Below are 57,351 nucleotides of genomic sequence, written 5' to 3' on the forward strand. Positions count from 1 at the left end.
TCCTTCTTCCATCGTCTTCTCGGCCTCTTCGACCGCGATGGCGACAGTCTGCTCGGCGATGATCCGGCCGAGCGTCGGGAAACTGTTGCGCTCGACCTGAGCAGCCGGATTCCAGAGCTTCGAGCGCATCAGCGCCTTGCCACAATGAAAATAGGTCTCCTCGACATGGATCTTCAGCCCGATGATTGGGACCACGTTCTGCACCGCGAGCGGCGTCAACAGCTCGGCATCCTGCGAGATCTCGGCGCGGCCATTGACGCGCAGGGTCTCGTTGATCCCCGGCACCAGGAAGATCAGGCCGATGCCAGGGGAAGCGATGATATTGCCGAAGGTGTCGACGCGGTTGTTGCCGCGCCGGTCCGGGATCAGCAGCGTCTTGTCGTCGAGCACGGCGACGAAGCCCGGCGCGTCGCCGCGCGGGCTTGCATCGGCATGACCGTTGCCGTCGCTGGTGGCAAGGACGAGGAACGGGGAAAGCGCGATGAAGTCGCGACAGAACCTGTCGAGATGGCTGAGAACCTTCTTCTCGGCGAGCGGGCTGAGCTGCCCGAAATGCGCGCGCAGATCCTCTTGCGTCTTGACCGGCGGCTTGCCGCCTGCACCCTGGCTGCCCATTCGCGAACCTCCCTTTTTGCGGTGAGTTTCCTTCTTTCGGCTAATTGGCCTCGATGCCGCACCAGCTCGCGGTGAACAGCGCAAGCGCCTTGGTGACGCGCTTGACCGAGGCGAGATCGACGCGCTCGTTGAAGCCGTGCGCGCCTTCCATCGTGGCGCCGAAGCAAAACGCAGGCACGCCAAAATCGAGACCATAGAAGCGCGCATCGGTCAGTGCGGTTGACGAGAAGCTGGTCAGCTTGCGGCCGAACACATGCTCGTAGACCGGAGCGAGAACCGCCTCGCTTTCCTGAATCTCCGTCGCCTCGTAGCCCGGCGACAGGAAGCCGGACCAGACGATCTCCGGCGGATTGTTGGCGAGGAATGGATGCGAGCGCGCCGCCTTGGCGACGAAATCCACGATCTCGGCCTGGGCGTCGGCGATCTTCCAGCCGGGCAGCACACCAATGCGGCAATCGACATCGCACCAGGCGGGCACACTGGAGGCCCAGTCACCGCCCTTGATGATTCCAGGATTGAAGTTGAGCGGATGCTCGACCGATTTGAACGAGGGGTGCGTCTTCGCGCGCTCGTTCCATTCGGCCTCGAGACCTTCGAGCTTCTGGATCAGGTGGATTGCAGCCTTGATCGCATTTGAGCCGGTGCCGGCGCGTGCGACATGGACTGGTATCCCGCGCACTTTCAGGCGGAACCAGATCACGCCGACCTGGGCACGCATCAGCTTCTCGTCGGTCGGTTCGGGCAGGATGCAGACATCGGCACGATAGCCGCGCTGAAGTGTGGAGAGCGCGCCGAGACCGGTGCTCTCCTCCTCGATCACCGATTGCAGGTGGATGCGGCCCTTGGGCCTGTAGCCCGCGGCCTTGATCGCATCGAGCGCGTAGAGCGCCGAGATGGTACCGGACTTCATGTCGCCGGCGCCGCGACCATAGAGCCAACCGTTCTCGATCACCGGCTGAAACGGTGGCCGCTCCCACATGTCGAGCGGACCTGCCGGCACGACGTCGCAATGGCCCTGAAGGATCAGTGAGCGGCCCTCTTCCCTGGCCGGCCGGCAGGTGCCGACGACGGAGCGGGCACGCGAGAAATCGGTCTCGACCGGACCATAGCCCGGCAGCGCCTTCAGATCGTCCTGGTTGATGACCCAGTCATCGACCTCGTAGCCGCGATCGCGCAACAGCTTTGCGAACATGTCCTGACAGGGCGCCTCCGCCGCGCGCGTGCTCGGGATTGCCGTGAACGCGATCGTGGTGTCGATCTGCTCGTCGAAGGCGGCATCCACAGCGGCCTCGATGCGCTCGCGCGCGCCGGCTGGAAGGGGACGGCTGTCGGTCATGAACTCATCCTCGCTGTCGATAGTGCGCCGGTCACGCTGGCAAAGCCCGGCTGGTCGAAGAAATCGCGGCCCGGAATCGCATCGAGCAGCTCGCGTGTGTAGGCGGCTTGAGCGGCCGTGAAAACGTCCGCGGTCGCGCCCTCTTCAACGATGCGCCCCTTCTGGAGCACGATGACGCGGTCGGCGATCTCCGCGGCGATCCGCAGGTCGTGGGTGATGAAGATCATGGCGAGCTTCATCTCCTGACGGAGCTCGGCAAGCAGCGCCAGCACCTGAGCCTGGACGGAAACGTCGAGCGCCGACACGGCTTCGTCGGCGATGAGCACGCGCGGCTTGAGTGCCAGTGCGCGCGCAATACAGATGCGCTGGCGCTGGCCCCCAGAGAATTCGTGGGGATAACGATCGGCGGCGACGGCGTTGAGGCCAACTCGCACCAGCAGCTTTCTCGCCTGCTCCATCGCTTCCGTGCGCGACGTGCCAAAGGCCATTGGTCCGCGCGCAATGGCATCGCCGACCTTCTGGCGCGGATCGAGGCTCGCAAACGGATCCTGGAACACGATCTGGAGCTGTTTTCGCGCCTGGCGGAGCGCCTCGCCGCGGAGCTGGCGCAGATCCTGGCCGTTGAAGCGGATGGCACCGCCATCCGGCTCGGTCAAACGCATGATCATGCGCCCGAGCGTCGACTTGCCGGACCCGGATTCGCCGACGACGGCGAGCGTCTCGCCCTCGTACAAGGTCAGCGAGATGCCGTCGGCCGCGACGACCTCGCGCGGCGGCTGCAACAGGCCGCGCTTGACCCGGAATGTCTTCTCAAGACCGATGACTTCGAGCAGCGGTGTAGGATGGACCGCGGTGCGGCGGATCTCGTCGAGCCGCGCCTTCGGAACGGCATCGATCAACTCGCGGGTGTAGTCAGCCTTAGGACTGCGCAGGACTTCCTCGACCGTCCCCTGCTCCACCACCTTGCCGTGACGAAGCACCACGACGCGGTCGGCGACATCGGCAACGACGCCAAAATCATGGGTGATCAACAGCACGCCCATGCCGCGGTCGCGTCGGAGATCGTCGATCAGGCGCAGGATCTGACGCTGGGTGGTGACGTCGAGCGCTGTGGTCGGCTCGTCAGCGACCAGGAGCGCCGGACGGTTGGCCATCGCCATCGCGATCATGACGCGCTGGCGCTGGCCGCCGGACAGCTCGAACGGATAGCTCTTCTCAAGCAGCTTTGGATTTGGCAGCCCGACCTGCGTCAGGAGCTGCTGCACGCGTTCGTGCACCTCAATTGCCGACGGCATCGGCTTCTGATGGGTGAGGATCATCTCCTCGATCTGCCTGCCAACCCGCTTGAGCGGGTTCAGCGAGGATAACGGCTCCTGAAAGATCATCGCGGCTTCGCCGCCGCGCAGGCGGCGCAGCGCCTGCCGGTCGAGCTTTGCCGGATCTTGTCCTGCGACAGTCACGGCGCCCGCGGCAATATTGACGCTCTTCGGCAGCAGCGACAGCACCGCATGGGCAATCATCGACTTGCCCGAGCCGGACTCGCCGACGAGACAGACGACCTCGTTGGGCTTGACCTCGAAGGAGACGTTCTCGACCGCGAACGGGCGATCGCCGCCTTCGGGCAGCGCGATCGAGAGCCCCTCGACCGACAGAACGGGTGCCTTGGCTTGCACGGCCTCGCTCATGACCGGCGCCTCGATACACGCGGATTGAGCACATCGGAGAGACCTTCGCCGAACAGGTTGATGGCAAGCACGGTGATGAGGATCGCGAGCCCCGGAAACACGCTCATCCACCAGGCATTACGGATGACGGTGCGGCCGGCTCCGATCATGAAACCCCAGGACATCAGATTGGGATCGCCAAGGCCCATGAAGGACAACGCGCTTTCGAGCAGGATGGCGGTGGCGACCGTCAGGGAGGTCACGACCAGGATCGGCGAGATCGCATTGGGCAGGATATGGCCGAGCACGATCTGCAAGGTGCCCTCGCCCTGGCACAGCGCGGCTTCGACGAACTCACGATTGCGCAGGCGCAGGAACTCGGCGCGGGTGAGCCGCGCCAGCGGCGGCCAGCTCACGGCGCCGATGGTCAGGATGATCGTCAACAGCGACGGGTTGAAGGTCGCGACCAAGAGGATCGCGAGCACGAAAGCGGGGATGGTCTGGAACAGCTCGGTCACCCGCATCAGCACGAGATCGACCTTGCCGCCGAAATAGCCGGAAATTGCGCCGATCGTGACGCCGATCACCATAGCCGCCATGGCCGAGGCGATGCCGATGACGAGCGACACGCGGGCACCATAGGCAACGCCGGCCGCGACGTCGCGGCCGAGCGTGTCGCCGCCGAGCAGCAGGCCGTCCTCGCCGGGCGGCGTGAACGGCGCGCTGACCATTTCCCAGGGCGAGACCGGAAAGACGATGGGCGCGATGAGCGCGATGACGACCACGACAAGCAGCACGACGAGGCCGACCATGCCGCTAGGATGACGCAGGAAGGCGCGAACCGCATCCATCACGCAGCTCCTGTCGTCATGCGGGGATCGATCAGCCTGTAGATCAGGTCGGTCAGCAGATTGAGCACGATGACCACGATCGACAGAATGAGAAAAATGCCGAGCAGCAAGGGATAGTCACGCTGGAGCAGCGCATCGAAGGTCAGCCGGCCGAGGCCCGGCCAGGCGAACACCGTCTCGATGACCACGGCGCCGCCGACCAGCGCGCCGGCCTGCATGCCGGCCACGGTGACGACGGGCACCAGCGCGTTGCGCAGCATGTGCCCGACCACAATGCTGGGCCCGGACAGGCCCTTGGCGCGCGCGGTCTTGATGAAGTCCTGCTGGGCGACCTCGATGATCGAGGACCGCATCAGCCGGGCATAGATCGCGAGATAGATTGCCGCCAGCGAGGTCACCGGCATGATCATGTGCTTGGCGATGTCGAGCGCATGCTCCAGCGGCGAGAGCTTGACGTTGATGGTCTCGTAACCGAACGGCGGCAGCCAGCCGAGTGTCACGGAGAAGACCAGCACCAGCATCAGCCCCAGCCAGAACACCGGCGTCGCATAAAGCACCAGCGACAGCACGGTGAAGACCGTATCGAGCACGCTGCCCGCCGCCAGCCCCGCGAGCGCGCCGAGGGTCGTGCCGATCAGCAGCGCGAGGCAGAAGGCCGTCACCGTCAACAGCAGCGTCGCCGGCAGCCGTTCCAGGATGAGATCGACCACCGCACGGCGCTGGCGGTAGGAATAGCCGAGGTCGAGCCTGACGACGCGGCCGAGATAGCTTGCGAGCTGCACGGCGTAGGGCTTGTCGAGCCCATATTCCTTGCGCAGATCTTCCAGCAGCTTCGGATCGGACGCGCCCGATTGGCCGGCCATGACCTGGGCGGGATCGCCAGGGGCGGCCCGCACCAGCACGAAGTTGAAAGTGGCGATGAGGAGGATGACGGCGACGAGCTGGGCAATCCGGCTCAGTGCCATCAGCCCGATCGTCGCCGCGCTGCCGAGACGGATCACGATTTGTAGACCGACCCGAAGGTTTCGTGCGAGCCGATGCCGGTCGACACGATGTTCTTGAACGCCTTGTCGTAGATGATGGGATATTCGAGCTCCAGCGTCCAGGCGACCGGCACGTCCTCGACCAGGATCTGCTGCACCTTGGAATAAAGCTCCAGTCGCTTGGCCTCGTCGAGCGTGACGGCGGCCTCGTCGAAAAGCCTGTCGACCTCAGGGTTGGAATAGCCTTCGGTGTTCGAGAATAGGATGCCTTTCTTGATGTTCGACGACACGTAAGTGCGGGAGACGCCGAGCGCGGGATCGCCGAGCTGGTAGAGCAGGTTTTGGGTCATCTCATAGTCCCAGTTGCCGACCTTCTCGGCCCAGCCGGCCATGTCGGTGCCGACGAGGACGAGATCGATGCCGACGCGGGCAAAGCTCTGGCGGAAGAACTCGCCGGCGCGCTGATAGGATTCGCCGTAAGGCGGCACGATGTATTTGATCTCTGCGCGCTTGCCGTTGGTGTCGGGCTTCAGCCCCATCTCGTCGAGCAGCGCCTTGGCCTTGTCGATCGAATAGTCGTAGCGCTTGACCTTGCCGTCGTAGAATTTCGTCTTGGACGAGATCGGGCCGGTCGCGACCTTGGCGCTGCCGAAATAGACCCGCTTGGCGAGCGCGTCGCGGTCGATCAGGTGCATCACCGCCTGCCGGAAGCGCTTGTCGTTCATCGGCGCGATACGGTTGTTCATCTCGAGCCACTGGTGCGGCGCGAAATACTCATAGCCCTTGGTGGTGACTTCGAGGTTCTTCTGCGCCTTGAAGCGCTGCACGTCGAAGAACTCGACGTCGGTCCATTGCGCGAGTTGCACCGTGCCGTTCTCCAGCGCCAGCGCGCGCGATGCCGAATCCGGGATGATGCGGTAGATGATCTCGTCCAGGTACGGCTGGTCCTTCAGATAGTATCCTTCATGGCGCACCAGATGGACATGCGAGCCGCGCACCCATTCCTTCAGCTTGAATGGGCCGGTGCCGATTGCCTTGTCGTTCAGCGGGTTCTTGCGGTAGTCGGTGCCTTCATAGATGTGCTTTGGCACGATCGGCGCCGAGGTGCAGTCAAAGCAGCCGAGGAACGGCGCAAAGGGCTGCTTCAGCTTGAACACGACGGTGAGCGGATCGGGCGCCTCGGCCGAAGCGACGCGCGCAAAATTCTGCCGCGCGCGCGGATGCGTCTCGGTCAACACCTTCATGCAGCTGAACACGACGTCCTCGGACGTCATCGGCTTGCCGTCGTGGAAGGTGATGTTGGGAAACAGCTTGAACGTATAGGTCAGCCCGTCCGGCGAAATCTCCCAGGACTGCGCCATGCCCGGCATCGGCTTGAGGTCAGCGCCATATTTGAGAAGACTCTCGTAGATCTTGCCGCCGAGCGTCAGCGTCGGCTGCTGCTGGTTGAAGGCGGTGACCAGCAGCGGCGGCTCGGGCTGGATGATGGTGTTGAGTGTTCCACCGCGGGTCTGGCCGGCCGCTCGCGTGATGCCGAAGGGGATAGCGGCGCCGGCGGCCAGCATGGCCTGGGTGAATTCGCGTCTGTTCATCGAGCTCTCCGTGTCGCATATCGGCGTGAGAAGGACCTTGCCAGACGCCGTATTCGGCTTTGACGAATCTGGCCGGCGCGAGCATTGTTGCCAAACGCCCTGTCCCGCGCTACCTGATCGGGGACAAGAACCATCGCGATCGGGCCATATCTGGCCCGGAAGATGCATAAGAGCCTTGCAGAAAAGGACTTGGATCGGGAGTTCACGACACGTGAAAGTCGTAGCGCGGCGAGATGTGACTGGCGAATTGCGCACCTGCAGCAAACAGGAGGGCCCCGCAGCGGCCGCCAACTATGCCGGACAACTTCAGGCGATCGCGCGGCCGGTCGCCGCGATGAGCGCAACTTATCCGAACGAGAGCACCAGCACGCGGCACGCGCATCGGCGCGACCAGTTCATCCTGCAGATCACCGGCGTCACGGCGATGATGACCGAGCGCGGTCATTTCGTGGTTCCACCCGGCCATGGTTTATGGATTCCGGCTGGCGTTGTACATCAGTCGCGCGCCTGGGGTGAAGTCGAGGCCCAGACGATCTATGTCACGCCTGATCGCCGACGAGGAACGTCGGAGACGTGCCGCCTGGTTCGTGCATCCTCGCTCGTCGAAGCCCTGATGGACGAGGCGGTGCGGATGCCGCAGACCTACGACCAGGACGGACGCGACGGCAAGCTTCTCGAACTCCTGCTCGCTGAGATCTCACACATGCCGGAGGTGACGCTTCACGTGCAGGTGCCACCGGACCCCCGCCTTGCGGCGATCTGTAAGGCAGTGCTTGGCGACCCCTCCTCGGACCTCACGCTCGACGACTGGGCAGACAAATGCAGCCTCAGCCGGCGAACGCTGACGAGGCTGTTCCGCCGCGAGACCGGTCAGAGCTTTTCAGTGTGGCGACAACGCGTGCGGCTCCTGGAAGCTTTGGCACGCCTGGGCGCAGGCGAACCCGTCACATGCGTAGCGCTGGACGTGGGCTATGACAGCCCGAGCGCATTCGCCGCCATGTTTAAGCGCGAGCTAGGCGCTGCACCGCGGCATTATCTTCGCTGGACAGATCAAGAAGTCGTGCTGCGCTAGTCGCTAGCGACGACGCCGGTTCGTCGAGATGAAAGCCGCGCCGAGACAGCCATCTTGTAGTAAAGGTGGTCGCGCCAGCACGTGCGTTCGCCCGTAGCGAGGACCATCTTGCAGCAGAACCATGATGTGTCATCGCGGGCTGAAGCGTACAGGCGCCGTGATGGATCGCCTGGCGCCTGCCGGAGGTGCCGGTACCGGCGAGGCACGGTGCACCAGCGCGATCACCTCTCGGTCGAGTTCAGCCGAGCCTGCCGAACGGGCGAGGCTTGCGGAGAGCACCTTGCCTCGAGGTCGTTCACTCCGTAGACGATGTCGTCCGATTGATCCATAGTATTGCAATCGAACGACTTGTGTTGCGCCTTCGCGTGCTTGCCGGCGCGGCGTCGAACTGCTGAAGCAGCGTCCGGTGGTTCGGCGACATCGGGGGTAGAATGACGAGACTTTTCCGGCGAATGCGATGGTGTCGGAGCGGAAGTCGGTCGAGGAGGCTACGATGTTCGTCGGATTTGAGAAATAGCGGCGCGCGACGGGCTGGAGGTACAGCAGTGATATGCGCCATGGTCCGACACGCAATTGTGCTGGCGGCGGCTTTTGCCGCTGCCTTAGCACCTGCCACATGCTTTGGCGAAAGCAGCAAGCCGTTGCCCGCCAAGGCGACGCAGGAATTGCCGGCCGAGCTGCTCGCGCTGCTCGAACAGAAGAAGATGCCGAAATATTCCCCTATCCTTGTGCGTCTTTTCAAGGACGAGGCAGAGCTCGAAGTCTGGAAGCAGGACACGGCCGGCCGTTTCCAATTGCTGAAGACCTATCCGATCTGCCGGTGGTCGGGCGATCTCGGGCCGAAATTGTACGAGGGCGACCGACAGGCTCCGGAAGGGTTTTATACAGTTACGCCTGAGTTGATGAACCCCAACTCCAATTTCTATCTCTCGATCAACCTCGGCTATCCGAACAGCTTCGACAGGGCAAACAAGCGAAACGGCAGCTTCCTCATGATCCACGGCGACTGCTGGTCGAGCGGTTGCTATGCCATGACGGACGAACAGATCAGCGAGATCTATTCGCTGGCGCGTGACTCATTCCGCGGCGGCCGAACATCGTTCCAGGTCCAAGCCTATCCGTTCCGCCTGACACCGGTGAATCTGGCGCGCCATCGAAACAATCCCAACCTGCCCTTCTGGGAAATGCTCAAGGTCGGCAACGATCATTTCGAGACGACACAGCTCGAACCCAAAGTGGATGTGTGTAACCGCCGCTATGTGTTCGATGCGCAACCTTCCCCGAATTCGCCGCACCCTCTCGTGTTCAATCCGATCGAGAAATGCCCTCCCTTTGTCGTCAATCCGGAAATCGCGCGAAGGGCGCTGGAAAAGCGGCGCGCCGACGAGCGCGCGTACGCGCAATTGCTTGAAGACAACGTGCCAGTTGCCCCGATCTACAGCGGATTCGACGGCGGAATGAACAAGGCTTTTCTCGCACGGTACCCGGGCAGGGTGACGCTTGCGAAAGTGATGCCATATGCATCCTACCTGCCGCAATTGCCACCGATCCCCTGGACCGACAATGATGGTTCGTTGACGAGCAAATGGTTTGGTACCTGGTCCTCCAGATCGTCTGTGTGTGATACGGCGCGTGCCGGCTTCCCATCGCGCCAGTGCTGAACACCTGTTGCAACTCAACAGTCCAGAGTGTTGTCTCGCTCCCATTGGGTCAGATGGCGTGCGTAGTCGTTCCACTCCTCATGCTTCAGCTTGAGATAGGCGGGTACGAACTCCCCGAGATGATCCCGCAGCACGCTTGAAATGTTCGAGCGCTCGCAAGGCATCGAGCAGATTCATCGGGAGCCGCTTGGCCGAGGTCACGGTGTGCCTGAAGGTCTCGCGGAACCTGCGGAGGCACGACCGATTGGCCGGGCGCATGAATTAGCAGCAATCGCTCTGTAGGTACGGCAATCGCTCTGGCGCAGCAGCAGACCTGATCCGCTAAATCATCGGGCGACATCCAAGCGGATGGAGAGAAACGATGATCTGGAAAAACATTGTCAGTCCTCGTGTGATCGCACCGGCTTCTGCGCGCTGGTCCGCAAAGTCTGTTTTTTTCTCGAAGGCGGCTGTGACCGTGTCCGACATCGCCAGCATTCTTCAGAACCTGTTTTTGGACCTACGCGATAGCTACCGGCCCGAGCTGCACTACATGCGTGGTCCTGGCCCGAAATGGCGGGCCAAGCATCAGCCTCGGCCAAAATTCGCTTCTGAAGGTGTATTGGCGGTGGTGCAGCACCGGACTGGGCAGCCCCAACGCAGTGGTCGAGCTGACGCCCTAGGTGAGAGTGGCCGATCGTCTTTTGAAGGTTCTCTGTCCAGAGAGAGCTCCGCGATTGCTAAGCGTCAGAACGTAAGCGGCTGCTCGTCCGCTCCCCTCAAGGCGGGCTTCGCCAGCTGCAGCGTTCGCGTCAGCTCCGGACCAGAAGCGAACTGAGGTCCTGCGAACGGTACGCATCAGGGATGCTGCCGTCGGCAAGCTTTGTCGCAGAAACAGACAAGGCGGGAAGGATTCGGGAAAGACGCCCAAGTTGTCCTGCCCAAGAACTTTACCAACTCTAGATCACGAGGTCCCGTCCTGCCCAAGTTCCCCCGCGGCCTTGCCGGCTCCGCATCCATAGTCGCCGCCATGAAGACGGTTGCCGGCCTTCCGCCAAAGTCACGTGCGAGCTTTGCCAATGGCCGATGCGTTCGCGGCACCTATACCCCATCGGACCAGGCGAAGGAGATCACGAAATCCTGTAGCTTCACCAAGCCTTCGCGCCTCCTGGCGCGCTTCTCGGTGGCGGAAGGCCCAGACACCAACTACCTGTTATTGCGCGGATTCAGCTTCCGGCTTGGCAGCGATGGCGAGCGCTCGGATATTTTAACCCAGAGTGCCCCGGTTCATTTCGCGAGGACCCCCGACCAGATGCTGGCTTTCCTTCGAGCACGTATTCCAGGACCCGACGGCAAGCCGGATCTGGAAATGGTCGAGACATTTTCAGTTGCCAATCCCGAGACGCTGCATCAGGCGAGCTACATCGCCGCGCATCCGCCTGCCGTAAGCTTTGCCTCAACAACCTATTGGGGCGTGCACGCGTTTCCCGCGACCAATTCAAGAGGCGAGACAAGGTTCATCAAGTTCAAGGTCACGCCAGTCGGCGAACAGGCGGCGAGGCGCAGGGCCGCAGCCAACGCAAAACCCACCGAGCTGCTGCACGACCTCGAATCCCGGATCGCGGCTCGCGATATGAGGTTCAGTGTGATGGCGCTGCTGGACCGTCCGGGCGACCCGGTCATGGACGTGACCGTCCGATGGCCCGATGAGGACGGACGCGAAGCGGTACGGCTGGGAACGATCGTGATCACTGGTGTCGAAGAAAATGATGCCTGCGACGAACCCATGTTCAATCCGGCAACTCTGGCCGAAGGAATCGGTCATCCGTTGGACGAGACGTTTGCGGTGCGTCGCGCCGCTTACGCTATCTCGCAGGCAACGCGTCGCTGAGCGAAAAGGCTTCTGCCGGGGCTCCGATCACTTCTTGCTTTCCGGTGCACCCCGCGCCTCGCGGCGCCACGTTCCCGGGCTGACGCCGACCACAGACGAAAACACCCTCGTGAAGTGGCTTTGATTGGCGAACCCGGCCGATATTGCAATTTCCGACAGCGACAGGTCGCGAACCGTCATCAGTTGCTTGGCCGCCTTCACACGCTGGCGCAGCAGCCACTGGTGCGGCGGCAGGCCGGTGGAGATACGAAACGCGCGCGAAAAGTGGCTGATCGAAAGATCGAACTCGGCCGCGATTTCCTGCAACGAAAGCTTTCCGCCGAGATCGGATTCCAGCCTTTCGCAGACGCGCTTGACCTGCCACGGCGCAAGACCGCCGCGGTTCGGTTCAGTGCAGGGACGTAGCCCGCCGTAGGCCTGGGCGACGTGTGCGGTGAGCGCGAGCATCATGTGATCGATGAAAAGCTGGTTCGTCTCGTCTGGCCGACGCAGCGCTTGTTGCAATGACGCGCCGATATGACGGACGACCGTGTCGTCATGGCCTACGCCGAGTTCACAGGCAAGCTGACCGACGCGCGGCATGCGGGGCTGCTCAGTGAGAGCGTCGAGCGCCGAGCGCGGCAAATAGAAAAACAGGGAGTGGAACGGCTTGTCGATCACGTAGCGCGGATCGCGCTTGAGATCGTACAGATAGGTCGCTCCCGCGGGAACATCCGCTTTCATCACGCACTTGCCATTTTCCCAGAGTTCGCAGTCGGGATAATCGTGAAGTTTGAGGCTGACGACGAAAGCATCCTCCGCGGTAAAGGAACCGGAAAGACCCGGCACTGGATTGTCATCCCGGGTTTCGGTGACCGCGAGCTCCACCCCGCGCAGCGAACTCGTTATCAGCGAGGGCGGCGCATCCTTCAGGTGCAAAAACCGCCCGAGCTTCCGGCCGAAGGCGCTCGCCTGGGTCATAGGATAACTCTCTCAGCGAAGTTGGACTGACAAGCGCCCGCACGTGATTTCGTGAACCATTATCTGACGCTAGCGCACGGTCGTCCAGTTTCGTCGTGGCAGTTTCGTGACACAAAGCTCGATGTCTGCTCGAGAACGTCAGCGATTTTGTCCATTCGCTGCCGCTTACGACGGCTCCCGGCGTCGATTGCCTATTTCGACAGCAGTTAACCGCCACCGTCCGCCGCGCTGATTGCGACTTTAATCGCGGCGCGGGCGCCTAGCATCAGCTTACAGCAGGATCAGGCAAAGCACGGGAGTTTTGAGAAAGACGCTGGGCCTGTACCCGCTTAGAACGCGCGCCGAACGCTCAACGATGCTCCTCGAAGCTAGGACAGGTTCATGAGCCAGCCAATCTTGCGCGATCATTCGCACCAACAAAACCAGTCAGACGCTTCCGGCGCGCAGCAGCGTTATTTGCAGGTTTCCGACCGCCGTCCTGCCGATGTTGAGATGGCACGCGTGCTTCACACCAAACCACTCAGCATGGCTTTGGACCCCTCTGGGAGCGCGATCGCTCACTGGAAACATGAGCCATTGCACGACGTCGTCGAGCCTATGAGCCATCACGTCATCATGGCTTACAACGGCTCGATGCAGCGCATGGAGCGTCGGACAGGCAGATCGGTTGCGATCGGAACGTTTCGGCCTGGTGTATTGATAATCATTCCGGAAGGATCAAGCTCACGATGGGATATTCCGAAACCTGTTGATGTCGTTCAGCTCTATCTTCCTCACGCAGTGCTCAAGCGCGTCGCTGACGAAGCCAACACCGCCACACCGATCGACCTCGTGGAGCGAACGGCGCATCACGACCCCATTACGTCCCGATTGATCTTGAGCGCGACGGATGTCCTGGAGAGCAATGAGGCGCTGGATACGCTGTTCAGGCACCAATTAATAGACCTCCTGGCCACGCGTCTTCTGGCTGCGCACACCGGCTCGCCAACGACGATCCAGCCAACAATGGGCGGGCTTTCGCCGAAGGTCCTGCTCCGTGCCACCGACCGCTTGCGCTCGGACAGCGATTCGGACGTCTCGCTCGCGGCGCTGGCTTCGGATGCCGGTCTATCGCGCTTTCATTTCTGCCGTGCCTTCAAGGAAAGCACCGGGCTTTCGCCTCATGCCTGGCTGCGCCAGTACCGGCTTGAGCAGGCCATGAGCATGCTGCGCGATAGCGATGAATCCGTCGTCTCGATCGCGGCAGCCCTCGGCTACTCCTCCCAGACCGCCTTCGCCGCGGCATTCAAGAAACTGACCGGCGAAACGCCAAGCGACTGGAGACGTCACAAGCGTTGACGGCATTCGTTCTACCGTAACAAGCTTTTCCCCACAGCGGGAAATGTCCACGACGCAGTCGCACTTATGGCCGACAGCGTCCATGGCTCTCCCCCACGGCATCACTGCGGTTCTAGCGGTGAGTGGGATATCGGCGGTGTTTGGAGCGGCGCGTTCTCGCACGATGACACTCATCGACCGGGCTCAACCTCGCGATGGGTATTCCCGGGTTCTTGAAACATGATGCTGTAATCCGCAGACAACAGTCGAGCGCGTTGTGCGGCACGGCATCCCTGCGATCTCTTGGACCGCGATCCAGCCGGTCATTGACGCGTTGTCGCCGATGGCAATGCCGCCGCACCGGCGAACACTTGCGCGGACATCGATACCGATGTCTCACTCGCGAGGCGGGCCTGTCGAGCTTCCACTTCTGCCGAGCCTTCGAGGAAAGCACCGGGATCTCGCCGCCCGTTCGGCTGCGCCACAGTACCGCTCGATCACCATGAACATGCTGCAAGTCGCCGACGCATGGTTTTTTGTCGATGGCGGCGGAGCTCGGCTACGCGGTCTCGTACGCCCTCGCCGTGGCGTTCAGCGATCGCCTGGGCGAAAGCCCTAGCGCAACGCCGCGTGCGTTAGCAGCAATTGCTCTGCAGGTACAGCAATCGCTCTGGCGCAGTCGCATCTTCGGTCCGCTAGATCATGAGGGTGCCCCACGCCCCAGCAGACGGAGACAACATGCTCAGGAAGAACTTGGTCGACCGGCTTGCAATCACTTCACGCCGAAAAGGCTTCGTGACCGCACTCGTGTACGGACTTTCTTTGGGAGTTCGCTTCACTTCAGCAGCGGGGGAGGAGGTGGAAATTCCAGCGCAGGCCGTGCAACGGACCAGTCCCGTGATTTCCATCATGTCCAAAGTAGGCGCCCAGCTCCCCTACCAGAACTGGGGCCCGAGCCCAGCTTTGCCCGTGACCCTTAACCGTGGCTGGGCATCCCCTTTCGGAGGCTGCCGCGCGGCTTGTGAAAACCCCATGCCGATGTCTTCGGAACCGAACTGCCTACCATAGGTCCGCCGGTCTTCTGTCCGCCTGTTCGCGTCGACGTCGATCGGAGGATGCTTGCCGCCAAAGAGAAGCGGCGGTGCACTACCGAGAAAATCAAACCAAGGAGTAGATCACATGCGACTTGTTATCATAGGAGCCGGCTTCGCTGGCATGTACGCCGCACTTTCCGCAGCCCGCCTGCGCGATATCCAGGGCGTTTCGCCCGAGGAGCTCGAGATCGCGCTGGTCGCGCCAGAGCCAACGCTGGTGGTCCGGCCGCGGCTGTACGAACCGAAGCCCGAGACCCTGACGGCGCCGCTGCTGGATGTGCTCAAGGCCGTCGATGTTACTTACGTGCAAGGCAGCGCCGAAACCATCGACGCCAAATCCCGCACGGTGGGCATCGTCGCCACCAAGGGTGCGAAGAAGACCCTTTCCTACGACCGGCTGGTGGTGGCGACCGGCAGCCGGCTATTCCGTCCGAACATTCCGGGCCTCAGCGAGCACGGATTTAGCGTCGACTCGCTCGATGATGCAATTGCCCTCGACAAGCATTTGCACGGCCTGGCGAAACGGCCGGCGGCGAACGGGCGTGACACGGTTGTCGTTGCCGGCGGCGGTTTCACCGGCATCGAGGCGGCCACCGAGATGCCCTCGCGACTGCGCGGAATCCTCGGCAAGGACGCCAAGACGCGCGTCATCATCGTCGACCGCAACAAGGCGATCGCGCCTGATATGGGCGAAGGCCCCCGTCCTGTCATCGAAGAGGCCCTGCGCAAGCTCGGCGTGGAGACCCGGCTTGGCGCCGGCATTACATCGCTGGACGAATCCGGCGTCACGCTTTCCGACGGCGAGCACATCGAGGCCGAGACCGTGATCTGGGCGGCAGGTATTCGCGCGGCACCGTTGACCCAGCAGATCCCGGCCGAGCGCGACAATTTCGGCCGCCTACTGGTCGACCGGGATTTGCGCGTGCCATCAGTGCCAGGTGTCTTCGCTACCGGCGATGCCGCCAGGGCCGCAAGCGACGATATCGGCAATTACGCGCTGATGTCGTGTCAGCACGCCACGCGAATGGGCGCTTTTGCCGGCAACAACGCCGCCGCCGAACTGCTGGGCGTTCCGACCAAGCCCTATCACCAGAAGGGCTATGTCACCTGCCTCGACCTCGGCGAAGCCGGTGCGCTGTTCACCGTTGGCTGGGAACGCAAGGTGGCGATGGTCGGCGAGGTCGCCAAGAAGACCAAGCAGGAGATCAACACCGTCTGGATCTCTCCGCCGCAGCCCGAGCGTGCCGCCGCGCTGGCCGCTGCCGATCCGGAGCGTGTGACTGACGTGAGTGGCTTCTTCTAGATGCTTCACGCGAAACGGGCCGCGCTTCTCGCTGGCTGCGCGGCCAACTCAACCGAGATCAGCCAGTACCTTGAACATGAAACAGGAGATCGAGCATGGACGTCGACACGAGCTTAGCCAACACCTCACACCGCAGTGGACCGGGGTCCAACGAATTGGTTCCGTCGCGCTACGCGGTGCAGGTCGGCGACATTGACGTGCTGGTCGTCAGCGACGGCGTGCTACCGCTCCCAACCGCAATGTTGGCACACAACATCGACCCGGCCGTCCGGGCGACCTGGCTGAAAGACATGTTCCTGCCGCCCGACGCCTACGATTGGGCGCTGAATGTGGTCGTGGTGCGTAGCGGCGACCGGACCATACTCGTCGATGCTGGGCTTGGGCTCGACCCGGACTTGCACTTGCCGCGCGCCGGGCAATTGATCAAGCGACTGGAGGCCGCCGGCATCGATCTTGCGTCCGTGACCGACGTGGTGCTGACCCACATGCACATGGACCACATCGGTGGGCTGCTCGTCGAAGGGGTCAAGGAACAGCTACGTCCGGACCTGCGGATCCACGTGGCGGCCGCCGAGGTCAAGTTCTGGGAGGCGCCCGATTTCTCCCACGTCGCCATGCCGCCGGGTTTCCCGGACGCGCTTCGATCGACCGCCAAGCGGTTCGTGAAAGAGTACCGCAGCCAGCTACGGCCGTTCGAGGAGCAGTACGAGGTGGCACCGGGAGTGATCGTCACTCGCACCGGCGGCCACACCCCCGGGCACAGCGTGGTCCGCGTGGCGTCCGGCGGCGACCGGCTGACGTTCGCCGGCGACCTCGTGTTCGCGGTCGGGTTCGAGCACCCCGACTGGTACAACGGCTTCGAACACGATCCCGAGGAGTCGGCCCGCGTTCGTATCAGTCTGTTGCGGGAACTGGCTGAGACCGGTGGACTGCTGGTGGCCACTCACCTGCCGTTCCCGTCCGTCGGACATGTGGCAGTCGACGGCGACGCCTTTCGCTGGGTGCCGGTCTTCTGGGACTACTGATCGTACAGTTCGATCGAGAGACGCCTCGTAAGCGCTTCATTCGATACGGGCCGCGCTACCAGCGCCGGAGCGCGGCCCGCTCACTCAAAATCCTTTTGGAGCTCGACCTCGATGAAACGCGAGACCGTGCGTGCTTCGCAGCTCAACGGCTGCGCCTTCTGCATGAACATGCATGTCGAGGAAGTCCCACACCACAGTGAGTGCGCGCTCCCGTTGATGACCCTGGCGCAACCTGAGTGTCCGCGCAAAGATGCTGCTGGCTTCACGGACCCTCCGCACGGCGATCGCGCCTCGCAGCCGCGCGATGGGAGAGTGTGATGAACGTCGTTGTCTTTGGTTCAACGGGGTCGACAGGACGGCTCGTCGTTGAGTCCGCCTTGTCCGCGGGTCACGTCGTCACCGCCTTTGTCCGTGACCCAAAGCGCATGCCCTTGACGCATCCGAATCTCAGAATCGTCAAGGGCGATGCAATGGATGCAGCCTCGGTGGCATCTGCGGTCCAAGGTGCGGATGCGGTGATCTGCACGTTGGGGATGGTACCTCAGGCGAAGGAGGATCTGGGTCGACGCCAGCCCGGTGTCCCGGTTTGCTCGGTGGGAACCAAGAACATTCTGGCCGCCATGCCTCCAGGCCAGGGCCGACTCATCGTTGAGAGCTCGGTGAGTGTCGGTGAGAGCTACCGCACCGGGAGTTTTGGCGCAGGCTTCATGGTCAAGCTCGCACTCAAGGAGGTGATGGCAGACAAGGAGGCGCAGGAGGCAGCTGTCCGGGAGAGTGACTGCGATTGGACGATCGTTCGACCGGCGACGCTGACATTCAAGCGTGCTCGCGGAAACCTGAAGGCCGGGACCGATCTGCGCTGGAATATCACCTCAACAGCCACCCGCGCGGACGTGGCCGAGTATTTGGTCAAGATCCTCGATGATCCCGCGACATACAAGAAGGCCATAACGGTGCGCAACTAGGTTTGGCGACGAATTGCGGTGAAACCGCGATCTCCGCCGGTGGCGGCCGGAAAGCGAGTGAATTGGCAGAGCTGTCAGCGACAACAACCGTTGCAGGAGGGTATCGTGGTGCATGTTAACAAGAAGGCGGTCGGCTTGGTGCTGTGCCTCGGCGCTGTCGTGCTTGTGGCTGGTGGCTGGGCGTATGCCCATTCGAACGAGACATTCACCGACAACGCCTATATTCGCGGCGAAATGACCTCGCTCGCGCCGAAGGCTGCAGGCTACGTCACGGCCGTGGAGGTTCAGGATAACCAGACCGTTCGTGCAGGCGACGTCCTATTCCGGATCGACGATCGCGACTACCGCGCACGCCTGGCGCAAGCCGAGGCCAATGTCGAAGCCGCCCAAGCCCGCCTCACCAATGTCGATGCGGAGATCCAACTCCAGCATGCCCTGATACGGCAGGCCGAAGCTCAAAGACTTGCGAGCGTGGCCGAGATGAATCTGGCGCGCAAGGCCTCCGATCGCCGCCGCGAACTGATCCGCACCAACGCGATCAGCCAGGCGCAGGTCGATGAAAGCGATGCGGCGTTATCGAGAACCGAGGCGGGCGTGTCGGCGGCGGCGGCAACGGTGGAGGCCCAGCGGGCACGCATCGCCGTCCTTGCCAGCCAGCGCGAAGCTGCACTTGCTGCAGTGGCGCAAGCGCACGCCGCACGCGATCTCGCCCAGATCGATCTCGACCACACCGTGGTGCATGCGCCGGTCGACGGCGTCGTCGGCAACCGCCAGGTTCGCGTCGGCCGGCTTGTCACGCCGGGCACCTCCTTGCTCGATATCGTTCCGGTCAAGAACGTGTGGGTGGTGGCGAACTTCAAGGAAAGCCAGATCGAACATATCCGGCCCGGTCAGCGCGCCCGCATCAAGGTGGACGGCTATCCGAACCAGACGATTGAAGGTGTGGTGGACAGCTTTGCGCCCGGCAGCGGTTCTGCGTTCACCCTGCTCCCCGCTGACAATGCGACGGGGAACTTCATTCGTGTCGTTCAACGGGTGCCTGTGAAAATCCGCTTCGACAGAAATCCATTGCCCGGCCGCGTCGTGCCTGGCCTGTCGGCGCGTGTTGAAATAGATCGAGGAAGCGGCACATGACCGCGATCGCCGACGCCACGCCAGGCTACGACAGGCGCGCGGCAGGAAGCATTCTTGTCGCAGGCATCGTGCTCGCCACTCTGACGGAGGCGATCGCAAGCACCGTCCTGTCGCTCGGACGCAACGACATCATTGGCGACACCCATGCGACTCCCGACGAGTTCGCCTGGCTGGACATCGGATACACCGCAACAAAGCTAGTCGGGTTCATGGCCGCCTCCTGGCTCATGACACGCACCAGTCCGCGCCGCCTGATGATCGGTTCGACGCTGGTCATGGGCACGGCCTGCGGAATCGCCGCCATCACGTATCGGTTAGATCTGCTGGTCGCACTCCGCATCATACAGGGCTTCTCCGGCGGCACCTTGCTTGTCGCGGGACAGTCGATCATTTTCCTCGCCTATCCGCGATCCTACCAGCCGATCCTTCAGGCTCTGTTTGCGATGGGGTCCGTGGTCGCTCCTGCGACCATCGCTCCGGCGCTCCAGGGATGGTTGATCGACAGCCAGTCGTGGGCATGGATCTTCTTCGGCGTTATTCCGGTAGCCCTCGCCGCTATCGGACTTCTGCTGATCGCAGACGGCCCCAGGCCCGTTGCGGCTGCGCGCCTTCCGTTCGACTGGGTCGGCTTCTTGCTGATCTCAGTCACATTCTTCTGCTTCACCTATGTTATCAACCAAGGCAGCCGATGGCGCTGGTTCGAGGAGCCTCGCATCGCGTGGCTGACCGTGATCGGCGCAGCCGCCTTGCTGGCGTTTCTCGGCCAACAGGCGATGGCCAAAAGCCAAGGCCTGTTCGATTTCACCTTGTTCCGGTCGAACGATTTTTCCTTCGCCTTTATCGTCAGTTTCGTCGCCGGTGCCGCCTTGTTCGGCAGCGCGTATCTGATCCCATCGTTTGCCGTGTCCGTTCTCGCGTTCACGCCAAGTGAGGCCGGCCAGCTCCTATTGCCGAGCGGCGCGCTTTTCGTCGGCGCGCTCCTCATTGCTGCCTTTCTCATGCAGGTCAGGGGCGCTCCCCCTATCGCCACGGTGCCGTTCGGAATCCTGATGATCATGGCCGCGATGTGGATGCTGTCCGGCTCGACCAGCGAAAGTGGCGCCGACGACATGATGGCCGCCATCCTGCTTCGCGGCTTTGGACTTGGCTTCCTCTTCCTGTCGATCACCCTTATCGCTTTCAGCGACCTCAACAACCGCAATCGAGCGTCCGGCATCGGTCTTTTCAACGCCGGGCGCCAGCTCGGTGGCCTCATGGGGGTAGCCGGGCTCCAGACCATGATCGACCACAATGTCACCACCAATGCCACGGTGCTTGGCGCGAGTGTCACCGCAGGCCTTTCCGCGGTCAGCGAGCGGCTGGGAACGACGAGTGCCATGCTCGCAGCACGAGGAATGGACAGCGTGGCCGCCGGCCGGACTGCGATGGGTCTGTTGGGTCGAGCCCTCACCGGTCAATCCACGGTGATCGCTTTCGACACCGCGTTCGCTGCCATCGCTCTTCTTTTCGTCATCGCTGCGCCGGTTCTGGTCACCATCAAGATCGCGTTTGCCCTGCACGCGAAGAAGCGCGCGGCGCAGTTAGCCCGAACCGAGGAGCCGTACATGACATACCCCGCGTCGAAACCCTCCCGCCAAGCCAATGCCGTGTCGAGGCCAGACCCTCGCGCCGAGATCGTGCTGGCGGTCAGCGAGGCCCTCGCCCATCCGAGCGGCGCGCCCGCTGACCTCGACAATATCTTGGATCGAAGCGGATACTCGACGGAAGACATTCTATCGGCATTCGAGAGCGTCGACGATCTCATTGTCGCGATCGCCGAACACAAAGCCTCCCTCATATCGCAGCCATTGGTGAGGAGAGCGCGCCCCGGCACCGTAGATGATGCACGCGAAACACTCATCGCGTTCGGACGCGTTGCCTGGAAGGAATACTCGACCACCCTGGTCGGATTCGTTCGGATGATGATGACCGAGGGTGCACGCAATCCTGCGCTGAAGAAGCGGGTGCACGAGGCGGGACAAGCGATTGTCACACTCAAGCTACGGGAGTTTCTGTCCGCAGCAAATGAGCGGGGGATCCTGTCGATATCGGACGCTCAGCTATACGCCGAGCAATTGCTGGGACTACTGAGAGAACCGCTCTACCAGGCGCTGATGCTGACTCCGGCAATCAGCCTCGAAGCCCCAGCCGCCGACCGCGTCAGAGCCAGTATCGAAAGCTTCATTCATGGATGTGGGAGCACGAGGAGCATGAAGCGATGAGCGCAGCCAATGATATTGGCCGGTCAAGATGGTCTGGCCCGAGCGAGAGCCCTTCAAGACTGAAGGTCGTCGGCGACGTCCCGGCGGACCTGGCGAACAGCATCGACGATAATGGGTCCCTGGTGACAGTCGACCCCGCCGACTGGATCGTCTGTTTCGTGCCCGGCCTTCGACGGCAATGGTGGCATCGCTTCGTCCATCACAGGCATAAGCATGTCTTTGCCATGCGGCCCACGAGCACGGGGAGTTGGCTGCTCGTTGAGCCGTGGTGGACGCGCATGATGGTGACGATCCTGCCACCGGCCGATGCCGTCAGATTTCTTCGGTGGGGTGCGACGGGCGATATCCTGCGGGTCCGCGAAGCGGTCCCGGGCAAGGCGAGCCAGCTTCGCGGTTGGTCGAACTGCGCGGTTCTCTCGGCGTTCTTGCTCGGCCGACCGAGCTGGACATGGACACCGCACGGTCTCTACCGGCAGCTACTGCGCGAAAGGTCAACGCGGCGCGAGAACGTGCAGCAACTTCTCGTCGACCAGTTCACCAAAGTCGTCAGCCATTACTCGTCCAACGCGCTGAGCGTCAGTGCCGACCAGCTTTCCTTGCCACTCAGGGAACTACTCATCATCATTGGGCGCAATCTCCTCGAAACGATGATGACGCCGTCGTTGCTGGAGGTCTGTTATACAGCCATACTTGAAGCGGACCGCTACCCCGATGCGACACGGGCCTACGCGCAACACGGACCTACGCCGGCCATCGCGGTCCTTACGAAAATTCTGGCAAAAGCGAAGCAGGCCGGAGAAATCGATCTAGCACATTGCGAAGCCGGCGCCCGTCAGTTTCTTGGGATGCTCCATGGAAACGTCCATCTGGAGGCCGTGCTTCAGCTCGGCGACGTACCAACGCTTTCCGACATCGATTTGCGCGCTCGCACCGCGGTGAAAGTCTTTCTCGACGGCGCCGAGCCTGACGAGAGGACAGGAATCGTTGCGCGAGCGGCATTGACGGCATGACTGGTGCCACTCGCAGCGACAATCCTACTGTGAGGTGGGGTTGCCATGGCCAGGACGCCTCCGCCTCGGCGGGTAAAGTAGATCACAATGCCGAGAATGGCCCCGCCGATTGGTCGCCAAAATCACCGTTTGAAAAACCGTTTCAGTTCGGTCGTCTCAAACGGTTCGCGAGGGCAAGTCCTTGAAGAACTTGGTGGGCGCACCAGGGCTCGAACCTGGGACCCGCTGATTAAGAGTCAGCCTTGGGTTGATGACTTGCTGGTCGCACGACCGGGCTTATCCGACTGAAAGTGGGCGTTCGTCGCACGATCAAAGTGCTGCATTTCACCGGCTAACATCCGCGCGGTCGGAGCATCCGCGGGGTAGACCCTGGCATCTGGTTGGCGCCGTGTGTCTTGCAAGCTACCGTTAGAGCGGCTCACGCGGCGGATTGGAGCCTTTTCCGTTCCGATTGACCGAATCCTCGGGTACCCTCATTCTGCCGCGTCGGCGGAACTGGCGAAGTTGATAGATGGCTGCATGGAGAGCGGAGATGGGCCGGCTCGATAAGCAGATGGATCCGTTCCACCCTGTCGCGCATCTGACGACGGCGGATCGCGTCCCCGACAATCTTGGGCTTGAGCAAGTCGACACGTCGTCGTCCGTTGAACCGGCCCGAGAGAAAGCCGCCTCGTCACCCGCGCATTTTGGGTCGGGCCGGGCGGGGACCGGTGTAACGGGCTCTACCAATTGGATTGACCGAGCACGTCGCATCTGGCGGCGCCATCTCCAGCGCGATCAACTCCCCCGAACGACCGGGGGGTCGACGGGAAACTTCGAGCGCTGGTTGATCGCACTGCTGAGCGTCGGCTTCGTCGTGAGTTGCGTTTGCGCGATCATTGTCTTCATGCAGGTCAACGCGCGCAAATTGGAGATCGCAACACTGCAACGTGATATCATCGCACTCAAGCTACGCGTAGCCAGGCTCGATCAGATCGCAAGCACGAACGAGATGCGCGAAAAGGCAAGCCGTGGAATACCCAAACCGCCGTCGGAGATCCAAGGCGACCAGGCTCCGCTCATCCTGTCACGTGAAGAGATTCAGCTTGTCCGAGACTATATCAAGCCTGCACCAGTTGCTGGCCCCGCGACTGAGACGACAAAGGTCGGCGATCCCGTCGTGGGAGAAACCGTTCCCTTTTCCTCTCCGATCACGGACAAGGTGCGGAAGCTGCTCGGCGCGAGATTTACCGTTCGCAATGGCGTTGTTGTCATCGTCCGCAGCGGCAGCCGTCACGCTGATGCTGTAATTGGGCCCAATTGACGAGAACTGGCCGCGATCGCAGTAGTCGATCGCCCTCTTAAGGCTGGTTGTTCGGTGGTCTTTCAATGAACCGCCGGCTGCCATTGAGAAGCTCGAGGTTATTGGCGATAACCGGGTTGCCTGGATCGAGCGAATAGGCCTTCTCGAACTTTCGGCGCGCCGCACTCAGATTGCCGCGCAGCATGTACGAATATCCCTGGTCATTCAGGACCTGCACGGTTTCGCCGCCCAGCCGGATCGCTTGGGCATAGGCCTGATCGGCGAGATCAAAGCGACGTATCCGATCATAGCTCGCCGCGAGTCCAACCCAGGCCGTCACGTCCTTCGGCGATTTCTCGACCGCATCCCTGAAATAGCGATTGGCTAACCCGTAGCTGCCGCGGTTGAAATGCTCCAAGCCCAGCCGTACCGGCTCGTCCGAGGGATAATATTTGACGTCCGTCGGCTCCTGCACGGGGTCCCCCCCAGGCGGCTCGACGGGAGCGACGACGGCAGCCTGCCTCAGCGTATGATCACACCCCGCAAGGCCGATCCCCAACCAGCAACAGGTCAGCATGAAGATGATACGTCGCATAACCCCTTGGTCCCCCGCACGTCGCAGCAACTTCACTGCGCCGTTCGCAAACAACATCGCCAAAACCACGCACTAAAAATCGTTACCTGCCGCCTACGCCTACTCCACCAACCGGCACTGATACTCCAGCAGTCGATCCAGCCCCCAATCCTTCTATGTTGACGTTCTGGGTTGGGGCAGTCCGCACGCCCATTTGTTTCGTCGCATCGCCAATGTCGGGAAGCTGATCCACTGGCTGTTTCGTGTTGCCATAGCGAGTCACGGCGGCGCCCACGCGCCGGGCGTCGTACGTGATCCTGCGATCACCGACGTTTCGCGGCCATGGATGGATTGTGTGGGTGACCGCGTTGACCTCCTTGGCATTGCCGGCACTCATCGTGATGGTGTCTGAACGCTGGAAATAGCGGTCCACCTCGTCATGACCGGCCACCCCGTAACATCCCCCGAGCAGCAGCGGTGCGAACAGAGCCAGATACCTGATGGTCATCTCCCGCTTCCTTCTCAGTTGAGCGTTTTTACGACGGGCTGGTTCGCAACGGCCGGTGCCGGAATGGTCGCAGTGACCTCGGGAGCGATGATGTGACCATAGGGTCCTTTAACGTCGCCGCCGGAGTTGACGTAGTCATTGTAACGCTTGCGGACTTCCATCTGGCCATTGAGGAAGAAATCGACGTCGTTGGCCGGAAGGCGGGAGTCGAGCGGCGACGCCAATTGCTGACCGGGCGCGGCCGGTGCGACCAGGCGCGGCGTCACGATGATGACGAGATCGGTTTCCTCCTGCTGGTACGACTTGCTGCTGAACAGGCTTCCGATCACCGGCACGGAGCCGATCCATGGCAGTTGCGAAACGTCTTGGCGATTCCGGGTCTGCAGCAGGCCGGCGATCGCAAAGCTCTGGCCATCGCGCAACTCAACCGTGGTGCGCGCGTCGCGGCGGGTCAGCGCAGGAACAGTCGTCCCCTGGATCGTCACTGCATTGGCAAAATCAAGCTCACTGACCGACGGCTCGACCCGAAGGTTGATCACGCCGCGCGAGAGCACGGTGGGGACGAAGGCCAGTTCGACACCGAACTTCTTGTAGTCGATCGTGATCGTGGGAAAGCCATTCGAGGTCTGGGTCGGTATCGGTACCGGAAACTCGCCGCCGGCGAGGAAGCGCGCGGCATCGCCGGACAACGTGGTCAAGTTTGGCTCGGCCAGCCGGCGCGCCAATCCTTTGGTTTCCAGCGCCGAGATCAACAAGTCCACCGAGCCGCCGCTGGTGGTCCTGATAATGCTGGTCAACAAGCTTCCGAACGGGGCCGGCGCAATACCTCCCGCTGTACCGGCGAGCGTCCCCAAAGTTCCGAGTATCGGAAGGCTGCCAGCAGGATTGGCGCCAACAGGAGTGCTGCTGGTGGTAAGGGCGCTAGTGTTGCTGCCGGTGGTGGGCACTCTGGTGATGTTATTGATGCCGCCGATCGGCGCCCGCCCGACGGCTGTAGTTGAACCAAGGCCGGTATTGCCGACGTTGGTGCCATTGGCATTTGCCGCATACAGATTGACGCCTAGGTTGCGGCCAGCCTCCCGACTCACCTCGAGAAAGCGCACCTCCAGCATCACCTGCTGCGGCGCCGCGACACTCATTGCGTTGACGACGACTCCGCCTTTCGCAACGGTGCTCGTGGCGATCGCCATGGCCCGCTCGGCCGTAACCGCATCGGCCGCCGTTCCGCTAAGCACCACCTGGCCCTCGGAAGCCGAGACGCGGATCCCGTGCCCGCCAGTGCTGCTGCGGATGTTCTGCTGGAGATTGGTGGTATCGATCACGACCTCGACGTCGAGGATGCCGATCTGCTTCATCGAGGAGTCGAGCAGGATGACGTTGGTGGTGCCGGTCTGCTTGCCCTGGACGTAGATCAGGTGATCGCTGAGCGACTTCACGTCCACAATGTCGGGCGAGCCGGCCACGATAGTTGCGAAAGCCGTATCGACCTTGAAGGTGCGTGACTTGTTGACCACCACCTTGACCCGCTGGACGTCGTTCATTTCGCTGACGAAGACGCCGCCGCCGGAGGAGCCCCGCCGGTCTGCCGCTGTCGCGGGGTCAGCGGACGCAAAGGAGGCGAGCGCCGCCCCAAGACCCATCACGCTGAAGGCGAGAAGCCTCCTTATCTTACCCGAAATGCGACCGCCACCCATTCGAGTCCCCCCAACTGCGATCCGCGGCTCCCCCGCAAATCTACGTGCTCGATATCCCCAATAGTTCCCCTCTGCGCACCACGCCGCAGAGCTTACAAGATGTCCGACTACAATTCGTTACTTCGCGTTTCCAAGATCATCGTCCTTGATGCTGCCTGCGTGCAAGAAGAGACGCTTACCGCACAGCCTCAAGTGGCAAAGAAAACTTTCCAATGTTGCGGGCGCGCATCATTTCTCTCTGCAGCTCCGTTCAGAACTGCTGCAGCACGACCACGTTTGCGCGATTCCGTCGTGGCTCACGATCGAACGGCGTCGGCTCGTCGTCTCCAAACGGCACTTGGCCAGGCTCAGATTGCTTTGGCGCAGTTCGATTCCCAGGGGTTTGTCCAGCTCGAGCGCCGACCCGAGGCGATGTCGGCCAAGATGGGTAAGGCACGTTGCCATATTTTGCCTAGAACGGAATTTGCGTTGACGCGCTCGGTGCATTGAGCGTCGTACCCCATATCGGCATCAGCATGGTGAAGCCGGCTTGAGAAGCGGTCACTGTCAAATTGGTGCCGCTGGATGCCACGCTCAGCGTCGGCGTGAGACCGCCGCGATACAGGAACGGCGCGGCAGTCTGCTTTGCGGTTGTGGACATGGGATCGCCCGCGCAGCTTGACGGCGACTGAGGCGGGCTTTGAAGCAAGGCAGGCGTGTAGCAGTTGATCATGACCGCTCGGGCCCCGGCGCTCGCGAGCGTCCGCAAGGACTGCATCGTGATCGCATAGCGTCCGAGATCGAAGATGGCGAAAATCAACATAAAAAGGGACACAAAGGCGAGGATGAACTCGAACGATGCGATGCCCCGCTGATCGAGCTTTCTCATCACTGCACCAAGCGGACAACTTGGGTGTAAGGGACGGTGACCGGATTACATCCATCCGTGCTCAGGAAGCCGCCACCGCCCATGGTGAGAGTTTTGGCGATCACTTGTGAACAGGTCGTATTGGTACTTTGCGTCGCTCCGTTCCAGGTCACGTCGACGTGCGGGAAATACATCGCACCACCCAGCTTAACCGAACCACCGTTGATGGTGACCTGATTACTGCTCTTGCTCGGTGCTTGATCATCAATCAGAACGCCGTTCAGATCAGAAGAGAAAGTGTTGGTGTAAGGCGCGGACAGATTAACTACAGCGCCGCCAGAGATGGAAATGCTGGAATCCCCGAGTAATACAAGCGTGACGCCTAAACCTGTGCCAGCCGGTGGCCAGGGTGTGCAGGCACTGCAAGTGATGGTTCCGCCATTGAATCTTATCGTGCCATTGTAGAAAAAGTACGTGCCCGGACTAAAATCTACCGCGTTCCCGGTCGTGCACGTTAGGTTGCGGTACAGGTTAGTGCTGCTCGGCGGGGTATTAGGCGTCAACGTACCACTGCATGCCAAATCGTTTGGCTTCCCGCTCGAGGTCAAGCTATTGAACGATTGGCTGTCCAATTTGCTAAGTGGATTGTTGGCATACGGCATGAAATAATTGTACGTGACGCCGGGATTGGCGCAGGTGCTGGCTGGACTACAGCCGGTTACACCCAAGACGGCCCATCCTGAACCGGTGAAAGAGGCAGTGCTGGCAAACTGAACACTGGCATCCGACATTATCGGGCAGCCCGTGCCGTTGTTGCTGACGTTACCGGCAATCTTAAGCGCCCCTCCGCCGCCGTTCGGATCAGGTCCGAGCGCCAAGGCGCACACCTTGCTCGGCAGTTCGACCAGAGCGATGGCTTGGGCGGGGATGTTGACGGTCGTCAAACCCAGCACTGCCGACAAGTAGGCCGGCTGTTGCTGACTGACGAGGGCGCGAACGGCGTTACCGCCGCCTCCTGCGGGCGGCGTTGTGAACGCACCCGCACTATAGCTGCCGATGTCGATCTGCACCGCCCGCGAGATTCCCGTTGGAAGGCTTGGCGCACAGTTGGTGCCCGGATAGGCCGTATCGCCGGTGTTGCAGAACCCGTTCTGTGCCGCGAATTCCTTTGCTTGATAATCCACTGATGTATCGCAGAGCACACCAGCATTGTCGCATGCAAGTCGCAGGGCGCCCGAGTAGGCCGCTGCATCGGCGGCATTCTGCGCGTGCTGCCTGGTGACGTACCACGATCCCGCCTCGGCCCCGAGTGCGACCACGCCGATGAGCGGAATCAGCACGATGACTGTTGCGAATGCGGCCGAGCCTCGTCTGGAACGGAGCAGACTGCGCATGAGAACACCTACTGGAAACGTTCGGAGTAAGGCAGCGTGTACGTGCAACTGCTGGGGCACAGCACCGACGTCAACACAATCGGGGCCAAAGTGACGGTCGTCGAAAACGTAAAGTACTTGGGAGTCAAACCAAGGTTGCCGGAGTTGCAGGCTGTGCTTCCGCACATGACCTGGATGTTGCCGATGGTATGCCCGGCGACCGTTGTCTGCAGCGTCGACACCCAGGTCCCCGGGTTCGCCGGGTCGGGCGGACTCTTGTATTGAATGTATTGTCCGAATGAGCGCAAGGCCGACCACGCAGAGATAAACCGGAAGCCCGCGGCAGCGACGTCGGCAAGCGGCATCAGCAGGAACGACACCATGAAAATGTAAACGATGACTGTCTCAAACGCGACGGCGCCGCGCTGATCGGCGACGAAGGACCCTTTACGATACGCGCGCCTGCCTCCACGGGGACTTGCCACGTGCGATCGCGTCACCCGAGCCGCAGCGATCTGAACCATGTCCACCACAATCCGGCCACGCATAGCCGCTCACCAAACGTAAGGAATCACTCGCCAACGTGATGCTTCGTAACTCGAATACTCGGGGCAATTGCGCCGAAGCAGGTCTTCTTCGTAAAGGATTCGGCAGACCTGAATGCCTATATGCAGAACCAGGACCATCACCGTGACCGGTGTCAGGTATTGTAGCACGACGCCCAGCACCACGATTTCTTCGGCGACATAGAGCGGGTGCTTGATCCATCGATAGGGTCCGGTCTGGACCACCGAGCGCGCCTGCGGCACCAGGCTGAACGACCGACCCAGATGTCGGATGGTGACGAGCATCATGATCGTGCCGACCAGCACGCAAGCCGTCGATGCCAGGTTGGGCAGCGTGTCGTCGGTTTTGCCGAGGAAGCTGATCGTCCATGGCAGATAGCTGCCGACGAAGGCAGCTATTCTTGGAAGCAGGCCGTCGGCATGCGCCTTTGCCGGTGAGCGCGTCATGATCAACAGCGCCAGGAGCATGTAGAAGATGCCGAGGCAAAAGCTCGACAAGAGCGAGGGCCACGGATCGTGCAGCGACGCCCCAATCCTGACGGCGACGCAAAGAGCCAGCAACAAGAACCACAAGCCGCCAAGCAGCCGCATGATCCGGTCGTAAGATCCGCTCTTGGAGAGGGCAATTGTGCTCATGGCTACTTTCCGAAGCTGGCGAACGAACGCACGAGGTGAAGAACGGGACTTCCCCCCATGATGACGAACATGGCTGGGAGCAGGAACAGCACCATCGGAATGGTCAGCTTGGCGCCCAACTTGTGCGCCCTTTCTTCCAGCTTGGTGATGCGTTCCCGCCGCAGGTCGAGCGCGATACTGCGCAGCGCCTGGCCCAACGGCGTTCCGTACTGCAAGCTCTGGCTGATCATCGTGCCGAACCGGCGAAGACCATCCGAAGTGACCGCCAAATTCTCGAATGCTTCGACGCGGCTTGGCAGTATCCGGAGATCATCAAGGAGTCGGTGCAGCACCCAGGCCATGGCAGGATTGGTCGACTTCATTTCTTCGGCGACGCGCCCCAGCCCGCTTTCCAGGCCCATTCCCGCCTCGCTGCACACGATCAGCAAATCGATCATATCCGGCGTGCCCAGCCGAATGGCAGCATCGAAGCGCCGCTTCATCACCGACAGAGCCAATCGCGGACCCAAGATTCCGATCACCACACCCATCAGCGTGAAGACCAGCACGTCGGCAGGTCTCCTTCCCGAAAGTTGCGCCAGAAGCAGCGCAATGACCGGCAGCGCGAACATGCTGACGATCTTGATGCCGATCCAGATCGGCAAGGTTCTATGATGATTGAAACCAGATGAGTGGAGGACCGTTCGTAGCTCCTCCAGATTCTCCTCGGCGTAGAAGCGTCGATAGCGCATGCCCAGCCACGAGAACCAACCGGTCAGGTCTTTGAAGGGGGCTGAACGGTAAGGGATACCCATCACGGCGTTTGAGACCCGCGTGTCCAATGCACGGACGTGTAGTTCGCGGATGATCAACATGAAGGCCGCCGTTCCAGCTACGACTGCGAGGGCCACCAGCCCGAGACCAAAAGTCATAGTTCTGTTTCCCGCCTGACCATCCAACTTATCACCAGATGCCCGATGAGCACCGAGACTACCGCGTAAGCCAGAAGCTTGTTTCCGGTCGGGTCAGTGAACAGCAGATCGATGTTCTGCGGATTGGCCGCGTATAGCAATGCTCCGGCAATCAGGGGCGAGATCGTGAGTGCTCGCGAGGAAAAGATCACTTCTCCCGCCAGCGCCTTGGCGCGAGCAGCGAGCGCAACACGCTGACTCACCGTGTCGCCCAGCGTCTGCAAGGTCTCGGCCAAGCTGCCGCCGGACTTCAATTGAACCGCAAGTGTCACCGCAAACATCGCATACTCTGCCACTTGCGTTCGCCGATAGACGCCTTCGACGGCTTCCTCCGGAGGTCTTCCCAGATTCATTTCGCTGCATACGATTGCAAATTGTCCAGACGTCGGTTGCGGCATTTCGCGCGCGATGGTGCGAAATGCTTCGTGCACAGGCAGACCCGATCGAACCGTACTCGTCACCAGCTGAATGGCGTCAGGCAGCTGCCGGAAAAGTTGACTGGCGAACCGACGTTGCTGCCAGCCAAACAGACCTCGCACGACTACCACGGCGGCAATCGCAGCCGCGACAGACACGTAGAAAACGGAAAATCCCAGCAGGCGATTAGCGTAGAAGATCGCTGCTACGGCGATAGCGGCAGCAAGCAGCACATACGCCGGATGCCAGGCGTGAATCATCTCGGGCCTGTAATTGGCCAAACGGTGGAGAAGCAGATACCGGGAGCCGGTCTCCGCCCGGCGAATGGATGGCAGGCTGGCCGGATGGGAGGCCGGTAGAGCGACCGCCAGCCGGCGGTCCATGCGTCGCTCCCGGCCGTCGAGCCATAACGAGCCGACGGCTGCGCACATCGCGAGCACCAGAACAGCGACGATCACGGCCTCAGGTATCATATCTGCCTCACTGCCTCGGCCCAGGCGCGATCGAGCCCGAAATAGACGAGACGGCTCTTGAATTTCGGGACTGCAAGGGTGGCCCGGTAAGTGCCCGAGATCCGCCCATTGTCGTCCTCCTCCTGGTATTCGAATGTTGCGATGTCATTGGTGGTGATCACATCCGATTCCAGCCCCATCACCTCGCTGATCTGGATAATGCGACGTTGCCCATCGCGCATGCGTTCGACTTGCACGATGAGATCCAGTGCAGCGACGATCTGAGTTCGAATGGCTCGCGACGGCAGATTCACCTGCCCCATCTGCACCATGTTCTCGATGCGGGTCAGGGCGTCGCGAGCACTATTGGCATGGACCGTGGAGATCGAACCATCATGGCCGGTGTTCATCGCCTGCAGCATGTCAAACGCTTCGGCCCCGCGCACCTCGCCCACGACGATCCGGTCAGGACGCATGCGCAGCGCATTCCACAACAGATCGCGCTGTGTCACCTGCCCCGTGCCTTCAAGGCTGGGAGGCCGGGTCTCCAGGCTGATCACGTGCGGCTGCTGGAGCTGCAACTCCGCCGCATCCTCGATGGTGACGACGCGTTCGCTGTGATCGATGAACTGGCTCATGGCGTTGAGCAGCGTCGTCTTGCCGGACCCGGTGCCGCCGGAGACCAGGACATTGAGCCGACACCGGGCGGCAATCTCCAGCAACTGTCCGACGGCTGCGGTCATCGAGCCGTTTTCGATCAGTGCGGCGATATCCAGGCGGCGGCTCGGAAACTTTCTAATCGAGATGCAGGGGCTGTGGATCGCCAGCGGCGGGAAGATGATGTTGACGCGGCTGCCGTCGGACAAGCGGCAATCCACCATCGGACTGGATTCGTCGATGCGCCGTCCAACTTGCGCGGCAATTTTCTGGGCCACCGATGCGATGTGATCATTGTCGCGGAAGCGCACCGCGATCCGCTCCAGCTTGCCGGCTCGTTCGACATAAACGTTGCTCGGCCCGTTGATCATGATGTCGTTGATCGATTGATCGAGCAGAAGCGGACGCAGCGGCCCATAGCCGGTCATGTCGTCGGCAATCTCGTCCGCCAGTTGAAGCTGCTCGCGACCCGACAGTTCGAGCCGTTCCTCATTGGCGATGCCATGGATGATTTCCTCGATCTGGCGCCGAAGGACGTCACGCGAAACAGTTGCGGCCACCGATGGCTCAATCTGCTCAATGACGCGTTCGCGCAGCGAAGCTGGCATCACCGGCCGGTCAATCGAAGCCTCGTCGCGCCTTGAGGTTGATGCAGGCACGCTTGGCGTCGTTGCAGCCAAGCTCGGCGTCGATGCAGGCAAGCGAACCGGCGTTTCCTCGTCGCGCCTACCAAACTTTCTCATAGCCCCAGCAGCCTCCTCAGCCGTCCCTTCTGCTCGGCGCCAAGCCCCGTGATCTCCCGTACGATCGGCGCGAGATGGCGTCGCAGTGCAGATACGTGCTTCAGCGCGGGAATTCCGAGATTGACCGCCTGGGTCATGCCCTTCCCGAGATCGGGTACGACCATGTCAGGCTCTGTCCCCAACGCCTTGACCACCGCGGCCCTGGGAAGGCCCCCCGGGCGATTGGCACGGTTCAGCAAGGTGAAGACCCGATCCCTGCCGGCAATGTTGGTGACGGCGGCCCGCAGTGCGTGGGCATTGCGAAGTCCGGTCACCTCCGCCTCCAGCAGCACCAGCACGTGCCGGGAAAGAGAAATCACCGGATGGATGGATGACGGAAACGGGACCGGGACATCGACAACGATGTAGTTGAATCGTTGGCGGAGCAGGCCAAGGACGTGCCTCACGCCCGCTTCGGTGATGTCGAGCTGAGCGTCCAGCTCCTCATCGGCGGAAATCAGGCTAACCCGCTCGTTGACTGCGATTGCGGCGCGCTCGAGGAACAACGTGTCCGCCCGCATCGGGTTCTCCAGGGCGATGCGCAGGCCTGGTCCGGGCTGAACACCCAGCATCACCGCTGTTTCGCCGCCTTGAAGATGAAGATCGAGCAGCGCGACCTTGGCCTTGGTGGTCTCCGCCAGTTGCAGCGCAAGATTGATGGCGATGCTCGTTGCGCCGGCACCGCCCTGCGCGCCGCAGATCGAGATCACATGCCCGCCTCGGTCGGTCGGCGCCGGCGCACGATCGCCCAGCAGCTTTGGGCGCAGCTGGTCCAGCACCATGTCCCGCGTGATCGGTCTCGGCAGGTACTCGGTCAGGCCGAGTTCCATAAGCGCGCGATAGAAGGTGATCTCCCTGCTTTCACCGATCAGAGCCACCCGGACATCGGGCGGACAGACGCCGGCCAGCCGCTCCAGTTCGGCAAATGGATCATCGATACCACTGATGTCCGTCACCAGGGCGAATAGTTCGGTGTCCGTTTCGAGCATCCGTATGGCATTGCGGATCGTGCCCCGCTTGATCGAAATATTGCTGCCTTCAAGGCCCTTGCGCAGAGCCGCGGCACTCAATTCGTCATTGACGAAGCAGACGATTCGATTGCGGGCGACAACAGACGTCGCTTCTTCAGGAGTGCTGAGGGCCGCTATGTTAACGCTCATCAACGTTTCTCCAGCAACTTGCCTGCCTGAACCACCATCGTCGCTCCGCGGCGGGACACTTCCGACCCGTCGCAGTTGATCGGAACGTCGCCGTCGGCAGATTCCTGTTTCCTGACGGAGTATTGTTTTATCTGACCACCGGAATGAACAACGACCGCTGCTGTCCGGCCGGCAATCGCATTTTGGCGGGCGATTTCCGGCGACACATCGCAGCTGGACATGGCGCCAGTGTCCGCCGTATCCCACTGCTCGACTGCGGCCCGCACCGCCAGGGAAAGCGTTCCGAGCTGCCTTGCGACCGTGATCTTCTTGACCTGGTCCGGGGCAAGCTCCAACGATACAGTCTGCGCTTGCTTGCCGGCCACCGAGCCGGCTACCGAGCTTACGGTTCGGCCACCCTGCATGATTTCCTGGTCAATCGCGATGACTCGAACGTTTCCTAGAACGGTCTCGCTCAGGGCCCGGCGCGCGGGATCTGCCTTCTCGAACACCTGGGTCAACAAGACATCAACATGATCACCCGGCCTGATCAGCCCCGACACGCCAGACTCCTCGTCCACCTTGATGCTGATCGCGCGGCTATCCGGTGCCAGGACGCTGGCCAGGAAGCCACGATCCCGAGGTCGCAATACGTCCTGCAAGGTGATGGGACTGCCAGCGTCGACGAACTTGCGGACCAGAGAGCCGGGAAGTCCGGCCTTCGAGTCCGGTGTTTCCAGGATCGCCCCTGCGGGAAGGCGTTCAGGCGACGCCGAGCGCACGGCGAAATCTTCTTCGCGGGCCAATGTACCTTTCGACAGCGGACGTGCCGCGACAAAATACCCGACAGTCGAAGGAGGCGCCGGCCCTTGCGCCGTAACCGTTACCGGAACCTGTTTCGGCAGGTTCATGTTGTAGGCGATCAGCCCGAATGCGGTGGTTGCGAGCAAGAGCACCAGGATGATCGAGAGGCGCAACGTGGATGACATGTCAAAATCCTCTGCTCGAGATGGTCCAGATGCCACCGCACGCTATGGCCACCCCGTAAGGCAGGGGCGCGTGTCGCACGTGGCGCCAGCGCTCGATCGCGTAGACGCGCCGTGCGAGCGACGAACCGACCGGCGCCAATTTCGGATATGGCAGGACGCGCATCACCAGATGCACCAGGGCAAGAACGCCCCCGGCCAGCGCGGTTACCGCCAGCAACTCAATCAAGCCCGTCGGCGGCAGGCCAATGGCCAAAGCTACCAGTAACTTGACGTCGCCCCCGCCAATCCCGCCACGCTGGTAGAGCGCGAGCAGCAGCAGGAACAGGAGCGTCGCGGCGATGAGGGATTCGGCAAGTTGCATTGGGCTGGCAAGCTGACGGGCGATCCCGAGCAGCGCCAGCAAGAGACAGACGTCATTTCGGATCGTGCGGGTCGCGACGTCGAGCGTTGCGACATACAGCAACAACGAGATTTCCAGTATCGAGACGATGGAAGAAACCCAGCTCATGCATGCCTCAGGGTGGTGGGAAGGCACAGCAACAATAAGAATGGAGAGAAATAACATTCGGAGGGGGACACATTCCGATGCCCCCCTCTGGCCGGACGGCCGTATCAGACTGCCGCAGTAAAAGCGGTGGTGATCGCGGTGATCCCGCCTGTCAGCGCGGTTCCGATCGCACCGCCGGCCCCAACGCCGAACACAGCTGACACTGCGCCGATGATGCAAACCGCGACGATGATGTACTCGAATGACACCACGCCGTCCTGGTCCGTCCGCAGACGCTTCAACGCTTCCTTGGTCTCGATGAAATGATGCAACATAGAGGAATCCCTTCTTTCAAGATGGATTTTTCAGACACCTTGGCAACTTCAGCGGCTGCGGATTTATCTCCGGCCCCGCCAGCGACAAACTATTCATTAAATACTTATTAGCGTCAACATTTAATATATAATTCCGATTTTAAATCGACGCACTGCGAAGCGAGCCGTCACAACAATCTCAGAATCGACAAAAGCGCCGTAAATCAAATACGATAGGCCGAACCAACAATCGGATCCTGGGCAGAGCGCTGGCTGGAGTCGGTAAGCAATCACCGGATTATTACGGATGAGCAGCGCTATAATAAGATTAATAGGTAATCATGTGAGGGCGATATAATCGACCGGATGCTGCGCCCCTGGCCCGCGCACATGGAGCAAATTTCGCGACCTGCGAAGGCGCGACGCAGCACATCTGTCACGACGGGTGAGGTGATCCGTTCGAAGATTCCGATCGCACTGATCGCTGCCTTGCAGCCGCATGATTCCCGTCAGTTGCACCGGTGTGCCGCAATCATAGAGGCTCCTGGACCCCACCTTGCGAGGCGGACCATCGCGGGATGGTGGTACGCTCTAGAGCGTAGCGCGCAGCCAGGACCCGTCATCATTGTTACGGGCTCGGTAGCCGGCGCATCTGCCCTGGGTGCGGGAAAAGCAAAACAACCGATTTATTTTATTATTGTATATAATCATGATGACTCCATCACAAAATTAAAAAATATGTTGGGGAAAAGAAAACCTGGGAGGTTGGAATGGAAGCTGCCCGCCGCTTTCGCGCAATGGCCTTGCTTTGCCGTCAGACTGCTGTACTCCAACCTGCGCGAAGCTGGAAATTGCTTGCAGAGGCAGAGTACTGGGAACATCTGGCCGCCGCGGCCTTAGCTCATTGAGCTTCAGTCGGGCGTTCTTTGTCTTCCGTTTTCGTCGACTTCCTAGTTAAGTCCTTTTCTGAGGCATGTGATGTCGAGTACGCGTCAAATTTCTTCTAGTGCTGTTCTGAGCGAACGGCACCAGGCGCTTCTGGAGGAGCTCAGAGAGGTGGAGAAACTTCGAAGTAAGCTCCGACATCTAGAAACAAAACCAATCGGCAGAAGGCGGCGTACCAAAGCGAGCGGCATAGCTAGAGCCGTTTAGAGACCCGCCGGATCCGAAGGATAACCCGGCTCACTCGCGCGGTCGATGCACGGATTGCCCGCGTTCCTCGCGTCCACCTCTACCTTGAAAGAGGACTGGGCGGCTTTCATCTGCGCCTAGCGAGCCTCGGCGATGACGTCGCTACGACGCGTCGCCAACCAGCCAGGCCGGGGTGCCTCACAACACTTGAACGAACTCGGCGGCGAGACCGGCCGCCCATTCAGGGTCGGGCGTTAGCTCCGACTTTCATTCGACGTTGCACTTCGGAACACCGCAACGAGCCGATCGCCTTCCCAAAGCTCAACGTCGTGCTCGTCATGCATTTGCTCGGCTCGGCGTCTCGCCGCCTGCTCGTCAATACAGTCGAGCTTTGCAGTGCAGATCACTTGCCGGCTGCCGTCCACCACGAAAACCTTATACCGCATGATGCCGTCCGATCCAAAAAGGTGACGATCATCGTACCCGAATGTCCGGTTAAGGCAGCGCCAAACTAAGTGCGATGCAACGGAACCATTGTACGTGTGTCAGTTCGGCGATACCTGCTCGTTCAATCCGTCGGTCGCGCGGCGGCAGTACCTCGTATGTCGCCACCTCAGTGGCGTAGTCTCACTGCGTGCCGAAGCGTGTGGCTCGAGCTTAAGAGCGAGAGGCCACCAAGCGTCATCAGCAGCCCACCGAGCCAGCCCGTCCAGCTGCGCGCTTCGTCGTGCCCCTCTGCAGTGCGCGGGCCCAGCGGCATATCTTGAGGTGGGTCGGCAGGCGCGGCGGCGAGAAACTGCCCAACGTTGACTTGATCCGGCACGGAGTGTTCGCGCTTGAGCTGGTTGCGGGGAATATCTCCGACGGGAGCCGCCGACATCAGGGTAGCACCCGTGCCGAGATCGGAAGTGGCATCTGCTACCTGCATTGCAGGCGTCTGGGATTGCTCGGGCGGTGCAGAGCGCAGCAACTCCGCGCGCGCATCAACGATCACGCTCCGCGTGGTCTGCGTGGTCCGGTTCTCGTCGAAACTGGCGCTACGGTCTTTGGCCGCGGGAGCCCGAATGGGTTTCTTCACCGTCGCGATGCCCTCGGCCAGGAACCAGCATCTGCGACGACCGTCCGTTCGGTAGACCCAATGCTGTCCGCCACTGGTCGAGGTACCGGGACGCGGCGCGCATTCGGCTTGCGGCGGAGGGGTGGTTACCGTGGGTTGGGACGTAGCAGTATTGAAGAAGTCGGTTAGAGGATTGGAAGACGCAGGCGTCGCCGAAAAACCTCCGACAAGGAGCAAACTGGCGAAGTACAATCGCAAATGTCCGGACATCGGAAACTCCCGGGTGCGCCCCGCTTGAGCCTTAGCGGCGACAACGGCCCCCATGCGGCTTAAATCGGGCAACGCGATGAATTAATGGTATTCTTGGCCACCTAATTTATATGCCGGTCCAGTACTCCAGGGATGCCTGCAACAAGGATAGGCCGATGGATTCATCGGTCATCTGAGTTGCGCCGGGCCTCGATCCGCGGCGTAGCCGCCCGGTCGATTGCGATAGTTGCGCCCGTTCCCGAACACCAAAGCAAAACTTGCCGAGAGATGAGTTCGTGGATGTCGCGATACGTGGACACCCCCGCTACGAATTGAATACTCCATCGCGATATTGCCATCGTCGCGCCTTTCTCCCTACCACCTAGCGGATTTAAATGTGGATTGTGCGATCAATATTTAACTGGCGGCTTGCCTGCTCCCTGATTCCCGACTTGTGTGCCCGGGCCTTCTGCCCAAGATTCGGATTGGAGCCATGAACACCGCGCATTTTAATTCGCTCTCCGTTGACGAGCTCTGGACCCTTCACCAAGAGGTCGCCGCCAAACTCACTCAGAAAATGTTGGTGCAAAAAGCACGTTTGGAGGAAAGGCTGCGCAGCATTAGACTGGCCAGCGAGGTCACACGGCTCAATTACAAGCGGCGTCGTCCATATCCGCCCGTCCGTCCCAAATATCGCAATCCGAAGAACCCAGCGGAGACATGGTCGGGTCGTGGCAGGCAGCCGCGATGGCTGCGGCCGCAGCTTCGAAGCGGCCGAGACTTGGACGATTTCCTGATCGATCAGGCTTCAGCTCAAAAGCGCCAGACAAATTGAGCGCCGATTGCGGCATTTTGGGTTGGGAATGCTGGCGCCGGCTGTTTCCCGATCTGAGATTTTCACATTATCGTTTTAACGCGGGTCATGACTATGGTTGGAGCCATTGGCCGTAGCGACCGCACTTGCGATCCGGCTGACGGTCTCGCTGAATCGCTCGGGGGGCCCGCGGCGCAGTGAAGACATCGACGAGAACTCAAGCGCACGATGGCCCGACTCTAGTCGTGATGCTCTCTGAAGTGCCGCCTAACCGCATTCCACGCTCGAAGGGCTGGAAGGAGGAGGACGACGAAAAGAACTCTGATTGCAACTGGAGTCATCCCGCGCTGCAGGAGTGGTGGTTCGCGACCATCCGAGCGACCGGCCGTCGTGTTGATCGTCGCCGGAGATGGAATTGCTGCGTGCCGAGTAGGTGCCGGTCTGCGCGAGGGCAGGACAGCTACAACGAACAGAACGTTCACCAGCAGCCATATTCCCACTATGAGAAGGACACTACGCACGAGAACGACCATCGTTGATCTAATCTGCCGAGCTTATTCCTGCCTCATGCCCGGCACGCAGCCGGCAACACTGCGTTCGCGGACGGAACCGCTTCGCTGCAGCCGGCACATTTGGCATCCGCCGATGCCATCGGGCCCTGAGCGCTTCGCAAACGCCCAGGATCGCTCGCAGCCTAGTCGGGCGCAACACTCGCGTCTGTGCGCTTTCGAACATTCATGCCCCTTCAGGTATGCCCGTTCTGTGCATCATCGGGCGAGAGCCGGACAGAGATCGCTCATCAGCCAGGACGGCCGACCTCAGCCCGCAGTCCCTGAACAGGGGCCGGGTCATGGAGCATGGCCAAATATCGCAGCACGATGAGCGACGAATTTGGCCGTCCGCATCGAACCAGTATCGAGTTTCGGCAGTTGACCCCCGGTGAATCCGAACAAGCAAACTGATTGTTCGGGCCGAGGATAATATTAAAAGCTACGCCGGCACACATGAAGGACCTCCGACGACGTTTGGAAAAGGTCCGCGCTGACGCGAGAGAATTTACGCTGATGAGTCAGCGGGCGACGGACATAGAGAAGCGCGAGCTGTTCAAGCGCTTGGCGGATGAGCTCGCCTTCGAGGCTCTCGAGCTCGAGCTGATCGTGAAGAAAAATCAGCCACCTGATCCGTGCGACAAGCACGAGGTCGTGGAATTTACGTTACCCTCTCAGCGAAAGCGCGGCTGACGCGAAAGAGGTTAAGCCGGCTAGTTCGTGCGTGCATAAAGGATCTTTGCGCATGACTCCGCCAGCGATCGCTGCGCCGCCGCATCGAACTGCGCATTGCGCTTCGCGGGCCCAGATCCGGAACATTCTGGTTCTGGTTCTGCAGCAAGCGGTATCTTGCTGCGCCGGACAGAACACACCGTCCGTTTTGCCCGCTCCGATTTCCTATTCTACGACAAGCATGTGACCGACTTGTCCCATCGGATCTGCGCGCTGTATCGAATGGGTGAAGATATAGAAACTAGGGAAACACCAGCTAGCAAACCGGCCGTGTCCACTCCAACAAAAACGTCGCACCAGACGCGCTTTGCTCTATCGAAGAATTCAAAAAAGCCCTTGCGGGCTTAAAGGTGGTGGGCGCACCAGGGCTCGAACCTGGGACCCGCTGATTAAGAGACACGCCGCTGGCCTTGATTTCTCAAGAGAATTTTTCCAACTGAACCAATATCCGATCATTGGAGATCAATGGCTTACAGTGAAACATCCAACTGCAAAGGCGCATGGACGCCAGAGCGCCTCCTTGCCAAAGATGGACTGGCGGCGCTTCTGAATGGACGAAGCGACCCGGCACAAGGCTGGTCATAATGGCATTGGACCGGACTGGCTGCGGCTGAGCTAGCGCTGGGTCGGGAACAGCTGCGCTGCCGCGCCCCACACGCCGTTGGGCATGAACAGCATGATCAGGATGGCGAGCGTGCCGAGCACGAGCAGATAGAGACTGCCAAACTGGGCGAGATAGGTGACGAGCCCCCACAGCAGGAGCACGCCGACCATCGGACCTTCGATGGTGCGTACCCCGCCGATCACGACGATGAAGATGACATAGGCGGTCCAGTCGGTGACGCTGAAGGCCGCATCAGGCGAAATACGCGCCTTCTGCAAATAAACCACGGCCCCGATCATGCCGGTGGCGAAGGCGACCGCGATCCACAGCACGTGGCGAGTCCGCGCGGTGCGGACGCCGACGCTGCGCGCCGCCGCTGCGTTGTCACGGCTTGCAGCCAGCGCAAGGCCGTGGTGCGAGCGCATGAAGGCGTAGATGCCGAGCGTGACCAGCACGACGAGCAGCAGTGCCAGCCAGTAGACCAGCACGTCACGCGCGGCCGCCGGGCGCAGGCCAAGCAGCGCCTGCACCGCCTTCAGCCCGACCATCTGCGACAGCTCGCTCGGCGAGATCGACATCCCGGTGCCGCCGCCGAGCGACTTGAACTGGGCGCAGATCAGCCGCAGCGCTTCGGCAGCGACCCAGCTGCCGATCGCGAAATATGGCCCCTCCAACCGGAACAGCAGCGGCCCGAGCACCGCCGCGACCAGCGCCGCGAACAGTCCGGCCAGCGGGATCGCCGCAACCGGATCGAGCCCGGCCATCACGATGCCGGCAAACAGCGCATAGGCGCCGAGCCCGACAAACGCCTGCTGCCCGACCGATACCAGCCCGCCCCACCCGGCCAGCACGTTCCAGAGCTGTGCCAAGGTCAGCATGGTGAAGACGAAGATCAGATCCTGGATCAGGTTGCGCGAGGCGATCGCTGGCAGCGCGGCCAGCGCCACGATCAGCGCGATGCCGGCCACGGCCGCGACGCGCGACAGCCGTGTGCCGACCCGAACCTGCCACACCGGCGCGTCCACCGGGCGCGGCTCGCGGCTTGCCGGAATATGGATGCTTTCGGCGCTCATGTCCGCCTCGCCGGGAACAGCCCGCGCGGCCGCACCATCAGCACGGCGAGGAAAGCGAGATGGCCGGCCAGGATCTGCCATTCCGGATTGATCCGCCCTCCGATCGCCTGCGCCAGCCCGAGCACGATGCCGCCCGCCAGCGTCCCCCACAGGCTGCCGAGCCCGCCGATGATCACCGCCTCGAATGCGTAGAGCAGCCGCGCCGGTCTTCAAGAGAATTTTTCCAACTGGGCCAAAATTCCACCATTAGAGATCAATGACTTACAGCGAAATATCTACGCGGAGGGCACCTGACGGTTTGGGGACACGCGACAAGAGATTGTCGGGGAATCCCCTCTAGCAATTTAAATAGGTTGGCAGTCGTTTCCAAATGAGACCAGCTCTCGCCGGAGCAACAGTCTCGGGCAAGGCGCGCGAAAGGAGTATTTGGGAGCGGACACCACGGTCACCCCTAGCTTGCGGGCAGCAGTCAATAGGAAGGGTCGGCTACCTAGGTCGGCTACCTAAAAAAGCAGCACCTTCCTGGCACTGCCGACAACCGCGGCATTTCAGCATTGGCTTCTTCGAAAGCAGCACCGAACGGCAGGCAATCCCGTACAAGCGCGCAAAGATGGTTCAGCGCCAATCGGGAGCTGAGACATGTCCCAGTCAGTACACGTCCGACCTTTTCGTGACCTCCTCGACAGCGGGGGCGTCGTTGAGGACCCGGAGCGGATCGCCACCTACACAATGGATCAACGTCAGCTTTTCACGGGTTCGACGTTTGCCGTGCTGAAGCCGGCGACGACACAGCAAGTCGCCGATATCGTACGGCTGGCGGCGCACTACGGGATCGGAATCGTTCCGCAAGGCGGCAACACCAGCTATTGCGGCGGCGCTACGCCGGACGCGTCCGGACGCCAGGTTATCGTGAGCCTCGAGCGGATGGACAGGATCCGCGAAATCGATCCCGTCTCCATGAGCATCTCTGTGGATGCCGGCGCCATCCTGAAGAACGTCCAGGACGCCGCGGCGGCTGCGGGCCTTCTGTTGCCGCTCAGCCTCGGCGCGGAAGCCAGTTGCCGGATCGGCGGCAATATCGGCACGAACGCCGGCGGGCTGTCGGTCGTGAGGTACGGGATGACGCGCGATCTGCTGCTCGGAATCGAGGCGGTGCTGGCGGACGGCACGGTGGTCTCCGACATGCGCAAGTTGCGGAAGAACAATACCGGCTACGACGTCAAGCAGTGCTTCGTCGGAAGCGAGGGGACTCTCGGCATCGTCACGGGCGCAGTGTTGCGTCTCGCGCCCTTGCCGACCCGCCGCGCGACTGCCTGGCTGAAGCTCGCGAAGGACGCTCCAATCGCCGAGCTTCTCACGCTGATCCGCCGCGAATCGGCGGATCTTCTGACCACGTTCGAATTCATGACATCCCGATCGATTACGCTCGCGACCGAAGCAATAACTGACCCGCCCTCCCTCGGCGCGGGCCCCGGAGGCGCCGTTCTCGTCGAGTTCGCCTCTGCCTCACGCCATCTCGATCTCGACGAACTGATGGAAGCCGTTCTGGCCGAGGCGATCGAGACCGGCTGCGTCGATGACGCATTGCTGGCGCAGAGCGGATCGCAGCGAACCGCGATGTGGCGGCTCCGGGAGACCATCCCCGAAGGCGAGAAGCGCCGGAACGGATCGGTGAAGCACGACATCTCGGTACCGCTTTCCTCCATTCAGCGCTTTCTGGACCTGGCCGGCTCGCAGGTACGATCGTATGACGCCGACCTTGAACTGTCCGTCTACGGCCATGTCGGCGACGGCAATCTGCACTACAACGTGCTCGTTCCTCGCGATGTCGACCGGCTGGAATTCACCAAGCGGATCGAAAGCAGCCTTTCGTTGCAACTCTACAACACGGCCGCCGCGCTCGGCGGCACGTTCAGCGCGGAGCATGGCGTCGGTCGCTTCAAGAAGCACCTTCTAGACCGGTACAGCGATCCTGGGCGTATCGCGGCCATGCGCCGGATCAAGACCGCCTTTGATCCGGCGGACATCATGAACGCCGGCGCGATCGTTTGCCCAATGGGAGGGAAGTCTGCCAGTTGAACCATCAGCCGGCGTGCCGATGCTTCCGAACGGCGGGGCTTCGGCCGATGCACCCCGATCAGCCAAATCCTCTCGTGCATAAAGAAAGAGCCACTCCGAAGGAGTGGCTCAAGTTGGGGAGGAAACGCTCCTTGGGGACTGCAGGGCCTGATTTCCGGCTCGATCTTCAGATGGCGGCTATGTCCAGCCTCGAGCCGTCGGTCAGACGCGACAGCCGGAACGGTGCGGGATCGACGCAAGGCGTGTCGTTGACGACAAGCTCTGCGGCCAGATAGCCGAGCCCCGGGCCCAAACCGAAGCCGTGACCCGAGCAGCCGGCCGCGAGGACGAGGCCCTTCACCCCGTCCACCTGCGACACCACGGGCACCGCGTCCGGCGTGCAATCGACGAAGCCGCCCCAGGCGCTATCGATCTGTATTTCGCCGAGTTGGGGGAAGGTTTTCCGGACACTCGCCACCACTTGGCTCACCAGCCATTTCAAGGGCGGAGGATCCAGCACGCGATTCTGCTCGAATATCCGATCGTCGTTGGTCAGCAGCGCCGCCATTGAATCCGGCCCCGAAACGAACGATTGGCCGACGCCGAGCCTGACGTTCTTCAGGCGACGCAAGAACTGCGGCATGAACTCCCGGCTGTATCGGATCGCCTGGGGCGTGATTTCGAGGTTCGCCTTGCCGCTGATCGCAAGCGTATAGCTGCCATCCAGTCGGCGCGTGATCGTGCAGTACGGTGTGGAGACCGCCTCGCCGATGTTGATTGTCGGGGTAGAACGCAGCGCGGTCTGCCGGATGCTCGCCTGGGGGAAACTGATCCCGAGCGGCCGAAGGAAGCGCGAGGACCAGGCGCCGGCGGCGCACAGCACCGCGCTGGTTCTGATGTAGCCCTTCTCCGTGTGCACGCCCGCGATCTTGCCATTGGCCAGGTCGAGCTTCCGCGCAGCGCATCCCTGGTGGATCGTGGCGCCCAGAGTTCTGGCCGCTTCGGCGATAGCCGGCGCGGCGAGCGCAGGTTCGGCCTTGCCATCCCGCTCCGAATAGGTGCCGCCGACCCATTTGTCGCGCGCTTCGGGGACGCGCTCGGCCACCTCCGCCCGACTCAGCACGCGGGTGTCGACGTCGTACTCCCTGGCGACCTCGCGCCACTTTTCCCAACCCGCGAGCACAGCCTCGTCATGGGTCGCATAGACGAGACCGCAGCGACGAAATCCAAGGTCCCGATTGACATCGCGCGTGAGTTCGTCCCACAGCCGCATGGAGAGCACCGAGAGCGGCAGTTCGCGCCGGTCGCGGTTCTGCTGGCGGCACCAACCCCAGTTTCGGCTCGATTGTTCACAGGCGACGTGGCCCTTCTCGAGCAGCGCCACGGAGAGGCCGCGCTTCGCCAGGTAATAGGCGGCCGTAGAGCCGAGGATGCCGCCGCCGACGATGACGACGTCGGCCTCGGCCGGAAGACGCTCATCGCTGTGAATGCGCTCGACGTGGGGCGACATGTTCCAACGAACCTCGGCTGCCAAGAATGCGGAAGCAAAGTTCCGATCAGCCCTTCATCGCATCGTGCGGTCGATAGAATGTGCTGAAATCATCAAGGACTTCGCAAGATGTTCGGGTTTTTAACCACTTGAGTGATACGAGCTGCTCTAGCGGGACCGAGTCCCAGTTCAGCGCAGAAGCATTCATCGGTAAAATCCGAGAACGGCCTTGGTCTCAAGATACTCCTCCATGCCCTCGATGCCGTATTCGCGACCGTTGCCGGAGCGCTTGTAGCCGCCAAAGGGAGCATTGGGGTCCCAGTCAGGATAGTTGAGATGGACTTGACCCGACTGGATCCGCCCCGCGACGGTTCGCACTGTCTCCATATCGGTGCCCTGCACGTGGGCGGCGAGCCCGTAGACGGTGTCATTGGCGATCGCGATCGCCTCGTCCACGGTGTCGTAGGGAATGATCGACAGCACCGGACCGAAGATTTCCTCCTGCGCGATCCTCATGTCGGGACGGACGTTCGAGAAGATGGTCGGCCGCGCATAGAAGCCAGTCCGAAGATCGCCGGGCCGACCTCGCCCGCCGATGACGAGCTTGGCGCCTTCTTCCAGGCCGACACCGATCATGGTCTGCACGCGCTCGAACTGCGGCCGGTTCGCAACCGGGCCATGGGTCGTGCTTTCCGCAAGGGGATCGCCGACCACCAGCTCTGAAGCGGCCTCTGCCGCCAAGGCCTCGACCTCTTTCATGTGTGAGCGAGGCACCAGCATGCGCGTCGGCGCGCTGCAGGATTGGCCGAGGTTGCGGAAGGCGGCCGCGACGCCCAGCGGAACGGCACGGCCAAAATCGGCATCAGGCAAGATGATATTCGGTGACTTGCCGCCGAGCTCCTGGGCAACGCGCTTGACGGTGGGTGCAGCCGCTTGCGCGACGAGAACGCCAGCCCGGGTCGAGCCGGTGATCGAGATCATGTCCACCTGCGGATGCGACGCCAGACGAGCGCCGACGATCGGGCCTGTTCCATTGACGAGGTTGAAGACGCCGGGCGGACAAGCGGCATCGTCCATCACCTCAGCGAAAAGCAAAGCACTCAGCGGCGACAATTCGCTCGGCTTCAACACCACCGTGCAACCAGCCGCGAGCGCCGGGCCGACCTTGGCTGTGATCTGGTAGAGAGGCCAGTTCCAGGGGGTAATGAGACCGCAGACCCCAATCGCCTCTCGCATGATCGCGGTGCTGCCGCGTGGGGTGACGAACGGATAGTTCGCAAGGTTGTCGCGTGCGACACGGATGTGCTCGGCGGCCAGCGGCACCTGGGCTCGGCGCGCATAGGTGATGGCAGCTCCCATCTCGAACGTGAGGACCTGCGCGAACAACTCCAGCCGCTGGAGAAGCAAACCATGAACCCGATCAAGCAGCGCCGCTCTTTCAGCAGGCGGTGTCGTGGACCAGCCGGCGAAGGCTCGTCTGGCAGCTGCTATGGCGCAGTCCACATCATCGTCGTCGCCAAGCGTAACCTCGGCGATCGACTGCTCCGTCGCCGGATTGACGACGGATGCTGCGGCCGCGACTGATCCGATCGGCTTCCGCCATTCTCCGTCGATGTAGAATTTTCCGAGCAAGCCGGCTTCCGTCAGGTGTCGAAGGGGCGAGGTCATTGGAAGCGATCCTTTCGACGGCCTACCAGCCGCGCATCCGGGGCCATCGCGCTTCGATCGCCTCGCTGTCCGCGGAAACGACGTTGTACAATTCGTGTTGCGACGCCGTCGCACAGGCGTGATTGGGCAGGATGCGGACCTTCGCGCCGATCGGAAGATCGGGCAAAGCGTGCGCCGACCCGGGTCTGACGGCGAGGATCCCGTGCTCCTGGCTCGCTTGGGAAACAATCAGGTCGGGAAAGACTTTGCCCGCCACGTCGCAGACCAGACCGTATCCCTGGTCGGCCGGCTGTGCCGCGGTGCCGCGGTCGCGCGACAGGGCCATCCAGCCCGCATCGACCAAAATCCAGCCCTTCTCGGGCTTCTTCCCGATCACAGTGGCGAGCACCGAGATTGCGATGTCGTCGGTCGTACAGACACCGACGCCGTGCATGACCAGATCGAAGAACATGTAGACGCCGGCCCGCATTTCCGTGACGCCGGTCAGGTCGTCGGCGAAATGCGCGGTCGGCGTCGAACCGACACTGACGACACGACATTCATGGCCGGCCGCGCGCAATGTCATCGCGGCGGCGACGGCCACGGCGCGCTCGCTCTCCGCAGCCGCGACAAGGGCCGCAGGCGTACTGAGGCCGTAGGATTCGCCGGCATGGGTGAGAACGCCGGCGATCTTGACGCCGGCCTCGGCCATGGCGGCCGCAACGACCACGAGTTTCGGATCGGTCGCGGTCAGCCCACCGCGATGACCGTCGCAGTCGATCTCGACAAGGGCGGACGGTGTCACACCGGCTGCGCGCCCGGCCGCGCCAAGCATGGCAGCCTGCTCAGGCGAGTCCAACAGCACCTTGATGTCGATGCCTGCTTTCTGCAAGCGCATCGCTCTGTCGGAGGTGTGCGGCGCCAGACCTACCGCATAGGTCATGTCCCGGAAACCGTGCTGTGCGAAATACTCCGCCTCCGCCAGGGTGGAGACAGTAATTGGCCCGGGCACGGACCGATAGACGCGCCGGGCGACGTCAATGGATTTTCCGGTTTTCATGTGGGGCCGCAGCACCACACCGCGCGCGGCCATGCGCGAGGATAGACGGGCAAGATTGCGATCCAGCCGGTCCCTGTCGAGCAGGAGGGCGGGAGTTGCCAATGCGGCCAGCGTCGCGGCGGCCTTGCCACTCTGGATATCTGTCCCGCGCATCGCCTGGCCTAGCACGTCGATGTCTCCTAGCCGAACGACTGGTTGGCAATTGCGAAGCTGCGCGCCGGACCGGTCGATTGCGCCGGCATCCCCAGGGTCATGGTGGTGGCGTCGCTGACATGCTGCAGGCCAATGCTTTCGAGCCACGGCCCGAGTTGCGATGCCGCAGACGTATCGATGCGGACGAAACGCCCACCAAGGCGTGCGAGCGCTGCCTCGATCAGCGCACGTGCATCGGTCGGGCTTTCGGCCGCAACAGGGCCAATGACATGCCCGCGACCGAAAAGCCGGGAGATGGCGTAACCGCGGGCTATGCCGTCACGGTGCAGGACATAGCCATCGGCGTTTTGGACGAGCCGATCCAGCATCCGTTGCCTTTCCCAACCGGTGGCCTCGCGATCGAGCCGCACGACTGCATCGAAATCCGATGCAGCCATTGCCCTGACGAGGTCCGAGCGCGGCGACCTGCCGGTTTCGCTTGGAATTCCCTGATGCTGGTGGATGACCCCGATCGGCACGAAGCCCCGGCGTCGGTAAAGGGCGATGCCTTCGGCTGTCGAATTCAGCGCGACCGTTCGTGGGCGCGCGGACGTCAGCAACGCGTCCATGAGTCGCGCCCCGTAGCCGCGGCCCTGAACAGCCTTCGCGACGATGATCATCCCGGCGGAAGCATGCGTGTCGCCATATGGCCACCACGCCGCCGTTCCGATCACCGCTCCGGCGCGCTCTAGGACGAAGCCACGGCCCAACTGCAGCGCGACATCCCAATCCTCGATCCGGTAGGGCCAGGACATCTCTTGCGAGAGTCTTAGCGCGCCCTCCAGATGCGATCTGGCGAATGGAAGCAGGACCACATCTTCATGGACGCGATCTTCGGCCGCTGCGGTCGTCATGATGGGGCAAGTCTCTTTCGGTTTGCCGGCCAGATCGCCAGTGCCAAGACGAGGGCTATCCGGGTGATCCTCGCATGGTCCGCAGCCTATCTTGCGCCTCACAGCATTACGTATCGGACTGGAGCCAAGTTCGGCACAGCATTTCAATGATGATGCGATTGAACGACCGATCTGCTGTCAGCGGCTGGCGCGCCACAGAGCGATGCGGTCCCGCATGCGATAGCCCTGAATGAACGCGGACATGAACCAGCGATTGCCGCGATAGAACGGGATGAAGGCGGGAGGGCGGAAGTCAAAGGCAGTGCACGCCTGCGCGTCATGTCCCATCAGCTTGTGCGCCGCATGCATGCCGACCCATGGCGCCCAGACCACGCCTGAACCGCAGAAGCCGGTGGCATAGACGATGCCGTCCTGCTCGAAGATGCGAGGAATCATGTCGCGGTTCATGGCGACGTTGCCGAACCAGCTGTGCGAGAGGCGAACGCTCTCCAGTTCCGGAAACAGATTGACCAAGCCCTTGCGCAGAAGCAGCTTCGGAGCGATTGGATCGCCGACGCGAGAGCTGTCGCGGCCACCGAGCAGAATGCGTCTGCCGTCGGGCGAAGGCCGGTAATAGAAGCCGACCTCCCGATTCTCGGTGATCATCATCCCTTTCGGCATCAGCCGCGCCATGACGTCGGGCGCGAGCTCCTCCGTTGCAATGATCCGGCTGCGCACCGGGACCAGCCTGCGGCGCAGGAAGGGCACGGCACCATCGGTGTAGCCGTTGGTACAAACCAGCACCTGACGCGCCTGCACTGGACCGGCCGCAGTGACGACGCGGAATGCGCCATCTCTTTCGATTGAAGTTACTGGCGTCCGGGCGTGCACTGCCAATCCGGAAGTGAGCGCAACCCGCAGCAATTCGGCGTGGAATTTGGCTGGGTGCAGTCCGCCGATATCCATCCGAACCGTACCGCCGCGATAGACATCCGTGCCGATGTACTTGCGCTGCTCGGCGTAAGGAACCGCATAAGCTTCTATCCCGAGTCTCTTCGCGAGCCTTTCTGCAGTACGAGCCATGGCTTCGTATTGCTCATAGCCGAAGGCGCCCTTAAACTGCCCCACCGGCTGGAAGTCGCAGGCAAGGCCTTCCGTCTTGATGAAATCGTACAGGAACTCGCGTGCGGCCTTGCCTTCCGCCTCGATCGCCAGCGCCTTCTCTTCGCCGAAACGCTTCGTGAGCGTTGCGTAGTCCGGCCGAATGGACCCACTGGTAATTCCGCCGTTGCGCGTGGAAGCTCCCTCGCCCGGATCCATTGCGTCAAAGGCTGCAACCGAACGCCCCTCGCGCGCGAGCGTCAGACCAGCCGAAAGTCCCGCATAGCCCGCACCAACGATCAGCACGTCGAGCCTCTTGGGCAGTGGTTGCCGAGGCAGCGGCTTGAGCGGGGCGGCTTCCCACCAGTATGGCGTCGCCTTCTCGTCTACTCTGGGCGCATGCATGGCATTCGTGTCTCTTATGTCTTGTGGTGTCCAGCCGAGGCTTGGCTCGGCTGATCAGATGTGATCGTTTCGAACGTCGAGGGCATCTCGCAAGCCATCGCCGATGAAGTTGAAGCTCGTCACCGCAATCGTAATCGCGGCGCCGGGAATGATCGCGAGCCATGGAGCGCTCGCCAGATATTGCTGGGCGCCATTGAGCATGTTGCCCCAGCTCGGCAGCGGCGGCTGGATGCCGTAGCCGAGAAAGCTGATATAGGCTTCCAGAAGGATCGCACGGGCGACGGCGAGGCTTGCGGCGACGATGATTGGACCCATGGCATTGGGCAGGACCTCGCGGAACATGATGTGCCTGCGGCTCAGTCCCACCATGCGCGCAGCCTGGACAAACTCGCGCTCGCGCAGCGAGCGGACCTCGGCCTCGACGATTCTGGCGGTCTCCATCCAGCTCGTGACGGCAATGATCACGGTGATCATCACCGGGCTCGGCCGCAGCATGGCGGCCAGCGCCAAGACGAGGAAGATCGAGGGATAGGAAAGGAAGCCGTCCACCACGCGCATCAGCGCTGCCCCGACCCAACCGCCGCGATAACCCGCCGTCACACCGACCAGGGTGCCGATCAGCGTCGACAGCAGCATCGCGGAGAATCCCACCAGCAGCGACACACGCCCGGCCTCCAATAGCCGTGCAGCCAAGTCACGTCCGAGGGGATCGGTGCCGAAATAGTGGTGCCCGCTGAGAGGCGGCGCAAAGCGGGCACGCAGATCGATCTGGAGGGAGTCGTAGGGCAAGGCATAGGGGCCGATAGCGCACGCCAGCACAAGCAGGGTGATCATCGCGATGCCGACAAGCGCCAGATGATGGCGCATGAAGCGCGCCACCGCACGGCTGTGCCACCACCGAGTAGGAGCTGCGTGCACGACAATGGTGGTCATATCTGCTGCCTCCTGGTAACAGGGCGAGCCGGCGGGCTCAGCCCAGACGAATGCGCGGGTCGACGGTAGCGATGACGATGTCTGCGATCAGGTTGCCCAACACGACCAGGATGGCCGAGAATATCAACAGTCCCATCACCATCGGATAGTCACTGTAGCCGAGGCTGTCGAGAAACAGCCGCCCCATTCCCGGCCAGGTGAAGACAGTCTCGGTCACGAGTGCGCCGGTCAGAACGCTGGGCAATTGCATCCCGGCCAGGGTGATCATCGGCAACAGCGCATTGCCGACGACGTGCTTGAGCAGGATGCGTCGTTCGCTCACGCCCTTGGCGCGGGCGGTCTTAACGAAATCCTGACTTAGCGCATCGAGCGTCGCCGTGCGCATGTAGCGGCTCCAGATCGCGACATGAACCAGCGACAGCACCAGGCTCGGAAGGATCAGATGGTGCAGATAATCCAGCACCGAGCCGTCGCCGATCGTGTACATGTTCCCCGCAGGTACCCAACCGAGCTTCAGCGTAAAGATGTAGATGCCGATGAGGCCGAACCAGAAGGTCGGGACCGACAGTGCCACCATGGCACCCACCGTCGCGCAATAGTCGAACAGGGAATAGCGGTGGGTAGCACCGCGAATGCCGATCCAGGTGCCGGCCGCGATGGCCAATACGGTGGACGTGCCCATCAGCAGCAGCGTCGCCAACAGATGTCGGCCAATCACCGACAGCACCGCCGAGCCATCGCGGAAGGAGTGTCCCCAGTCGCCCCGGATCAGCCGCGAGGCCCAGTCGAGATACTGAAGCCACAGGGGCCGGTTCAGCCCAAGCTGGGCTGCGAGGCGCTCGACGTCCTTCTGGGTCATGCCGGGATCGAGCCCGAATTGCGCGAGAGGGCCGCCAGGCATGAGGTTGAGAACCGTGAAGCCGATGATCGAGACGATCACCAGCAGCACGATGCTCTGCGAGAGACGGTTGAGCAGGAAGCCGGACATGCGAGCCCTCCATTAGCGTGACAGGACCACCGGCCGCTCCTTGCAGGGCGGCCAGGACATCAGCTCGCCCAGTACCAGGCCAGCGCATTCCAGGATTCCGTGCGCGTATTGCCGTTCGGCACGAAGCCGTTGATGCCCTTCTTGAGTCCTTCGACCGCATTGCTCTGGTACAACGGAAGGAACGGCAGGTCGCGACGAACAAGTTCCTGGACGCGAGAGTAGATCGCGCGCCGGGCTTCAGGATCGAAGGTCCGCGCGCCCTTGTCGAGCAGAGCGTCGACCTCCGGATTCGCATACTGCGCATTGTTCGAGCCGCGACCACCCTTGGCTCCGATCGAACGCGAGTGAAGGCGATTGGTGACGTCCGGATCGGCACCGATCAGGTACGAGCTACCGACGATCACGGAATCGAATTGCGATTGCATCCAGAACTCGCCCCACATCACGGCGGCGGGCAGGTTCGATATCTTCATCTCCACGCCCAGCTGAGCAAACGTCTGCTGCAGGAATTGCTGCACCTGCTCGCGGAGCGGATCTCCGGAGGTGGTCGAATTGGTGAACGACAGGCGAACACCGTTCTTGGTCCGAATGCCGCCTGCTCCCGGAGCCCAGCCCGCCTCGTCGAGAATCTTGCGCGCGCGATTCAGATTGAACTGGTGCAGCGGCAGGCCGGCATTGAAGTAGAAGGACTGCCGCGGCATGAACGTCTCCGTCGGCGTCGGCACGCCGTAGTAGAGTCCCTGGATGATCGCCTCCTTGTCGATCGCCGCATAAAGCGCCTCCCGGACCGCATGCTCCTTGAACTGCGGGCGCTCGAGGTTCAGGTAGAAGGACTCGAACGAGGCCCTTGGGACCAGCGTCACCACGCGGTTCGGCAGCTTCTTGGCTTCACCATAATGATCGGGAGTGATGTAGGGCTGACCGACGAGATCGATGTCGCCGCTCTTGAACTGGGTGTAGAGGACGGTGAGATCGGGAATGTACTTGAAGACCAGCCGCTCGATATGAGGGCCTTCACCGAAGTATTCGGTGTTGGCCACGAGTTCGAGATGGTCACCGGCGACCCGCTTGCCCCACTTGAACGCGCCGGTGCCGACCGGCGCCTGGTTGAAGGCGGCATTGTTCGGATTGGCCTCTTTTTCCAGGATGTGCTTGGGCACGATGAAGGTTTCGGTCAGGAACGACAAATACGGCGCAAAGGCCTCTTCCATTCGCCACGAGATCTCCGTGGGCGAGACCACCGTGATGTCCCGCACGAGAGAATGGCCGGACGTGCGCCAACTCCGGAAGTTGGGGTTCGTGATCAGCTCGAGCGTGAACTTCACGTCCTCGGCGCTGAAAGGCTTGCCGTCGTGCCAACGGACATCGTCACGCAAACGAATGCGCCATTTGAGACCGTCTTCCGAAATGCCGCCGTTCTTCTGGCTTGGCACTTCCAATGCAAGATTGGGCTGAATGACGCCTTGAGGATCGATGCGGAAGAGTGCGTCGAAGACCGAGAAATGCACACCATCGTCGACTTCAATGTGGGCCATCAGCGGATTGAAGACGGTCGGCTCCTGCCCAAGTCCGACGATCACGCGGCCGGTTGGCTTTGCCGGAGAGGTGCGCGCGAGGGCCGGCTTGCCCAAGAGATTGGGCGCGAAGATGCCGGCGGCTCCGCCAATTGCCACCATGCGCAGGGCATCGCGCCGCGAGTAGTTCGATGTCGCAGAACGCTCGGTCATAACGTCTCTCCTTAGCTGTTGTGTCCGACGTGGCTTTCATCTTGAGGCATGCTCCCGGGCTGCTCGCCGGGGATCGCTGCCACCAGTTCTCGCGTGTAGCTGGATTTCGGGTTGAGGAAGATCTGGGACGGCGGCCCCCGTTCAACGATCTGTCCTCGATGCATGACGGCAATTTCATCGCAGATCTGGCTTGCGACGCGCAGATCATGGGTGATGAAGATCATCGAGACGCCCGTCTCGCGTTGAATCTGATCCAGCAGCCTCAAGATCTGGGCCTGGATCGATACGTCGAGCGCAGAGACCGCTTCGTCGGCGACCAGCAGCTTCGGCTTGAACATCAGCGCCCGCGCGATGCCGATGCGCTGGCGCTGCCCGCCGGAGAACTCGTGCGGATAGCGGTCGAAGGCTCCTGAATCGAGGCCGACATGGGACAGAAGCTCCCGCGCCCGCTCGGCAGCCTCGCTGTATGGCACCCCATGCGCAACGGGACCGACCGTGAGAATATGCCCGACCGTCGATCGCGGATTCAGCGAGGCAAAGGGATCCTGGAAGATCATCTGGATCCTGGGCCGCAGCGATCGAAACTCGGCCTCGGAAAGCCCGGCAATGTCACGCCCTTCGAACAGAATCGAGCCGCTGTCGCACTCCATGAGCTTGATCAGCAGCCGACCGAGCGACGACTTGCCCGAACCGCTCTCCCCGACGACGCCGAGCGTGCGGCCCGACGTGAGGTCGAAACTGACCCCATTGACCGCAGGGACGATGCGTTGCGTGCGCAAAAGCGCGCTGCCGCTGCGATAGGTTTTTGCGAGGCATTCAACCTTGAGAATGGCAACTGGGTCACCAGCTTCCAAGGGCACACGGTTTTTGCCGGTCAGGTGCGGGACGGCTGCGATCAGTCGGCGCGTATAGAGGTGGCTTGGCGACTTCAGCACCTGCTCGGCACTGCCCTGCTCCACGCAATGGCCTTTCTCCATCACCACAACGTAATCGGCGATCTCAGCCACGACGCCAAAATCGTGGGTGATGAACATGACGCTCATCCCCTTGCGGCGCTGAATGTCGCGGATCAATTTGAGGATCTGCGCCTGGGTCGTCACGTCCAGGGCGGTGGTCGGCTCGTCTGCAATCAGGATCGCGGGCTCGAGAGCCAGAGCCATGGCGATCATCACGCGCTGCCGCTGTCCACCCGAAAGCCGGAATGGATATTGATGATACATAAGCTGCGGATCGGGCAGACCCACTTCAATCAACAGATCAATCGCCCTGCTGCGACGGGAGGCCGGCGTTCCGACGTCGTGCGCAGCCATCACCTCTTCGATCTGCGCGCCCACGGTCATCAGCGGGTTGAGCGCCGAGAGAGGGTCTTGAAAGATCATTGAAACGATGCGGCCGCGCAGGCTGCGGAGCTTGTCGGGCGAGAGGCCCACCATGTTCTCCCCATCCAGGTGGATCGCACCCGAAGAGACCCGGATCGCTTTCGGTAGAAGCCCCATGATCGCATTCGCGGTGACCGACTTGCCCGATCCGGATTCCCCGATGATACAGAGAATCTGCCCGCGTTTCAGATCGAAGGAGATATTCTCGACGGCGTAGGCTCGCTCCATTCCTTCCGGCAGACTCACGGTCAGCTCGCGCACCGACAGCGCGACATCGACGGGGCTTGCCACCTGGATGCCAGAGGCCATGAAAGCATCCTCCTTTTTCAAGCCGGTGCCGTCATCTTGCTGCGGCCGGCGCCTTCGGCTCCTTGCGCCTCCACGCTCCTTGGACAGGTCGATAATTCGCCGCTCAACTTGCCATTCCTTCGTTGGAGGCTGCGACATGATTCAGGCCTCTTCGCGCAAGAAGCAAGAGCTGTTGCTTAGAGCGCAGCACCGACCTAATTGGCCAGCTCGATCGAAGCGAAGCTCAGTTGGCATCCACGTCATGGCTTGATCGCTTCCGCGAAGGCCTGCTCCTGGACAAGGCTCATGCAAGTTGCCTCTTTGGACTTCGACCATCGATCGGTTGGTTCTGCCGATCTTGACGATGTCGATCACCGCAGAGTCGCCGAAAGCCGGCATCGAAGCAGCAGGAACTTCTGAAAACGAAGTCCGATTTGGCATTTCAGTCTGCGCCGCGAGACCCGCCGTGGCGCCCAGCCAGGAGGGAGCGCAATGGATTGCGCGAGCGCGTGCGTCTGGCTGGCCGCCTGCAAGCTGCGATGCAAGCAAAGTATTTTCGCAATAATAGCCTGTGTCAAAGGCAGCAAACCGCAGGATATTCGGTCTCACGGCGAAAGTCCGTGAGGGCTGCGGCAATTCCTCGGTTACGCTACGGCAACCACC

General features: G+C 61.7%; 49 protein-coding genes and 4 pseudogenes (1 of these 53 cut by a window edge). 17 read left to right on the plus strand and 36 right to left on the minus strand.

Translation table 11 applies throughout. From position 1 onward, the window contains the following. The 6 genes in view from GA0061099_RS31830 to GA0061099_RS31855 are tightly spaced (at most 40 nt apart) and all read right to left on the minus strand, a layout consistent with a single transcriptional unit that may run on beyond the window. Window positions 1-615, minus strand: partial view of a pyridoxamine 5'-phosphate oxidase family protein gene (locus GA0061099_RS31830; protein ID WP_036029306.1) — the 5' portion only. 21 nt of this gene lie to the left of the window's left edge; 615 of the gene's 636 nt are visible here — the first part of the coding sequence; the start codon lies at window positions 613-615; the stop codon falls past the left edge of the window. 40 nt (window positions 616-655) lie between these two features. Then, window positions 656-1,951: an ArgE/DapE family deacylase gene (locus tag GA0061099_RS31835; protein WP_036029305.1), complete on the minus strand. Its 1,296-nt coding sequence runs from the start codon at window positions 1,949-1,951 to the stop codon at window positions 656-658. After that, window positions 1,948-3,636 (minus strand): dipeptide ABC transporter ATP-binding protein, encoded by a 1,689-nt coding sequence (locus GA0061099_RS31840; RefSeq protein ID WP_036029303.1) that lies wholly within the window; start codon window positions 3,634-3,636, stop codon window positions 1,948-1,950. Before GA0061099_RS31840 ends, GA0061099_RS31835 begins: the two co-directional genes overlap by 4 nt. After that, on the minus strand, window positions 3,633-4,466 hold the full coding sequence (locus GA0061099_RS31845; RefSeq protein WP_036029301.1) for an ABC transporter permease: 834 nt from the start codon (window positions 4,464-4,466) through the stop codon (window positions 3,633-3,635). Before GA0061099_RS31845 ends, GA0061099_RS31840 begins: the two co-directional genes overlap by 4 nt. Then, window positions 4,466-5,467 carry an ABC transporter permease gene (locus tag GA0061099_RS31850; protein ID WP_036029298.1) on the minus strand — a complete coding sequence of 334 codons (1,002 nt, stop codon included), beginning with the start codon at window positions 5,465-5,467 and terminating at the stop codon, window positions 4,466-4,468. Before GA0061099_RS31850 ends, GA0061099_RS31845 begins: the two co-directional genes overlap by 1 nt. Further along, on the minus strand, window positions 5,464-7,041 hold the full coding sequence (locus tag GA0061099_RS31855; protein WP_036029296.1) for an ABC transporter substrate-binding protein: 1,578 nt from the start codon (window positions 7,039-7,041) through the stop codon (window positions 5,464-5,466). The genes GA0061099_RS31850 and GA0061099_RS31855 overlap by 4 nt, the downstream gene beginning before the upstream one ends. A gap of 211 nt (window positions 7,042-7,252) precedes the next feature. On the opposite strand from GA0061099_RS31855, the gene GA0061099_RS31860 reads away from it, so the two are divergent. Continuing rightward, window positions 7,253-8,113: an AraC family transcriptional regulator gene (locus GA0061099_RS31860; RefSeq protein WP_036029293.1), complete on the plus strand. Its 861-nt coding sequence runs from the start codon at window positions 7,253-7,255 to the stop codon at window positions 8,111-8,113. Window positions 8,114-8,242: 129 nt separating this feature from the next. Here GA0061099_RS31860 and GA0061099_RS42215 read toward each other — a convergent pair whose 3' ends face one another. Next, complete coding sequence (locus GA0061099_RS42215) at window positions 8,243-8,392, minus strand: energy transducer TonB family protein (protein ID WP_338060694.1); 150 nt, start codon at window positions 8,390-8,392, stop codon at window positions 8,243-8,245. A 154-nt stretch (window positions 8,393-8,546) separates the two neighbouring features. Here GA0061099_RS42215 and GA0061099_RS42220 point away from each other — a divergent pair. Both GA0061099_RS42220 and GA0061099_RS31870 read left to right on the plus strand, forming a co-directional pair. Beyond that, a pseudogene (locus GA0061099_RS42220) lies at window positions 8,547-8,630 on the plus strand (nitroreductase); the annotation flags it as partial. A 40-nt stretch (window positions 8,631-8,670) separates the two neighbouring features. Then, window positions 8,671-9,774, plus strand: coding sequence for a L,D-transpeptidase family protein (locus GA0061099_RS31870; RefSeq protein ID WP_036029291.1), 1,104 nt, complete (start codon window positions 8,671-8,673; stop codon window positions 9,772-9,774). Between the two features lie 14 nt (window positions 9,775-9,788). Here GA0061099_RS31870 and GA0061099_RS42225 read toward each other — a convergent pair. After that, a pseudogene (locus GA0061099_RS42225) lies at window positions 9,789-9,981 on the minus strand (type III glutamate--ammonia ligase); the annotation flags it as partial. A 114-nt stretch (window positions 9,982-10,095) separates the two neighbouring features. Then, a complete protein-coding gene (locus GA0061099_RS41495; protein WP_157786037.1) occupies window positions 10,096-10,251 on the minus strand; it encodes a hypothetical protein in 156 nt (51 codons plus the stop codon). A gap of 481 nt (window positions 10,252-10,732) precedes the next feature. On the opposite strand from GA0061099_RS41495, the gene GA0061099_RS31885 reads away from it, so the two are divergent. Then, window positions 10,733-11,644 carry a catalase gene (locus GA0061099_RS31885; protein WP_036029328.1) on the plus strand — a complete coding sequence of 304 codons (912 nt, stop codon included), beginning with the start codon at window positions 10,733-10,735 and terminating at the stop codon, window positions 11,642-11,644. A gap of 27 nt (window positions 11,645-11,671) precedes the next feature. On the opposite strand, the gene GA0061099_RS31890 is transcribed toward GA0061099_RS31885, so the two are convergent. Next, window positions 11,672-12,604, minus strand: coding sequence for a helix-turn-helix domain-containing protein (locus tag GA0061099_RS31890; RefSeq protein ID WP_074448227.1), 933 nt, complete (start codon window positions 12,602-12,604; stop codon window positions 11,672-11,674). 381 nt (window positions 12,605-12,985) lie between these two features. Between GA0061099_RS31890 and GA0061099_RS31895 the strand changes: the two genes are divergently transcribed. The 9 genes and pseudogenes from GA0061099_RS31895 to GA0061099_RS31940 all read left to right on the plus strand — a co-directional run bounded on the left by GA0061099_RS31895 (window position 12,986) and on the right by GA0061099_RS31940 (window position 24,016). Continuing rightward, the gene (locus GA0061099_RS31895) at window positions 12,986-13,942 is read left to right on the plus strand and encodes a helix-turn-helix transcriptional regulator (protein ID WP_036041930.1); all 957 of its coding nucleotides are present in this window, start codon (window positions 12,986-12,988) and stop codon (window positions 13,940-13,942) included. 1,158 nt (window positions 13,943-15,100) lie between these two features. After that, window positions 15,101-16,318, plus strand: coding sequence for an NAD(P)/FAD-dependent oxidoreductase (locus GA0061099_RS31905; protein ID WP_074448228.1), 1,218 nt, complete (start codon window positions 15,101-15,103; stop codon window positions 16,316-16,318). A 95-nt stretch (window positions 16,319-16,413) separates the two neighbouring features. After that, window positions 16,414-17,343, plus strand: coding sequence for an MBL fold metallo-hydrolase (locus tag GA0061099_RS31910; RefSeq protein WP_074448229.1), 930 nt, complete (start codon window positions 16,414-16,416; stop codon window positions 17,341-17,343). A gap of 317 nt (window positions 17,344-17,660) precedes the next feature. Beyond that, window positions 17,661-18,308 (plus strand): NAD(P)-dependent oxidoreductase, encoded by a 648-nt coding sequence (locus GA0061099_RS31915; RefSeq protein WP_036041924.1) that lies wholly within the window; start codon window positions 17,661-17,663, stop codon window positions 18,306-18,308. Window positions 18,309-18,398: 90 nt separating this feature from the next. Beyond that, window positions 18,399-19,442 (plus strand): HlyD family secretion protein, encoded by a 1,044-nt coding sequence (locus GA0061099_RS31920; RefSeq protein ID WP_074448230.1) that lies wholly within the window; start codon window positions 18,399-18,401, stop codon window positions 19,440-19,442. Then, window positions 19,439-21,016 (plus strand): annotated as a pseudogene (locus GA0061099_RS31925) (DHA2 family efflux MFS transporter permease subunit); the annotation flags it as partial. The gene GA0061099_RS31920 and the pseudogene GA0061099_RS31925, both read left to right, overlap by 4 nt. A gap of 30 nt (window positions 21,017-21,046) precedes the next feature. Further along, entirely contained in the window at window positions 21,047-21,703 is a 657-nt protein-coding gene (locus tag GA0061099_RS42825) for a TetR/AcrR family transcriptional regulator C-terminal domain-containing protein (RefSeq protein WP_225182987.1), read from the plus strand. Beyond that, window positions 21,700-22,713, plus strand: coding sequence for a TetR/AcrR family transcriptional regulator C-terminal domain-containing protein (locus GA0061099_RS31930; RefSeq protein WP_083235141.1), 1,014 nt, complete (start codon window positions 21,700-21,702; stop codon window positions 22,711-22,713). The genes GA0061099_RS42825 and GA0061099_RS31930 overlap by 4 nt, the downstream gene beginning before the upstream one ends. A gap of 532 nt (window positions 22,714-23,245) precedes the next feature. Continuing rightward, on the plus strand, window positions 23,246-24,016 hold the full coding sequence (locus GA0061099_RS31940; RefSeq protein ID WP_036031709.1) for a hypothetical protein: 771 nt from the start codon (window positions 23,246-23,248) through the stop codon (window positions 24,014-24,016). Between the two features lie 37 nt (window positions 24,017-24,053). On the opposite strand, the gene GA0061099_RS31945 is transcribed toward GA0061099_RS31940, so the two are convergent. The 3 genes from GA0061099_RS31945 to GA0061099_RS31955 form a co-directional block, all read right to left on the minus strand. Beyond that, complete coding sequence (locus GA0061099_RS31945; RefSeq protein WP_085969012.1) at window positions 24,054-24,590, minus strand: tetratricopeptide repeat protein; 537 nt, start codon at window positions 24,588-24,590, stop codon at window positions 24,054-24,056. An 82-nt stretch (window positions 24,591-24,672) separates the two neighbouring features. Continuing rightward, a complete protein-coding gene (locus GA0061099_RS31950; RefSeq protein ID WP_036008116.1) occupies window positions 24,673-25,077 on the minus strand; it encodes a hypothetical protein in 405 nt (134 codons plus the stop codon). A gap of 14 nt (window positions 25,078-25,091) precedes the next feature. Then, window positions 25,092-26,771: a type II and III secretion system protein family protein gene (locus tag GA0061099_RS31955; protein WP_036031691.1), complete on the minus strand. Its 1,680-nt coding sequence runs from the start codon at window positions 26,769-26,771 to the stop codon at window positions 25,092-25,094. A gap of 99 nt (window positions 26,772-26,870) precedes the next feature. Here GA0061099_RS31955 and GA0061099_RS40475 point away from each other — a divergent pair, with 99 nt between their 5' ends. Further along, window positions 26,871-27,260 (plus strand): hypothetical protein, encoded by a 390-nt coding sequence (locus GA0061099_RS40475; protein WP_141697699.1) that lies wholly within the window; start codon window positions 26,871-26,873, stop codon window positions 27,258-27,260. Here the strand turns inward: GA0061099_RS40475 and GA0061099_RS31960 are convergent. The 12 genes from GA0061099_RS31960 to GA0061099_RS32020 all read right to left on the minus strand — a co-directional run bounded on the left by GA0061099_RS31960 (window position 27,223) and on the right by GA0061099_RS32020 (window position 38,838). After that, on the minus strand, window positions 27,223-27,639 hold the full coding sequence (locus GA0061099_RS31960; protein ID WP_225150331.1) for a TadE family protein: 417 nt from the start codon (window positions 27,637-27,639) through the stop codon (window positions 27,223-27,225). The two genes, GA0061099_RS40475 and GA0061099_RS31960, sit on opposite strands and share 38 nt — an antisense overlap. Next, window positions 27,639-29,012, minus strand: a complete 1,374-nt coding sequence (locus GA0061099_RS31965) for a pilus assembly protein TadG-related protein (protein WP_036031695.1) — start codon at window positions 29,010-29,012, stop codon at window positions 27,639-27,641. Before GA0061099_RS31965 ends, GA0061099_RS31960 begins: the two co-directional genes overlap by 1 nt. Window positions 29,013-29,020: 8 nt before the next feature. After that, window positions 29,021-29,515, minus strand: a complete 495-nt coding sequence (locus tag GA0061099_RS31970; protein WP_225114733.1) for a hypothetical protein — start codon at window positions 29,513-29,515, stop codon at window positions 29,021-29,023. A 30-nt stretch (window positions 29,516-29,545) separates the two neighbouring features. Then, window positions 29,546-30,193: a methyltransferase family protein gene (locus GA0061099_RS31975; protein ID WP_036031697.1), complete on the minus strand. Its 648-nt coding sequence runs from the start codon at window positions 30,191-30,193 to the stop codon at window positions 29,546-29,548. A gap of 2 nt (window positions 30,194-30,195) precedes the next feature. Beyond that, window positions 30,196-31,104: a type II secretion system F family protein gene (locus tag GA0061099_RS31980; RefSeq protein WP_036031699.1), complete on the minus strand. Its 909-nt coding sequence runs from the start codon at window positions 31,102-31,104 to the stop codon at window positions 30,196-30,198. Continuing rightward, window positions 31,101-32,033: a type II secretion system F family protein gene (locus GA0061099_RS31985; protein WP_036031701.1), complete on the minus strand. Its 933-nt coding sequence runs from the start codon at window positions 32,031-32,033 to the stop codon at window positions 31,101-31,103. The genes GA0061099_RS31980 and GA0061099_RS31985 overlap by 4 nt, the downstream gene beginning before the upstream one ends. Then, the gene (locus GA0061099_RS31990; protein WP_036008135.1) at window positions 32,030-33,412 is read right to left on the minus strand and encodes a TadA family conjugal transfer-associated ATPase; all 1,383 of its coding nucleotides are present in this window, start codon (window positions 33,410-33,412) and stop codon (window positions 32,030-32,032) included. Before GA0061099_RS31990 ends, GA0061099_RS31985 begins: the two co-directional genes overlap by 4 nt. Then, entirely contained in the window at window positions 33,409-34,611 is a 1,203-nt protein-coding gene (locus GA0061099_RS31995) for a CpaE/TadZ family protein (RefSeq protein ID WP_036031703.1), read from the minus strand. Before GA0061099_RS31995 ends, GA0061099_RS31990 begins: the two co-directional genes overlap by 4 nt. Further along, a complete protein-coding gene (gene cpaB / locus GA0061099_RS32000) occupies window positions 34,611-35,579 on the minus strand; it encodes a Flp pilus assembly protein CpaB (RefSeq protein WP_036031705.1) in 969 nt (322 codons plus the stop codon). The genes GA0061099_RS31995 and cpaB overlap by 1 nt, the downstream gene beginning before the upstream one ends. Before the next feature lies 1 nt (window position 35,580). Next, complete coding sequence (locus GA0061099_RS32005; RefSeq protein ID WP_050996277.1) at window positions 35,581-36,087, minus strand: A24 family peptidase; 507 nt, start codon at window positions 36,085-36,087, stop codon at window positions 35,581-35,583. 104 nt (window positions 36,088-36,191) lie between these two features. Next, a complete protein-coding gene (locus GA0061099_RS32010; RefSeq protein WP_036008144.1) occupies window positions 36,192-36,401 on the minus strand; it encodes a hypothetical protein in 210 nt (69 codons plus the stop codon). A 1,723-nt stretch (window positions 36,402-38,124) separates the two neighbouring features. Beyond that, window positions 38,125-38,838 carry a hypothetical protein gene (locus tag GA0061099_RS32020; RefSeq protein ID WP_036025162.1) on the minus strand — a complete coding sequence of 238 codons (714 nt, stop codon included), beginning with the start codon at window positions 38,836-38,838 and terminating at the stop codon, window positions 38,125-38,127. 472 nt (window positions 38,839-39,310) lie between these two features. Here GA0061099_RS32020 and GA0061099_RS32025 point away from each other — a divergent pair, with 472 nt between their 5' ends. Then, complete coding sequence (locus GA0061099_RS32025) at window positions 39,311-39,652, plus strand: H-NS histone family protein (RefSeq protein WP_074448231.1); 342 nt, start codon at window positions 39,311-39,313, stop codon at window positions 39,650-39,652. A gap of 983 nt (window positions 39,653-40,635) precedes the next feature. Next, on the plus strand, window positions 40,636-40,872 hold the full coding sequence (locus tag GA0061099_RS32030) for a hypothetical protein (RefSeq protein WP_036025141.1): 237 nt from the start codon (window positions 40,636-40,638) through the stop codon (window positions 40,870-40,872). 654 nt (window positions 40,873-41,526) lie between these two features. Here GA0061099_RS32030 and GA0061099_RS32035 read toward each other — a convergent pair. Both GA0061099_RS32035 and GA0061099_RS32040 read right to left on the minus strand, forming a co-directional pair. After that, window positions 41,527-42,588 (minus strand): branched-chain amino acid ABC transporter permease, encoded by a 1,062-nt coding sequence (locus tag GA0061099_RS32035; protein WP_085972166.1) that lies wholly within the window; start codon window positions 42,586-42,588, stop codon window positions 41,527-41,529. Next, a pseudogene (locus GA0061099_RS32040) lies at window positions 42,585-42,794 on the minus strand (branched-chain amino acid ABC transporter permease); the annotation flags it as partial. The gene GA0061099_RS32035 and the pseudogene GA0061099_RS32040, both read right to left, overlap by 4 nt. A gap of 562 nt (window positions 42,795-43,356) precedes the next feature. Between GA0061099_RS32040 and GA0061099_RS32045 the strand changes: the two are divergent. Continuing rightward, entirely contained in the window at window positions 43,357-44,667 is a 1,311-nt protein-coding gene (locus tag GA0061099_RS32045) for an FAD-binding oxidoreductase (RefSeq protein WP_244429332.1), read from the plus strand. A gap of 166 nt (window positions 44,668-44,833) precedes the next feature. On the opposite strand, the gene GA0061099_RS32050 is transcribed toward GA0061099_RS32045, so the two are convergent. The 9 genes from GA0061099_RS32050 to GA0061099_RS32090 form a co-directional block, all read right to left on the minus strand. Further along, a complete protein-coding gene (locus tag GA0061099_RS32050) occupies window positions 44,834-46,156 on the minus strand; it encodes an NAD(P)/FAD-dependent oxidoreductase (protein WP_036008157.1) in 1,323 nt (440 codons plus the stop codon). A gap of 183 nt (window positions 46,157-46,339) precedes the next feature. Further along, complete coding sequence (locus GA0061099_RS32055; RefSeq protein WP_036025137.1) at window positions 46,340-47,803, minus strand: aldehyde dehydrogenase family protein; 1,464 nt, start codon at window positions 47,801-47,803, stop codon at window positions 46,340-46,342. A gap of 22 nt (window positions 47,804-47,825) precedes the next feature. Further along, complete coding sequence (locus tag GA0061099_RS32060; protein ID WP_036025135.1) at window positions 47,826-48,995, minus strand: alanine racemase; 1,170 nt, start codon at window positions 48,993-48,995, stop codon at window positions 47,826-47,828. Window positions 48,996-49,021: 26 nt separating this feature from the next. Next, the gene (locus tag GA0061099_RS32065) at window positions 49,022-49,888 is read right to left on the minus strand and encodes a GNAT family N-acetyltransferase (protein WP_036025133.1); all 867 of its coding nucleotides are present in this window, start codon (window positions 49,886-49,888) and stop codon (window positions 49,022-49,024) included. A 177-nt stretch (window positions 49,889-50,065) separates the two neighbouring features. After that, window positions 50,066-51,373: an NAD(P)/FAD-dependent oxidoreductase gene (locus tag GA0061099_RS32070; RefSeq protein ID WP_036025131.1), complete on the minus strand. Its 1,308-nt coding sequence runs from the start codon at window positions 51,371-51,373 to the stop codon at window positions 50,066-50,068. A gap of 54 nt (window positions 51,374-51,427) precedes the next feature. Beyond that, window positions 51,428-52,306, minus strand: a complete 879-nt coding sequence (locus GA0061099_RS32075) for an ABC transporter permease (RefSeq protein WP_036025129.1) — start codon at window positions 52,304-52,306, stop codon at window positions 51,428-51,430. Between the two features lie 37 nt (window positions 52,307-52,343). Continuing rightward, entirely contained in the window at window positions 52,344-53,294 is a 951-nt protein-coding gene (locus GA0061099_RS32080; protein WP_036025127.1) for an ABC transporter permease, read from the minus strand. A 59-nt stretch (window positions 53,295-53,353) separates the two neighbouring features. Next, window positions 53,354-55,021, minus strand: a complete 1,668-nt coding sequence (locus GA0061099_RS32085) for a peptide ABC transporter substrate-binding protein (protein WP_036025125.1) — start codon at window positions 55,019-55,021, stop codon at window positions 53,354-53,356. Window positions 55,022-55,032: 11 nt separating this feature from the next. Continuing rightward, window positions 55,033-56,709: an ABC transporter ATP-binding protein gene (locus GA0061099_RS32090; RefSeq protein WP_036025124.1), complete on the minus strand. Its 1,677-nt coding sequence runs from the start codon at window positions 56,707-56,709 to the stop codon at window positions 55,033-55,035. Window positions 56,710-57,351 lie beyond the last annotated feature (642 nt).

The organism is Bradyrhizobium yuanmingense (assembly GCF_900094575.1).
GTDB classification, from domain to species: domain Bacteria; phylum Pseudomonadota; class Alphaproteobacteria; order Rhizobiales; family Xanthobacteraceae; genus Bradyrhizobium; species Bradyrhizobium yuanmingense.

Excerpts from the sequence above, each read along its gene's own strand:
- GA0061099_RS32085 (WP_036025125.1), bottom strand. The coding sequence starts at position 55,021 with ATGACCGAGCGTTCTGCGACATCGAACTACTCGCGGCGCGATGCCCTG.
- cpaB (WP_036031705.1), bottom strand. The coding sequence starts at position 35,579 with ATGTCATCCACGTTGCGCCTCTCGATCATCCTGGTGCTCTTGCTCGCA.
- GA0061099_RS41495 (WP_157786037.1), bottom strand. The coding sequence starts at position 10,251 with ATGCTGGCGATGTCGGACACGGTCACAGCCGCCTTCGAGAAAAAAACA.
- GA0061099_RS31975 (WP_036031697.1), bottom strand. The coding sequence starts at position 30,193 with ATGAGCACAATTGCCCTCTCCAAGAGCGGATCTTACGACCGGATCATG.
- GA0061099_RS32075 (WP_036025129.1), bottom strand. The coding sequence starts at position 52,306 with ATGACCACCATTGTCGTGCACGCAGCTCCTACTCGGTGGTGGCACAGC.
- GA0061099_RS42825 (WP_225182987.1), top strand. The coding sequence starts at position 21,047 with ATGACATACCCCGCGTCGAAACCCTCCCGCCAAGCCAATGCCGTGTCG.
- GA0061099_RS31955 (WP_036031691.1), bottom strand. The coding sequence starts at position 26,771 with ATGGGTGGCGGTCGCATTTCGGGTAAGATAAGGAGGCTTCTCGCCTTC.
- GA0061099_RS31835 (WP_036029305.1), bottom strand. The coding sequence starts at position 1,951 with ATGACCGACAGCCGTCCCCTTCCAGCCGGCGCGCGCGAGCGCATCGAG.
- GA0061099_RS31940 (WP_036031709.1), top strand. The coding sequence starts at position 23,246 with ATGGGCCGGCTCGATAAGCAGATGGATCCGTTCCACCCTGTCGCGCAT.
- GA0061099_RS31945 (WP_085969012.1), bottom strand. The coding sequence starts at position 24,590 with ATGCGACGTATCATCTTCATGCTGACCTGTTGCTGGTTGGGGATCGGC.
- GA0061099_RS31905 (WP_074448228.1), top strand. The coding sequence starts at position 15,101 with ATGCGACTTGTTATCATAGGAGCCGGCTTCGCTGGCATGTACGCCGCA.
- GA0061099_RS31950 (WP_036008116.1), bottom strand. The coding sequence starts at position 25,077 with ATGACCATCAGGTATCTGGCTCTGTTCGCACCGCTGCTGCTCGGGGGA.
- GA0061099_RS31840 (WP_036029303.1), bottom strand. The coding sequence starts at position 3,636 with ATGAGCGAGGCCGTGCAAGCCAAGGCACCCGTTCTGTCGGTCGAGGGG.
- GA0061099_RS32025 (WP_074448231.1), top strand. The coding sequence starts at position 39,311 with ATGAACACCGCGCATTTTAATTCGCTCTCCGTTGACGAGCTCTGGACC.
- GA0061099_RS31915 (WP_036041924.1), top strand. The coding sequence starts at position 17,661 with ATGAACGTCGTTGTCTTTGGTTCAACGGGGTCGACAGGACGGCTCGTC.
- GA0061099_RS32090 (WP_036025124.1), bottom strand. The coding sequence starts at position 56,709 with ATGGCCTCTGGCATCCAGGTGGCAAGCCCCGTCGATGTCGCGCTGTCG.
- GA0061099_RS31895 (WP_036041930.1), top strand. The coding sequence starts at position 12,986 with ATGAGCCAGCCAATCTTGCGCGATCATTCGCACCAACAAAACCAGTCA.
- GA0061099_RS31965 (WP_036031695.1), bottom strand. The coding sequence starts at position 29,012 with ATGCGCAGTCTGCTCCGTTCCAGACGAGGCTCGGCCGCATTCGCAACA.
- GA0061099_RS32030 (WP_036025141.1), top strand. The coding sequence starts at position 40,636 with ATGAAGGACCTCCGACGACGTTTGGAAAAGGTCCGCGCTGACGCGAGA.
- GA0061099_RS32070 (WP_036025131.1), bottom strand. The coding sequence starts at position 51,373 with ATGCATGCGCCCAGAGTAGACGAGAAGGCGACGCCATACTGGTGGGAA.
- GA0061099_RS31930 (WP_083235141.1), top strand. The coding sequence starts at position 21,700 with ATGAGCGCAGCCAATGATATTGGCCGGTCAAGATGGTCTGGCCCGAGC.
- GA0061099_RS32060 (WP_036025135.1), bottom strand. The coding sequence starts at position 48,995 with ATGCGCGGGACAGATATCCAGAGTGGCAAGGCCGCCGCGACGCTGGCC.
- GA0061099_RS31845 (WP_036029301.1), bottom strand. The coding sequence starts at position 4,466 with ATGGATGCGGTTCGCGCCTTCCTGCGTCATCCTAGCGGCATGGTCGGC.
- GA0061099_RS31890 (WP_074448227.1), bottom strand. The coding sequence starts at position 12,604 with ATGACCCAGGCGAGCGCCTTCGGCCGGAAGCTCGGGCGGTTTTTGCAC.
- GA0061099_RS32010 (WP_036008144.1), bottom strand. The coding sequence starts at position 36,401 with ATGTTGCATCATTTCATCGAGACCAAGGAAGCGTTGAAGCGTCTGCGG.
- GA0061099_RS31990 (WP_036008135.1), bottom strand. The coding sequence starts at position 33,412 with ATGAGAAAGTTTGGTAGGCGCGACGAGGAAACGCCGGTTCGCTTGCCT.
- GA0061099_RS31960 (WP_225150331.1), bottom strand. The coding sequence starts at position 27,639 with ATGAGAAAGCTCGATCAGCGGGGCATCGCATCGTTCGAGTTCATCCTC.
- GA0061099_RS32050 (WP_036008157.1), bottom strand. The coding sequence starts at position 46,156 with ATGTCGCCCCACGTCGAGCGCATTCACAGCGATGAGCGTCTTCCGGCC.
- GA0061099_RS31985 (WP_036031701.1), bottom strand. The coding sequence starts at position 32,033 with ATGATACCTGAGGCCGTGATCGTCGCTGTTCTGGTGCTCGCGATGTGC.
- GA0061099_RS32035 (WP_085972166.1), bottom strand. The coding sequence starts at position 42,588 with ATGAGCGCCGAAAGCATCCATATTCCGGCAAGCCGCGAGCCGCGCCCG.
- GA0061099_RS31870 (WP_036029291.1), top strand. The coding sequence starts at position 8,671 with ATGGTCCGACACGCAATTGTGCTGGCGGCGGCTTTTGCCGCTGCCTTA.
- GA0061099_RS32005 (WP_050996277.1), bottom strand. The coding sequence starts at position 36,087 with ATGAGCTGGGTTTCTTCCATCGTCTCGATACTGGAAATCTCGTTGTTG.
- GA0061099_RS40475 (WP_141697699.1), top strand. The coding sequence starts at position 26,871 with ATGTCCGACTACAATTCGTTACTTCGCGTTTCCAAGATCATCGTCCTT.
- GA0061099_RS32020 (WP_036025162.1), bottom strand. The coding sequence starts at position 38,838 with ATGTCCGGACATTTGCGATTGTACTTCGCCAGTTTGCTCCTTGTCGGA.
- GA0061099_RS31980 (WP_036031699.1), bottom strand. The coding sequence starts at position 31,104 with ATGACTTTTGGTCTCGGGCTGGTGGCCCTCGCAGTCGTAGCTGGAACG.
- GA0061099_RS32080 (WP_036025127.1), bottom strand. The coding sequence starts at position 53,294 with ATGTCCGGCTTCCTGCTCAACCGTCTCTCGCAGAGCATCGTGCTGCTG.
- GA0061099_RS31995 (WP_036031703.1), bottom strand. The coding sequence starts at position 34,611 with ATGAGCGTTAACATAGCGGCCCTCAGCACTCCTGAAGAAGCGACGTCT.
- GA0061099_RS31855 (WP_036029296.1), bottom strand. The coding sequence starts at position 7,041 with ATGAACAGACGCGAATTCACCCAGGCCATGCTGGCCGCCGGCGCCGCT.
- GA0061099_RS32055 (WP_036025137.1), bottom strand. The coding sequence starts at position 47,803 with ATGACCTCGCCCCTTCGACACCTGACGGAAGCCGGCTTGCTCGGAAAA.
- GA0061099_RS31910 (WP_074448229.1), top strand. The coding sequence starts at position 16,414 with ATGGACGTCGACACGAGCTTAGCCAACACCTCACACCGCAGTGGACCG.
- GA0061099_RS31970 (WP_225114733.1), bottom strand. The coding sequence starts at position 29,515 with ATGGTTCAGATCGCTGCGGCTCGGGTGACGCGATCGCACGTGGCAAGT.
- GA0061099_RS32065 (WP_036025133.1), bottom strand. The coding sequence starts at position 49,888 with ATGACGACCGCAGCGGCCGAAGATCGCGTCCATGAAGATGTGGTCCTG.